49 protein-coding genes and 4 pseudogenes (2 of these 53 running past the window's edge) are annotated in these 57,671 nt (G+C 36.0%); 15 read left to right on the forward strand and 38 right to left on the reverse strand.

Annotated features, from left to right (window positions below):
• The 6 genes and pseudogenes from MHB74_RS17520 to MHB74_RS17540 all read right to left on the reverse strand — a co-directional run.
• Positions 1–1,441: the 5' portion of an acyl-CoA synthetase gene (locus tag MHB74_RS17520; RefSeq protein WP_061678570.1), read on the reverse strand. Its footprint begins 23 nt before the window's first position; only the first 1,441 of its 1,464 coding nucleotides appear in the window; the start codon lies at positions 1,439–1,441; the stop codon falls past the left edge of the window.
• Between the two features lie 65 nt (positions 1,442–1,506).
• Positions 1,507–2,082 carry a biotin transporter BioY gene (locus tag MHB74_RS17525; protein ID WP_061678569.1) on the reverse strand — a complete coding sequence of 192 codons (576 nt, stop codon included), beginning with the start codon at positions 2,080–2,082 and terminating at the stop codon, positions 1,507–1,509.
• Positions 2,083–2,204: 122 nt separating this feature from the next.
• The gene (locus MHB74_RS17530; RefSeq protein WP_061678568.1) at positions 2,205–3,818 is read right to left on the reverse strand and encodes a long-chain fatty acid--CoA ligase; all 1,614 of its coding nucleotides are present in this window, start codon (positions 3,816–3,818) and stop codon (positions 2,205–2,207) included.
• A gap of 168 nt (positions 3,819–3,986) precedes the next feature.
• Positions 3,987–4,775 carry a helix-turn-helix domain-containing protein gene (locus tag MHB74_RS17535; protein ID WP_061678567.1) on the reverse strand — a complete coding sequence of 263 codons (789 nt, stop codon included), beginning with the start codon at positions 4,773–4,775 and terminating at the stop codon, positions 3,987–3,989.
• Positions 4,776–5,118: 343 nt separating this feature from the next.
• A pseudogene (locus tag MHB74_RS29220) lies at positions 5,119–5,223 on the reverse strand (GNAT family N-acetyltransferase); the annotation flags it as partial.
• 3 nt (positions 5,224–5,226) lie between these two features.
• Positions 5,227–5,430 carry a hypothetical protein gene (locus tag MHB74_RS17540; RefSeq protein WP_000810209.1) on the reverse strand — a complete coding sequence of 68 codons (204 nt, stop codon included), beginning with the start codon at positions 5,428–5,430 and terminating at the stop codon, positions 5,227–5,229.
• A gap of 152 nt (positions 5,431–5,582) precedes the next feature.
• On the opposite strand from MHB74_RS17540, the gene MHB74_RS17545 reads away from it, so the two are divergent.
• The gene (locus MHB74_RS17545) at positions 5,583–6,395 is read left to right on the forward strand and encodes a GNAT family N-acetyltransferase (RefSeq protein WP_061678566.1); all 813 of its coding nucleotides are present in this window, start codon (positions 5,583–5,585) and stop codon (positions 6,393–6,395) included.
• Between the two features lie 171 nt (positions 6,396–6,566).
• Positions 6,567–6,779, forward strand: a complete 213-nt coding sequence (locus tag MHB74_RS17550; protein ID WP_061678565.1) for a CsbD family protein — start codon at positions 6,567–6,569, stop codon at positions 6,777–6,779.
• 213 nt (positions 6,780–6,992) lie between these two features.
• On the opposite strand, the gene MHB74_RS17555 is transcribed toward MHB74_RS17550, so the two are convergent.
• From MHB74_RS17555 to MHB74_RS17570, 4 genes are all read right to left on the reverse strand, one after another.
• The gene (locus tag MHB74_RS17555) at positions 6,993–8,471 is read right to left on the reverse strand and encodes a DUF4822 domain-containing protein (protein WP_061678586.1); all 1,479 of its coding nucleotides are present in this window, start codon (positions 8,469–8,471) and stop codon (positions 6,993–6,995) included.
• 437 nt (positions 8,472–8,908) lie between these two features.
• Positions 8,909–9,160, reverse strand: a complete 252-nt coding sequence (locus MHB74_RS17560) for a DUF2164 domain-containing protein (RefSeq protein WP_001983516.1) — start codon at positions 9,158–9,160, stop codon at positions 8,909–8,911.
• 17 nt (positions 9,161–9,177) lie between these two features.
• A complete protein-coding gene (locus MHB74_RS17565) occupies positions 9,178–9,630 on the reverse strand; it encodes a peptidoglycan recognition protein family protein (RefSeq protein WP_061678564.1) in 453 nt (150 codons plus the stop codon).
• A gap of 14 nt (positions 9,631–9,644) precedes the next feature.
• On the reverse strand, positions 9,645–10,466 hold the full coding sequence (locus MHB74_RS17570) for a protein phosphatase 2C domain-containing protein (protein ID WP_141658064.1): 822 nt from the start codon (positions 10,464–10,466) through the stop codon (positions 9,645–9,647).
• Positions 10,467–10,592: 126 nt separating this feature from the next.
• Here MHB74_RS17570 and MHB74_RS17575 point away from each other — a divergent pair, with 126 nt between their 5' ends.
• Positions 10,593–11,402, forward strand: a complete 810-nt coding sequence (locus MHB74_RS17575; RefSeq protein WP_000251342.1) for a YitT family protein — start codon at positions 10,593–10,595, stop codon at positions 11,400–11,402.
• 20 nt (positions 11,403–11,422) lie between these two features.
• On the opposite strand, the gene MHB74_RS17580 is transcribed toward MHB74_RS17575, so the two are convergent.
• Positions 11,423–11,794: a VOC family protein gene (locus tag MHB74_RS17580; RefSeq protein ID WP_061678562.1), complete on the reverse strand. Its 372-nt coding sequence runs from the start codon at positions 11,792–11,794 to the stop codon at positions 11,423–11,425.
• Between the two features lie 235 nt (positions 11,795–12,029).
• Between MHB74_RS17580 and MHB74_RS17585 the strand changes: the two genes are divergently transcribed.
• Positions 12,030–13,562 (forward strand): BA3702 family sensor histidine kinase, encoded by a 1,533-nt coding sequence (locus MHB74_RS17585; protein WP_061678561.1) that lies wholly within the window; start codon positions 12,030–12,032, stop codon positions 13,560–13,562.
• A gap of 44 nt (positions 13,563–13,606) precedes the next feature.
• Here MHB74_RS17585 and MHB74_RS17590 read toward each other — a convergent pair whose 3' ends face one another.
• From MHB74_RS17590 to hutP, 11 genes are all read right to left on the reverse strand, one after another.
• Positions 13,607–14,215, reverse strand: coding sequence for an alpha/beta hydrolase (locus MHB74_RS17590; RefSeq protein ID WP_061678560.1), 609 nt, complete (start codon positions 14,213–14,215; stop codon positions 13,607–13,609).
• Between the two features lie 19 nt (positions 14,216–14,234).
• Positions 14,235–15,179 (reverse strand): ring-cleaving dioxygenase, encoded by a 945-nt coding sequence (locus tag MHB74_RS17595; RefSeq protein ID WP_061678559.1) that lies wholly within the window; start codon positions 15,177–15,179, stop codon positions 14,235–14,237.
• Between the two features lie 282 nt (positions 15,180–15,461).
• On the reverse strand, positions 15,462–16,940 hold the full coding sequence (gene putP, locus MHB74_RS17600) for a sodium/proline symporter PutP (protein ID WP_061678558.1): 1,479 nt from the start codon (positions 16,938–16,940) through the stop codon (positions 15,462–15,464).
• Between the two features lie 303 nt (positions 16,941–17,243).
• The gene (locus MHB74_RS17605) at positions 17,244–18,812 is read right to left on the reverse strand and encodes an FMN-binding glutamate synthase family protein (RefSeq protein ID WP_061678557.1); all 1,569 of its coding nucleotides are present in this window, start codon (positions 18,810–18,812) and stop codon (positions 17,244–17,246) included.
• 67 nt (positions 18,813–18,879) lie between these two features.
• Positions 18,880–20,007, reverse strand: a complete 1,128-nt coding sequence (locus tag MHB74_RS17610) for an alkene reductase (RefSeq protein WP_061678556.1) — start codon at positions 20,005–20,007, stop codon at positions 18,880–18,882.
• A gap of 594 nt (positions 20,008–20,601) precedes the next feature.
• Positions 20,602–21,063, reverse strand: coding sequence for a CarD family transcriptional regulator (locus MHB74_RS17615; RefSeq protein WP_270401660.1), 462 nt, complete (start codon positions 21,061–21,063; stop codon positions 20,602–20,604).
• A gap of 282 nt (positions 21,064–21,345) precedes the next feature.
• A complete protein-coding gene (hutG, locus tag MHB74_RS17620) occupies positions 21,346–22,317 on the reverse strand; it encodes a formimidoylglutamase (RefSeq protein ID WP_061678554.1) in 972 nt (323 codons plus the stop codon).
• Entirely contained in the window at positions 22,296–23,567 is a 1,272-nt protein-coding gene (gene hutI / locus MHB74_RS17625; RefSeq protein ID WP_061678553.1) for an imidazolonepropionase, read from the reverse strand. Before hutI ends, hutG begins: the two co-directional genes overlap by 22 nt.
• Positions 23,568–23,579: 12 nt before the next feature.
• Entirely contained in the window at positions 23,580–25,238 is a 1,659-nt protein-coding gene (hutU, locus tag MHB74_RS17630) for a urocanate hydratase (RefSeq protein ID WP_061678552.1), read from the reverse strand.
• A gap of 23 nt (positions 25,239–25,261) precedes the next feature.
• Positions 25,262–26,779 (reverse strand): histidine ammonia-lyase, encoded by a 1,518-nt coding sequence (gene hutH / locus MHB74_RS17635; RefSeq protein ID WP_061678551.1) that lies wholly within the window; start codon positions 26,777–26,779, stop codon positions 25,262–25,264.
• A 104-nt stretch (positions 26,780–26,883) separates the two neighbouring features.
• Entirely contained in the window at positions 26,884–27,324 is a 441-nt protein-coding gene (hutP, locus tag MHB74_RS17640; protein WP_000926516.1) for a hut operon transcriptional regulator HutP, read from the reverse strand.
• 194 nt (positions 27,325–27,518) lie between these two features.
• Here hutP and MHB74_RS17645 point away from each other — a divergent pair, with 194 nt between their 5' ends.
• Positions 27,519–28,466 carry a class I SAM-dependent methyltransferase gene (locus tag MHB74_RS17645; RefSeq protein WP_061678550.1) on the forward strand — a complete coding sequence of 316 codons (948 nt, stop codon included), beginning with the start codon at positions 27,519–27,521 and terminating at the stop codon, positions 28,464–28,466.
• A gap of 23 nt (positions 28,467–28,489) precedes the next feature.
• Here MHB74_RS17645 and MHB74_RS17650 read toward each other — a convergent pair whose 3' ends face one another.
• Positions 28,490–29,092: an AAA family ATPase gene (locus MHB74_RS17650; RefSeq protein ID WP_061678549.1), complete on the reverse strand. Its 603-nt coding sequence runs from the start codon at positions 29,090–29,092 to the stop codon at positions 28,490–28,492.
• Between the two features lie 254 nt (positions 29,093–29,346).
• Between MHB74_RS17650 and MHB74_RS17655 the strand changes: the two genes are divergently transcribed.
• On the forward strand, positions 29,347–29,643 hold the full coding sequence (locus MHB74_RS17655; RefSeq protein WP_061678548.1) for a hypothetical protein: 297 nt from the start codon (positions 29,347–29,349) through the stop codon (positions 29,641–29,643).
• A 103-nt stretch (positions 29,644–29,746) separates the two neighbouring features.
• Positions 29,747–30,187: a DUF2621 domain-containing protein gene (locus tag MHB74_RS17660; protein WP_000889381.1), complete on the forward strand. Its 441-nt coding sequence runs from the start codon at positions 29,747–29,749 to the stop codon at positions 30,185–30,187.
• Between the two features lie 29 nt (positions 30,188–30,216).
• On the opposite strand, the gene MHB74_RS17665 is transcribed toward MHB74_RS17660, so the two are convergent.
• Positions 30,217–31,272, reverse strand: coding sequence for a hypothetical protein (locus MHB74_RS17665; protein ID WP_061678547.1), 1,056 nt, complete (start codon positions 31,270–31,272; stop codon positions 30,217–30,219).
• A 274-nt stretch (positions 31,273–31,546) separates the two neighbouring features.
• On the opposite strand from MHB74_RS17665, the pseudogene MHB74_RS17670 reads away from it, so the two are divergent.
• Positions 31,547–37,900, forward strand: a pseudogene (locus MHB74_RS17670) (hypothetical protein); the annotation flags it as partial.
• 180 nt (positions 37,901–38,080) lie between these two features.
• Here the strand turns inward: MHB74_RS17670 and ltrA are convergent.
• Positions 38,081–40,009 (reverse strand): group II intron reverse transcriptase/maturase, encoded by a 1,929-nt coding sequence (gene ltrA / locus MHB74_RS17675; protein WP_000999901.1) that lies wholly within the window; start codon positions 40,007–40,009, stop codon positions 38,081–38,083.
• Between the two features lie 773 nt (positions 40,010–40,782).
• Between ltrA and MHB74_RS17680 the strand changes: the two are divergent.
• Positions 40,783–41,991, forward strand: a pseudogene (locus tag MHB74_RS17680) (DUF7927 domain-containing protein); the annotation flags it as partial.
• 62 nt (positions 41,992–42,053) lie between these two features.
• Here the strand turns inward: MHB74_RS17680 and MHB74_RS17685 are convergent.
• The 4 genes and pseudogenes from MHB74_RS17685 to MHB74_RS17705 form a co-directional block, all read right to left on the reverse strand.
• Positions 42,054–42,560, reverse strand: coding sequence for a CcdC family protein (locus MHB74_RS17685; RefSeq protein WP_001028635.1), 507 nt, complete (start codon positions 42,558–42,560; stop codon positions 42,054–42,056).
• 90 nt (positions 42,561–42,650) lie between these two features.
• Positions 42,651–43,358 (reverse strand): cytochrome c-type biogenesis protein CcdA, encoded by a 708-nt coding sequence (ccdA, locus tag MHB74_RS17690; RefSeq protein ID WP_061676400.1) that lies wholly within the window; start codon positions 43,356–43,358, stop codon positions 42,651–42,653.
• Between the two features lie 156 nt (positions 43,359–43,514).
• Positions 43,515–44,672: an RNA-guided endonuclease InsQ/TnpB family protein gene (locus MHB74_RS17695; RefSeq protein WP_061676401.1), complete on the reverse strand. Its 1,158-nt coding sequence runs from the start codon at positions 44,670–44,672 to the stop codon at positions 43,515–43,517.
• 316 nt (positions 44,673–44,988) lie between these two features.
• A pseudogene (locus tag MHB74_RS17705) lies at positions 44,989–45,132 on the reverse strand (peptidase T).
• 326 nt (positions 45,133–45,458) lie between these two features.
• On the opposite strand from MHB74_RS17705, the gene MHB74_RS17710 reads away from it, so the two are divergent.
• Positions 45,459–46,367 (forward strand): EamA family transporter, encoded by a 909-nt coding sequence (locus tag MHB74_RS17710; RefSeq protein WP_061676402.1) that lies wholly within the window; start codon positions 45,459–45,461, stop codon positions 46,365–46,367.
• 74 nt (positions 46,368–46,441) lie between these two features.
• Here the strand turns inward: MHB74_RS17710 and tnpB are convergent, their stop codons facing one another.
• Positions 46,442–47,569, reverse strand: coding sequence for an IS200/IS605 family element RNA-guided endonuclease TnpB (gene tnpB, locus MHB74_RS17715; RefSeq protein ID WP_340844330.1), 1,128 nt, complete (start codon positions 47,567–47,569; stop codon positions 46,442–46,444).
• Positions 47,570–48,018: 449 nt separating this feature from the next.
• Between tnpB and MHB74_RS17720 the strand changes: the two genes are divergently transcribed.
• Positions 48,019–49,164: a M20 peptidase aminoacylase family protein gene (locus MHB74_RS17720; protein WP_061677991.1), complete on the forward strand. Its 1,146-nt coding sequence runs from the start codon at positions 48,019–48,021 to the stop codon at positions 49,162–49,164.
• Positions 49,165–49,205: 41 nt separating this feature from the next.
• Here the strand turns inward: MHB74_RS17720 and MHB74_RS17725 are convergent, their stop codons facing one another.
• From MHB74_RS17725 to MHB74_RS17735, 3 genes are all read right to left on the reverse strand, one after another.
• Positions 49,206–50,150, reverse strand: a complete 945-nt coding sequence (locus tag MHB74_RS17725; protein ID WP_061677990.1) for an ABC transporter permease — start codon at positions 50,148–50,150, stop codon at positions 49,206–49,208.
• Positions 50,143–51,054 carry an ABC transporter ATP-binding protein gene (locus MHB74_RS17730; protein ID WP_061677989.1) on the reverse strand — a complete coding sequence of 304 codons (912 nt, stop codon included), beginning with the start codon at positions 51,052–51,054 and terminating at the stop codon, positions 50,143–50,145. Before MHB74_RS17730 ends, MHB74_RS17725 begins: the two co-directional genes overlap by 8 nt.
• 90 nt (positions 51,055–51,144) lie before the next feature.
• Positions 51,145–51,711 carry a hypothetical protein gene (locus MHB74_RS17735; RefSeq protein WP_061677988.1) on the reverse strand — a complete coding sequence of 189 codons (567 nt, stop codon included), beginning with the start codon at positions 51,709–51,711 and terminating at the stop codon, positions 51,145–51,147.
• A gap of 173 nt (positions 51,712–51,884) precedes the next feature.
• Between MHB74_RS17735 and MHB74_RS17740 the strand changes: the two genes are divergently transcribed.
• Positions 51,885–52,484 carry a hypothetical protein gene (locus tag MHB74_RS17740; RefSeq protein ID WP_061677987.1) on the forward strand — a complete coding sequence of 200 codons (600 nt, stop codon included), beginning with the start codon at positions 51,885–51,887 and terminating at the stop codon, positions 52,482–52,484.
• Between the two features lie 63 nt (positions 52,485–52,547).
• On the opposite strand, the gene alsR is transcribed toward MHB74_RS17740, so the two are convergent.
• The gene (gene alsR / locus MHB74_RS17745) at positions 52,548–53,453 is read right to left on the reverse strand and encodes an acetoin biosynthesis transcriptional regulator AlsR (protein WP_061677986.1); all 906 of its coding nucleotides are present in this window, start codon (positions 53,451–53,453) and stop codon (positions 52,548–52,550) included.
• A 152-nt stretch (positions 53,454–53,605) separates the two neighbouring features.
• Between alsR and MHB74_RS17750 the strand changes: the two genes are divergently transcribed.
• On the forward strand, positions 53,606–53,971 hold the full coding sequence (locus MHB74_RS17750) for a CidA/LrgA family holin-like protein (protein ID WP_000872363.1): 366 nt from the start codon (positions 53,606–53,608) through the stop codon (positions 53,969–53,971).
• Positions 53,968–54,645 (forward strand): LrgB family protein, encoded by a 678-nt coding sequence (locus tag MHB74_RS17755; protein WP_000578956.1) that lies wholly within the window; start codon positions 53,968–53,970, stop codon positions 54,643–54,645. Before MHB74_RS17750 ends, MHB74_RS17755 begins: the two co-directional genes overlap by 4 nt.
• Before the next feature lie 12 nt (positions 54,646–54,657).
• Here MHB74_RS17755 and MHB74_RS17760 read toward each other — a convergent pair whose 3' ends face one another.
• A complete protein-coding gene (locus MHB74_RS17760; protein ID WP_061677985.1) occupies positions 54,658–55,071 on the reverse strand; it encodes an NUDIX hydrolase in 414 nt (137 codons plus the stop codon).
• Between the two features lie 141 nt (positions 55,072–55,212).
• Between MHB74_RS17760 and MHB74_RS17765 the strand changes: the two genes are divergently transcribed.
• The gene (locus MHB74_RS17765) at positions 55,213–55,413 is read left to right on the forward strand and encodes a DUF3903 domain-containing protein (protein ID WP_061677984.1); all 201 of its coding nucleotides are present in this window, start codon (positions 55,213–55,215) and stop codon (positions 55,411–55,413) included.
• 425 nt (positions 55,414–55,838) lie between these two features.
• Here the strand turns inward: MHB74_RS17765 and MHB74_RS17770 are convergent, their stop codons facing one another.
• The 3 genes from MHB74_RS17770 to MHB74_RS17780 form a co-directional block, all read right to left on the reverse strand.
• Entirely contained in the window at positions 55,839–55,985 is a 147-nt protein-coding gene (locus MHB74_RS17770) for a BC1881 family protein (RefSeq protein WP_000644411.1), read from the reverse strand.
• 243 nt (positions 55,986–56,228) lie between these two features.
• Positions 56,229–56,723, reverse strand: a complete 495-nt coding sequence (locus MHB74_RS17775; RefSeq protein ID WP_412783806.1) for a hypothetical protein — start codon at positions 56,721–56,723, stop codon at positions 56,229–56,231.
• A gap of 43 nt (positions 56,724–56,766) precedes the next feature.
• Positions 56,767–57,671: the 3' portion of a nuclease-related domain-containing protein gene (locus MHB74_RS17780; RefSeq protein ID WP_061677983.1), read on the reverse strand. It continues 115 nt past the right edge of the window; 905 of the gene's 1,020 nt are visible here — the last part of the coding sequence; its start codon lies beyond the right edge, outside the window; its stop codon occupies positions 56,767–56,769.

Below are 57,671 nucleotides of genomic sequence, written 5' to 3' on the forward strand. Positions count from 1 at the left end.
TTTCAATCATATTTTTTGCTGCAATACGAGCGATTTTCCCGCTGTCTGTATACGGTATTTCATCTACAAAATACCATTCTTTCGGTATTTTAAACGAGGATAATCGTTGTAAGCAAAAACTTTTTAATTGTTGCTTCGTAGCACTTCCTTTTACGATGGCGACAGGTTTTTCAACCCAATAACTATCTTTCACACCAACTACAACTATTTCATCAACGGCTGGATGCTCATGTAATACACTTTCTATTTCTTCTGGAAAAATATTAATTCCTCCAAATAAAATCATATTCTTCTCTCTGCCGACAATATAAATAAAGCCTTCCTCATCTTCATAACCTACATCTCGTACTGTCATCCAGCCATCTTCAGTCAACTCTGGAACTAAAACCTTATCCAATATGTATCCCATAAAAAACTGATCACTATTCACATAAACAGTTCCAATCTCGCCTTTTTGTACTTCTTCTCCTGCTTCATTACATATTCGAACTTGCACATTGTGACAAGGTTTTCCTACTGAATTTGGCCTTCTATCGCTCTCTTCATCAACTAGTGCTGTTACAAAACTTAGTTCCGATGCACCGTAAAATTCATATTTTCGTGCATAAGGAAATATACTCTTTATTTTTTCTTTCGCTTCAGCTTCCCATTTCGCTCCTGACGAAATAATTTTCATTTCATTTTCTATTACTCTGTTTTCTTTATATAAAGATTCTAGCATTGTCGGAACTGTATACATGACCGAGATATGTTCCATTTCTAACTTATCCAACACTTGATCTGGAATAAACTTTCTCATAACGTGCACCGTTTGCCCTACATATAATGCACTTATTGCGCCATATAAGAAAAGAGAATGAACGAGCGTCCCAGCTATTAAAATAGAATCTTCTTTTTTCATATGAAAGTCCTGTATATTGCAATCAAAACTATGAACCCATGATTGTTGCGCCCGTAAAAATGCTTTCGCCTTCCCAGTCGATCCTGATGTAAATCCCATATAGAACGGAGCATTTTGTACATTTTTTACAGGATAATATGTAGGCAGGTAGTTCTCTATCATACGTTTCCACTCATCAATTTCTATTACTCTTTCTTCTTCACCAGGTAGATCATTTACCTTATATCGCTCTGTCACAATCACATCCGGATTACTGATTGCAATTCTTTCTTTGAGCTCATCCTGTTTCCACTTTATATCTAATGGCACACAAACCCATCCAGCCATAGCAGCACCAGCAAATAGTTGTAAAAATTCTATACTATTCTCTAATACAATTGCTATCGTTTTATTCTTCGATTCTTTTTCATTCAACCAGTTTGCTACTTTACACACTGACTCAAACCATTCTTTATATGTTAAAATTCGATCATTTTCCTTTATCGCTATTTTATTTGATTGTATAGAGAGATGTTTTTTATATTCTTTTGTAATTCCCATATAAGTTGTCCTTTCTCTACAAAATAATAAAAAGAAACACGCAATGAACGTGTTTCTTCTCTTTCTTATCCTGCATTTGTATATTTTCCGCTCTTTAGAGCAGGCGTAATAATATGTTTCAATGAACGATGTAATTTCGTTACAAGAATCGCTGCTATAATCGCTTTTATGCAATCACCTGGTAAAAATACGGCACTTACTTTCATCGTCTGCCATATAGAAACATCCATAAAGAAAGCTTGTACAATAATACCAAATACATAAACTACGAAAATACCACCAATTATATTAATACATAATACCTTTATTATAGAAACTTCACGTAAACGCTCAATTAAATAACCAATAACAAACGCTCCAACGATATAACCAAGTAAATACCCTGCACTTGGTCCAACAAATACACCTGGACCACCGCGTCCACCAGCAAGTAATGGCGCTCCTACTCCTACAATAAGTAAGAAAATAAGCTGACTTAATGCACCAAGACGTGAGCCTAACAACCCACCAGCAAGCATAACACCAAGTGATTGTAACGTAATTGGAACTGGTGTAATAGAAAGAGCAATTGGAGGTATTAACCCTAACACTCCCATAATAGAACTAAATAAAGCGACGAAAACTAAGTTTTTTGTATTCATATTTGCTTCTCCTATTTGTAAACTTAAAATGATTTTTAGATAACATATTATAGGAGTTATATTATCTTTCTATTTTGCCTTTGTCAACTTATTTTAAATATAGGTTTACAAATGTTTTTCAATTATTTCTCTTTATGCAAATGCTCAAGTTCTTTTCGAAGCGCCTGTTTTAAAAACTTCCCAACAGATGTTTTCGGTATTTCTTTCATAAATATAATATCGTCTGGTAGCCACCACTTCGCAAACTGTGGTTTTAAAAACTCATATATTTCTTCTTTTTTTACTGTACTATTTTTCTTTTGAACAACGCAGGCAACTGGTCGCTCTTGCCACTGCGGATGAGGAACCGCAACGACAGCTGCTTCAAATATAGCATCATGTGCCATTAATGCATTTTCAAGATCCACTGAAGAAATCCATTCTCCCCCGCTTTTAATAACATCTTTCGTACGGTCAACAATTTTCACGCAGCCTTCTTCATCAACTGTAACAACATCACCAGTATATAACCAACCGTCTCGGAATCCTTCGACAGTACGATCATCGTTATAATAGCTTTCAGCGATCCAAGGTGCTCGTAAACATAACTCTCCCATCTCAGTACCATCCCACTTCACTTCACCGTTTGTACCGACTACTTTCATCTCTACACCAGGGACAAGATATCCTTGTTTTGAGCGGATTTCTAATTGCTCTTCATATGATAATTCTGTTTCATAACTTTTTAAACGTGCAAGTGTTACGAGTGGGCTTGTTTCAGTCATACCATATGCATGTACGAAAGGAACATTATATTTTTGTTCAAATGCTTTAATAACGCTTTTCGGTGCAGCAGCACCACCGCATAATATTCTCGTTATACTAGATAAATCGTAACTATTATTTTCTAATTCTTGTAATACACCGAGCCAAATTGTCGGCACACCTGCTGCTATCGTTACTTTTTCAGCTTGAATCATCTCTAATAAAATTTTTGGCGTAAACATTGGTCCTGGCAGAACTTGTTTAGTTCCAAACCAAGTAGCTGCAAAAGGAAGCCCCCAAGCGTTCACATGGAACATCGGTACAATCGCCATTGCCGCATCACTTTCCGATAAAGCAGCTGTATCCGCTAAACCGAGTGCCATACAATGCAAAACAGTACTACGATGCGTATATACAACACCTTTTGGGTTTCCTGTAGTCGCTGACGTATAACACATACCAGCAGGTGTATTTTCATCAATACCTTTAACAAATTGGAAAGTTGGATCGCCTTCTTCTAATAGCTTTTCATAATGATATACAGGCTCCAGTGTAGTGTCTGGGAGTTCATCTTTATCAGTCATAATAATATAGGCTTGTACAGTTGATAATTCAGATTGAATTTTTTCAACGAGCGGTACGAGATCCTCATCAATAAGTAGAATTCGATCTTCTGCATGCTGAATAATGTATGAAATATGTTGAGGAGATAAACGAATATTAATTGTGTGTAAAACGGAAGCAATACCAGGAATAGCAAAATACGCTTCCACATGTCGATGATGATTCCACGCTAACGTTCCTATACGCTCGCCTTCTTTAATTCCTAATTTTTTTAACGAACTGGAAAGCCTTCTCGTCCTTTCACCTAACTGCTTATACGTTAACGTCGTAACTGTATCATGTGTCCGTGAAACAATTTCTTTCTTTGAAAACAGTTTTTCTGCTCTTTCCATCATGGAACTAATTGTTAGCGGTACATTCATCATCATATTGGTTACATCCCCCTTTAAAGCGTTTTCATTTTTCATTTATTATAACAGACTTCTACAAATGATTACGACATTTTTCTGTATTTTCTGAATTATTTCTTTGGAAATAATTCAGAACGATAAAAAACATGTTTTGAATACGTTGATTCGAAACATGTTTTTTATTCTTTATAAACTATCTACCTTTTTCCTTACTTTCTTTTTCATTTTAAAAATAAAACGATTACTGTATTCCTTATTTTCTACTAAAATTCGATATATCTCCCACACTCCTACAACACGGACAAAAAGATAGACTCCAATTGCAATCAGTACAACACAATACGGATAATACTGCACTAATTCTCCTGAAGTGATATGTTTTTCCTCAAACAAAAACGGTATTGCGCCTGCGGCTATAAAACAAAATCCAACAATCATCACTGCAGCATACTTCTTCTTAATAATCGCATATCTTTTTGTCAATTCTTTTAGAAAGTTTTGATCAAATAGTAGTTCTTCTTTTTTCAGTACATTGTATCGACTCTCTTCTATTGTTGCAGGTACCATCATTGATCCAATTCCAAGGACAGCAATGATAATGACAAGGAATGTTGACATTGTTGCATTTTCTTTAAATAATAAATACGGTATTGTAGATAAAATGAGCAAACTAAATCCTAACGCAATATATTTAGAATTTTTTTGCCCATACACTATATACCCTTCTGCCATTTCCTGACTTACATAATAGCCCTCCACATTTTCATTACTTTGCTCTGCAGTTTCTTTTAATAAATAGTCGAGTGATACTTCAAAAACATTTCCAATCATTATTAACTTTTCAGTTTCTGGAAAACCTTGACCGTTTTCCCATTTACTAACCGCTTGCCTTGTTGTGTTTAATTTTTCAGCTAATGCTTCTTGAGAAAGGCCCTTTTCCTTTCTTAATTTAAAAAGCTTTTCACCAAATCCCATATGTGTGTCCCCCTTTGTTTTCTTACCTAAATTGTATGTAAACATTGCCCTTATCTCTATCTTCCTGCGGTTGCACTTTGTCAACTTACGGTTGCGATTGTGTTAAATAGCGGTTTTGTATACGATTTAGCTAGTTTTCTTTTATGATTATGGTATGAATAAAAACACCTTATCTCAATAACCGATTATAACAATTAAAGGAAGTTTTTGCTATAAAAATACAAAAACCCCCTTATTCATTTAAAGGAGTTTTCGATATGAAATATTCCAAGAAGAACTAATTTTCTTTCTCATATTAATTCACAATTTCTTCTATACATTTTTGTATGTTGTGCAACTATTAATAAGCATCCCACACAGTATATGTTGTCATCTCTTTATATAAGGCATATTCATATATATGTAAAATATTACTCCTATTAACTTCCTTAATAAAAACACTTTTCAATAATCATAATGGCTTCTGCTTAAACTTTTCATAATGTCGTACTTTTAATAAAAGGATATTCCCGCAATCTGTACAAATATAAGCATCTACTGGTGAAGATGTGAACATCGTCTCCTTTTTCCGTATTTGTGCATATCCGACAAACTCACCTTCCCCTATGTTTTGAGAACCACAATTAGAGCATGTCTGCACGTCTTTCTGTTTCATGAGAGCACCACCTTTAATCTGTTTTCACTCCCTTCGACAATTCACTTCCATTTCCCTTCCAAAAAACCTCTTATTCTCTTACATTTCAACAGGAATCTCAAAACAAACATCGTATATGTACTATGAAATATATTAATTAACGGAGGAATTTTATGAGTACAATTATGACGCTCAATACAGCACAAGAAATAGAAAACGCAGAAATACATATGCTTTCTTCTAGATTAGTGATACTGCAAGCAACAAGTGGAAACCCAATGCAAATACAAATGAAAAAATTCGGGAACGCCACTGCCTTTTCATCAAAAATAATTGCTGGTCCTGCTTTTAATACCGTAAAAGGTACTACATTTACAAATACAGATGAGATAGATGAAATCATCTCTTATTATCAATCGCTACAAATCCCTTGTCGTTTTGAAATTACACCCGCTCAAGGTACAGCCGAATTATTTCAATACTTATCTCAAAAAGGTTTTTACCAATCGGGCTTCCATACCGCTTTATATAGTATACCGAGAAAGGATCCATCCCTGCTTCCTTCTAACATTTCAGTACGCCAACTGAAAGAAAGTGAATTTCACATTTTTGCAGACATATATGTACGTGGATTTAATATGCCATCCTTTACAAAAGATGGTGTCCGTCAAAATAACGAAATTCTCTACAATAAACCCGGCTGGCATTTTTTCATAGCCGAAGTTCAAAACACTCCTGCTAGTATAGGCGTTCTCTATATAAATAACGGTGTTGCTTCATTAGCTGCATCTGCTACTTTACCAGAATTTCAACGTAAAGGCTGTCATACTGCATTAATTCAAAAACGAATTGAAACAGCTATTGAATCCAATTGTAATTTAATAATTGGGCAAGCAAAGTTCGGTAGCGGCAGTCAAAATAATATGGAACGTGCCCATATGAAAATTGCTTATACAAAATCAATATGGACTACAAAAGAAATATAATTAACATTCTTTCTCCTTTCATTACAATCTTATACATTCTATGACAATTCCTTTTCTATCCTATTAATCATTTGAATATTCACACTAGATTTGTTACGCTATTACTAGATACATCATTCAACTTGCAATATGAAAAGAGAATTCTAATCAAACTACAAGGAGGAGAAATGTATGACTAAACATGATCATGGTTTAAAAGAAAAAGTAGAAGGTGCTATTGATAAAGTAAAAGGCGAAGTAAAAGAAGTTGTTGGGAAAGTAACTGATAATAAGAAATTACAAGCTGAAGGAAAATGGGATAAAGTGAAAGGCACTGCTAAAGATACTGTAGGTAATGTAAAAGAGAAAGTTCATGAATATAAAGAGCATAGAGAGAATAAATAAAAAAGAACCAGGATGTATGGTTGGGCAAGTAGTGAGTTACTAAAGTTTGTATTTTATATTTGCCGATAAAATTATGTTAAAACGACAAATAGATGCCTAAGGGCATCTATTTGTCTATAAACTGCTATTTTGCTTCTACTATATAACTTCCTAACCACTGAGGCTTCCCCTTACCAACATTCCCCAACATAATACCTTTGCTAGAGTAAAAGGTTACTTTGTGAAATTTGGTTTTAAGTCACCTGTATACGGTTCATGCTCAACAAAGATTTTTATATCTTTTCCATTCGCATCTTTCCCCATTCTTGTATACGTAAATTTCTCTTTATTTAACTCTGTAAGTTCAAGGACCGCACCATATTTATTATTTCCTAACGAAGCGTGGGCCCTTATTTTATTACCATGTACAACATCAAAGAAACCATAGTCTCCACGGCTTTCTCCTGTATTTACATTGAAAAACTCGTATTTATTTGTATTTTTATCGTATTTTGCTAGACTGATTAAGTTTGAGTTGTATTTTGTTACATTATTACCTTGTTCGTCTAATACCACCGTTCCGTTCCAAAGTGTACTAGATAAAATTTCATCTCCATCAACTTCTGTAACTATTTTCCCCGTCGAACTTTCTAAATTTTTATCAGGTCGCGTGAAAGAAAGTTCTTTTTCATGGTAAGGAACATGTTCAACAAACACTTCTACATCGTTCCCTTTTGCATCTTTCCCCATTCTTTTATATGTAAATTTCTCCTTATCTAATTGCGTTAATTCAACAACTGCCTGATAATTTTGCGTTTCAGAAATTAACACTCTTTTCTTTCCATCATTCGTTATAAAAAAGGTACCGCTATCATTACGACTCTCTCCTGTATTTGCATTAAAAAATTCATACCTTGCAGTTTTAACATCATATTTTGCAAGCCCAATGAAATTTTGATTTTCTTTCGTTACATCATTATGATCTTTATCATAGACTTTTGTCCCTTGCCAATTTGTTTCACCAAGTATACTAGCTAGTAGCTGCCCTTTCGTTTGTTCAGTTTTTTTCGTTTCTTGTATTGCATTGTATAAAAATTGTGCGTACTGTTCACGTGTCACATCCATACTTGGAGCAAACTTCCCTTCTCCTACTCCTTTTGCAATATTATTTGTTTGAACAGCACTAATTGCATTTCTTGCCCATGAGTTCGTTGAAACATCATTAAAAGTGTGATCACTCTTTGCCTTTAAATGAAAAGCATTTGTAAGAACTTGTGCCATTTCTGCACGTGTTAAGGATGCCTTCGGTCTAAAGTTCCCATGCTCGTCACCCGTAAACACACCCATTTCTGTTAAAGATAAAATTTCCTTTATATAGCTTGTTGAATCTTCACTTACGTCACCGTATGGGTTTTGATAATTTTTGTTTTCTTCCATATTAAAATAACGATACATTAAAGCTGCAACCTGTTCGCGTGTTACGTTATCTCCAAAACCAAATCTTCCATCATCATAGCCAAAAATGATTTTCTCACCTGTTAATTGCTGAATCGCCTCATATGCCCAGTGCCCCTTTGGAACATCTTTGAATACACCAGTATGATTCGTTTTTGGTGTAACCTCTTCTGCTTTCACCTCTCCATTCGTTTCACTTAATAGACTTCCACCTAAAACTGCTGATATGATACATGTTTTTAAAATTGTTTTATTCATAGCTTCCCAATCCCTTCCTTCATTTAACAAAGAATTACACCACTTATCTTCCAAAAGAAAATTCTATGTGAGCAATTCATGTTTTAAATTTTGATTACAGCGAATTGGACACAAAGTGTTACACATCCAAATTTCTTCTTTGTAGTATCCATAGCTGCTATATATAGGAATTATAAATAGCAGCTATAAATTGCCCATAAATAAATTATTAAAAAAAGATAAAATTAAGATAATATATTTTTAATCTCAATCAAAAAAAACCTTATTCTTTCTCATCTAGCTTGTTAAGAAAGAATAACGTTTTTTAAATTCTGGGGTCCCTTTTGGTAAAAAAGAAAAGGTTTATTTTATATGGTCAAAAACAATTTCACGGCCCTTTCCAAACAAAACATTGGAAAGAAGCCGTGGCAAATACTTATTTTATAATTGGCGAAAGTTTACTTCCCTTCACTCTTCTCTAACACATACAAATCTTCTTCAATATTAGATAGTTTCTCTGTTACAAGCTTTCTAGCGTCTCCTATTGCTTGATTGTATGCAAACGGTCCTACTAATTTAATCATTTCTTCAATTAAACGCTCTGCTTGGAAACGCCCAATTTCATCTAAATCTTCTTCAACGAAAAATTGCTGAATTTGTGCTACAAGCTCTTCTTTTTTATCATTTGGTATTTTTATATTCATCATCATTTCTTACTCCTCTATATTTAAGATAGTTCGTTTCTTAACTCTACCATAGAAAATCGACTGCCAGGACAACTTTTTGTAACTCCTTCTAACTCCCTATGACCTAGTATATTTTCTTTCTTTATAGCAAACTGCCTCATAAACATTTTACATAAAAAATATAATGCATTCATTTGTGCAATAGTTGGATCATATTTATCAAAATTACCCGTCATGCATATTCCAATTGTATCTCTATTATTATCTTTCGCATGTGCTCCAATATGTAAACCTCGTCCTTCAACTACAGTTCCATCTTCTTCAATAAAATAGTTATAACCGATCCCACTCCATCCTCTTACTTTTTGATGAAATTCATGTGTTTTATACACATCCCATCCATCTTCGGATGTGTGATGGATAATCAATTTATTTATTTTCTCTAAAGGAACTAATTCATCTTGAAATGTTAAATTAACACATTTAATTTCCATGTGAACGGTCTCCCTTACAAATCAATAATCATCATTGTTTTATCATCTGGTCTTATTCTCTTTTCCCCTTCTAGCTCTTCAATAATTGCTACATATTCATTTATACTATTCTTTCTTATATATGCAACAGTTTGTTCGAGTGGCCAATCTGGGTGGAATAAACCGTCTGAACAAATAAAAATCCCGCTCACTTCATCTATATGTAATTCCCCATGTTGTAAATAATGTATCGCTTCTTTCATTCCATTTGCAACGGAATACCCACCCTGCATATTTGCAAGATAACGATTGTATTTTAACTGTTCTTTCACATCTTGAAAAATATGTTCTTCTGGTACAGATAACCCTTTTTGACGATCTTCTTCTCTCTTCTTTTTTGCTCGTTTACTAATTCCTTCGACTGTGTCTTTCGTTAATACTTGCATCGTTCCATTTTGAAGTATTGCGACAATCATACAGTCCCCTAATTGTGCATATTCAATTTTCTCACCATCTATTTGAACTGCCGCAATACATGTGCACCACAAATGCTCTTTCTTTCTCATGTTTACTTCATATTCTAACATTTTGCTTTGCAATGCTTCATTTGCTTTTGCAACTGCAACTGGCAAACTATGATTTTCGCAGAATGAATTAAAATAACTTGCAAATAAATGTGAAGCGATGTATGCTCCATTATGTCCCTTTTCATCATGAAACGGGACGAGTGGTGTTGCCCCATCACATACACCATAAATCTTTTTTTCTTCATTACAAAAATAAGAATCCTCACATTCTTGCTTCAACGGGCTTTTCTGTTGATATGTTTTTATCTTCACAACTGTATCCCCTTTCAAATGATAAAATACTCGAATTCTTTTGATTAATCTAATTTTCCGAAATAAACTGTTTTTACCCAAAACTTTCAATATCATATATAATCTTGAAATAATATGAATTTTTTAGTGAAGGACGGGAAAGAGATGGTCAGATTTCTTGGTGTTATTATTGGTTCTATTATTATTGCGATTGCCTTTAATCTTTTCCTTATCCCCCACAAAATTTTAAGTAGTGGAATTGGCGGAATTGCTATTATTTTAGGGATTGTAACTCCTGTAAACACAGGTATTATTAACTTCGTATTAAACTTACCTATCCTTATTTTAGGCTACATAGGTCTTGGAAAAAAAGTTATTTTTAACACTGTTATCTCTGTTATTGTATTATCTGTTGCATTATACTATGTTCCAGTGAAAGTCGTAGCAACAGATCCACTTTTATCATCTATCTTTGGTGGTGTCATTGCCGGAGCTGGTATCGGTCTTGTTTTTAACTGTAATGGATCAACTGGTGGATTTGATATTATCGGTATGTTGTTGTCTCGCAAACGTGACATTAAACTTGGCGGATTCCTTATTATTTTAAATGCAGTCGTTGTAATCATTGCAGGATTCTTCTTCACTTGGGATGTTGCTCTTACAAGCTTACTTTCCATTTATGTAACTGGTAAAGTTATCGATGCTATTCATACGAAACATCGGAAGGTTACACTTATGATTGTAACAAATGAAGCAGAAAAAATGAAAAAACAACTTCTTTCAACTGTTGTACGTGGAATTACATTACTTGATGGCGAAGGTGCTTATTCCAGCGAAAAGAAACGTGTACTTATGACAGTCGTTTCTCGTGAAGAATTAGCAAGTATGAAATTAACAATTTCTGAAATTGATCCTCATGCATTCGTTAACATTACAGAAACGGTTGAAGTATTAGGATTGTTTAGAAAAGGTTAAAAAACTAGGTGGATTTCCACCTAGTTTTTATTTTCCATAAATTCAATTCGATTTCCGAACGGATCTGACACATAAAATCTAATTACATCTGGTCGTGCATGATCATCCATTACTTCAATACCTTGCTTTATTAACTCTTCTTTAAATTCATCAATTTTTAAAACATAAAAAGCCGGATGCGCTTTTTTAGCTGGATTGAAGTTTTGCTCAACTCCAATATGAATCTCTTGATTTCCACACTTAAACCAACAGCCACCGCGCTTCTGTAATTCCTCTGGCTTCGGGATTTCCTCCATACCAATTTTATTACTATAAAAATCTCGTGCTTCTTCTTCACACCCTACAGGCGCAGCAACTTGTACATGATCAATACCTTGAATATAATTTCTCATTTTCTCTCCCCCTCTTCTATCCTAATATTATAAGGAAAACCTACTCCTGTAACTTACAAATGCTTTATAAAACAATATAAGCTCCCCTTATTACCACCCTATACGCACTTTTCCAAAATAAAGAAAACAAAATTTATTATATAACTTCCATTTTTTATAGAAATATACATTGCATCTATATTATAGTTATGAATAGACAAATCTTTTTAGATGCTATTTGTACGGAGGAACTATTATGAGTCGTAAAAAATATTCATCATTTCAAAGAAAACGTCATCTGAACATTTCTGGACGTTTGCGAAACCATATACAAGATCGTTCTTCAGCAGAAATGTACGCATCTCTGTTTGAGCACAATCCTGATAGTATTATTTCATTGAACTTAGAGGGAGTTATTCTACATACGAACCCTTCTGTCGAAAGAATATTAGGTTACACTTCTTTAGAATTAGAACAGAAAAATATTACCTCTATTTTAGAAGCTCATATTTCTGAACAAGTATTACAAAATATAAAGAATACTAAAGCGGATAATCAACAAGAGTATATGTTATCTATTTATCATAAAAATGGATTCTTATTAGACGTCGTGACTAAACTAGTTCCTATATTTGTCCAAAATCGTCTAACTGGCGTATATGCCATTATGAAGCCTCTTGAAAAATCAGAAAGAATTGAGAACATGCTAAAAGAAAGCGAGAAGAGATTACGTACATTAGTGAACTCCATGCCTGCGTTCGTTATATTTAAGGATCATGAAGGGCGCTGGCTTGAAGCAAATGATTACGCACTTTCTTGCTTCAATTTCCACCATGTACCTTACCACGGGAAAAAAGATAGTGAACTCATTCAATATAATGAAGCGTACCGAGAAGCTTTTTTACATTGTGAAGAAGTTGATGAACTAGCGTGGCAACAAAGACAAATTCTTCATGGTGAGGAATTTATTATTCATAGAGATGATTTCGACTTAATCTTAAGTATATCGAAAGTTCCTCTCTATCATCCTGACGGCTCGCGTAAAGGTCTTATCGTAATGGGTAGAGACGTTACCGAACTTAAAGAAACAGAAAAGTTATTACGAAAATCAGAAAAGCTCGCAGTAGTCGGACAACTGACAGCTGGAATTGCCCATGAAATTCGAAATCCACTCACTTCTCTAAAAGGTTTTCTAACATTGCTACTCCCTGAAATCAATGAGGAGCAGAAATGGTATATCGATGTTATGTTAAGTGAGATTTCACAGATGGAATCTATTACAAGTCAATTTATGGCGATGTCTAAACCACAAGTATTATCTATCCAAACTTGTAACATACAAACTTTAATTGAAGAAGTAGTTACATTTATTTTACCAACTGCTATTATGCATAGTGTCCATATCATTATGGATCATTTTGATTACAAACATGATATTCAGTGTGATGGTAACCAATTAAAACAAGTTTTTATAAACATATTAAAAAATGCGATAGAAGCGATGCCAAATGGCGGAAATATTTACATCCAAACAAAACCATTTGATGATACTTTCATTTTAATACGGATTATTGATGAAGGTTGCGGTATCCCAGAAGATCGTATCTCTCGTCTAGGCGAACCGTTTTATAGTTTAAAAGAAAAAGGAACTGGACTAGGATTAATGATGTGTTACAAAATAATTGAGGAACATCATGGTAAATTACACATTTCAAGCGAATTAAATCAAGGTACAATCGTTGATATTCAATTGCCACTTTCTTCATCTCATCTTGCGATTCAGTCGTAAATAATAAAAGAAGCATCTGCTAATTGTTAGCAGATGCTTCTTTTTTAAAATGCTTTGTCATACCATTCTTTTCCTTTTTCTACTTCACCCATTGTTAATTGATGCCCTCTATTTTCCCAGTGCATTGTTACGTTTGCAGTTGCACTTTCTAATAATGCCTTCAATTCCTCTGACTCTGCTGATGAACAAATCGGATCATTTGTCCCAGCAGCAATAAACACGGATTTCCCTGCTAAATTAGGTAATTGTGTTCCTCTTCTAGGCACCATTGGGTGATGGAGCACAGCGCCTTTTAATGCATTTTCGTAATGGAATAATAAGCTTGCAGCAATGTTTGCTCCATTTGAATAACCGATAGCTACAATGTTATTTCTATCAAATTCATATGTTTTTGCAGCTTCATCTAAAAACTCATTTAATTCCTTCGTACGGAAAATCAAATCTTCTTCATCAAAAATGCCTTCTGCCAATCTACGGAAGAAACGTGGCATGCCATTTTCTAATACATTTCCCCTAACACTTAATACAGATGCTTCCGGATCAACTATTTCTGCAAGTGGTAATAAATCTAATTCATTACCACCTGTACCATGAAGTAATAACAACACTGGTTTTGACGTATCTTTTCCTTTTTGAAAAACATGTTTCATCATAATCTTTTTCCCCTTTCAATCACTTTTCGTCTAAATTTCTCACTTCAAATGGTAAAAGTGTTTGTTCAATTTGTTTTCTATGTGTTTCATATTGCTCCGGTAACTTTAATTCCTCACCCATCGTCTCTAACGATTCGTCATGAGCGAAACCAGGAGGGTCTGTTGCAATTTCAAATAAGATTTCGCCGTGTTCTCTAAAATAAATTGCGTTAAAATAATTGCGATCTTGTACAGGCGTTACGTGATATCCAAAACGAGACACACGCTCTTTCCAATCTAATTGATCAGCATCATCACTCGCTCTCCAAGCAATATGATGAACTGTACCAACACCCATTTGACCACGCCCGATTTTTGATAATCTCAAGTCGATAATATTTCCAATATCAGCAGAAGAACGGAATCGAACAAATTCACCTTCTTCTCCAATTTTCTCAAGACCCATAACATGCTCTAACAATTCAGCAGTTTTTTGAGGTTGTGCAGATAAAAGAACAGCACCGCCAAATCCTTTAATTGCCACTTCTGGTGTAACTTCTCCAAAACTCCAATTATTTAATTCGCCTTCTTCTCTTTCAACTAATTCTATATGCAAACCATGTGGATCATCAAATTCTAAATACTGTTCTCCAAATCGAGTCATTTTTGTATACGAAACATCAAATTTTTCTAATCTATTTTCCCAAAAATCCATTGCGCCCTTTGGTACGACATAAGAAGTGATTCCTACTTGACCATCACCAATAATGCCTTGACGAGCACCTGCCCATGGGAAAAACGTAATAATCGTTCCGGGCTTCCCTCCTTCATCACCAAAATAAAGATGATAAGTACCTGGATCATCAAAATTCACTGTTTGTTTCACTAAACGTAAACCTAACACACCAGCATAAAAATCTACATTTTCTTGTGGGTGTCCTACGATTGCTGTAATATGATGTATTCCCATCGTTTTCTTTTCCATTTTCTCCGCCCCTTTTTATTTCATTTTAAAAACTTTTATACATTCAAATTCATTATTCATTTTGTCCATACTGCAAAGTAAAATCCTCTATTATAATTTTATCTCGAATTCGAGATAACCCCCAAAAAAATATTTACTCCATCTGAAATCTTTATTCGTAACACAAATTATCTTGAACCTGAATTTATTATAAGTTACTTACTTTTAGTTGTCAACAAGTTCCTTATTTTCATTTTAAATAAAAAGAGAGTAAACACCAATTTAGTTTACTCTCTTTGCAATTTATTTCGTTTCCTCTTCCAGCACTGCTTCCATCTCATTAAATTCACGATGAATTGCTTTCACTGGTTCTTTCGTTAATAAACTTACAACAATAACAGCTAATAAGCTACAGAAGAATCCAGGTACCATTTCATACATAGTCGCTTTTAAACTTGGAATTTGTACCCAAGTAATAACAACTACTGCACCTACAATCATACCAGCAAGAACGCCCCATTTGTTCGTTCTCTTCCAATATAAGCTTAATAAAATAGCGGGTCCGAATGCTGAACCAAATCCCGCCCAAGCATAACCGACAAGTGTTAGAATTGTGTCACTTGGATGATACGCTAAAGCAACTGCAATCATAGCTACTACTAATACTGACAGCCTACCGATAAATACAAGTTCTTTGTCACTTGCGTCACGACGGAAAAATGTTTTATAGAAATCTTCCGTTACTGCACTTGAAATAACAAGTAATTGCGAGGAAATACTACTCATAATCGAAGCCAAAATAGCTGATAATAAAAATCCAGTAATGTACGGGTGGAATAAAATGTTTGAGAATGTTACAAAGACCATTTCTGGGTCTTGTAACGTTGCATTATTTTTAGCGTAATAAGCAATACCAATTAAACCAGTAAGCATTGCACCTATAATTGAAATCGTCATCCAACCGATACCGATTCTACGAGAAGTTTTTAAATCTTTAATAGAAGTAATCGCCATAAAGCGGACAATAATATGTGGTTGACCAAAATACCCAAGACCCCATGCTAAAAATGAAATAATCCCAAGAATTGTAGTCCCTTTAAAAATATCTAAATGCGATGCATCAACTTGTTTAATTGTATTGAATGTTTCTGTTACACCGCCCACATCTGTAAAAGCAACAATTGGCACTAATACAAGAGCAATAAACATAATACATCCTTGCACAAAGTCGGTCCAACTTACTGCTAAAAAACCACCGAATAGTGTATAAGCAACTACTACACCGACAGTTACAAATAAACCAATCTTATAATCTAGGTTGAAAGAATTTTCAAACAAACGTCCACCTGATACTAAACCAGCCGACGCATAAAATGTGAAAAATACTAAAATGACGATAGCGGAGACAAAACGAAGTATTTTCGTACGATCTTTAAATCGATTCTCTAGAAAGTCTGGAATCGTAATTGAATCATTTGCCACTTCTGTATACGTTCGCAAACGCGGGGCAATAATTAAATAGTTTGCATAAGCACCTATTAATAAACCTATCGCAATCCATACACTTGATAATCCTGTTGCATACATCGCACCAGGTAATCCCATTAGCATCCAACCACTCATGTCCGAAGCACCAGCTGATAAAGCTGTAACTGCTGGACCGAGTCCCCTTCCGCCTAACATATAATCTGATAAATCGGATGTCTTCTTATAAGACCAATAACCGATATACAACATACCTGCCATATAAATAGCAAGCGAAACCATAATCTCAATCTTCACCAAATCTCTCCCTTAGTTACATAAGCCATTCAAAATTTCGAAAGATGACTTTTTCTATTTTCTTGTTTTCGCTTATGGTTCCCTACCTTAACAAACATTTTTTGTTCTTTCAAGTGAACAAGCCAATTTCACTACATGTAAAAACCTTTATAAACGCCTTTATCCCAGTGGATTACCCGGCTTTCAAAATAAATTAAAGTAAAAATATTCAGAAAATATATCATACACTTTTTCACTCCTCATTCCCAAATTAAAAAGCCATACAAATGTATGACTTTTAATCTATTAAACATAGCTTATTTTCTATTTACTAGTAGGAAACAGTTCCGAAAGAGGCACCACCCTCCCCACCTCATCTTTAAACACAATATGTTCTCTCGTTAAATGGCGCGGACTCTTTACTCCCGCTGCTGCCGCAAGTGAGAACAAACTATATCTCATACTAACAACATAATTCATTACGCGCCATTTCTTCTCATACGGATCTAACGCTTTTTGATAATGAGGATTCGTCGTCGCCACACCAGATGGACATTGCCCCGAATTACATTGAAGCGCCATAATACATCCACTTGCCATCATAAACCCGCGTGCTGAATTTATAGCATCAGCACCAATAGCTAAAGCAATTGCCACTTTATCTGGTGTAATTAATTTCCCCGAGGCAAACACTTTGAATTTGTCCCGAACACCATAATGATTCGCTGTATCAATACATGTCAGTAACGCTGGAATAAGCGGCATCCCCATACTATCTGCCATCGATTTATACGTTGCACCTGATCCACCTTCTGAACCATCTATTGTAATAAAATCTGGATAGATGTTTAACTCGTTCATCGATTTGAATAAATCTTCCAACGGCCCCTGCTGTCCAATTACAATTTTCATACCGACAGGTTTACCTCCGTTTTCTTGCAACTGCTGAATAAAATAAAGTGTATCTGCTGCATTATTTAAAAATGAAAATCGATTCGGTGAATTAATCGTTTCTCCTTCTCGTACATTTCGAACAGAAGCAATTTTCTCATTTACTTTTTGTCCCTCTAGATGACCGCCACGTATTTTAGCCCCTTGCCCAAATTTCAATTCGAATGCTTTAATATTTCTTTCTTTCGCTTTCTCCATGAATTGCTCCATTGAAAAATTACCATCCTCATCACGGTAACCAAATAATCCTGGACCAATTTGCGCAACGATATTTGCACCTGTATGTAAATGTTCTGGTATTACACCACCTTCTCCCGTATTAATCCACGAACCGCCAGCCATCTTCGCACCAAATCCACTCGCTAATATATAATTTTCGCCAATCGCACCGTAAGAAGTTGCTGATGCTCCAAACATGCCATACAGTTTCCATGGATATTTACGATTTTCACCGACGATAACCGCATCATCTTCTTTATATAACCAAAGATTCGTTGTATCCGCTGTCAATTTTTCTCTTCGTGAAAATAACCCTTCTTTATGAATCACATACTTTTTCCCTTCACGTTCTTGCGCTACATTCACACTTAATTCTTCTGTTAATATCGGAAATAATGTATTAGCAATATAATAACCAGATGTATCAAAATCTCGTTTTGATCCAAAGCCAAGTATTTCAGAACGATACTTTGCTAAAAACATTACACTTTGAAAATCATACCGTGAAAAAGGCTTTCCATCCGTATCATGATCAAACCAATATTGCCTAAATTCAGGCCCTATCTTTTCAAGTAAATAACGCATCCTTCCTAAGTATGGATGTAGCTTTAATATAGAATGATGTGTCCGTTTTTTAATAAAAAATGTAATAATAAAAAAAATAATTAATAGTAGCATGAATAAGAGCAATATACTAATAATAACGAGTAGCGTTTCACTCATCCCGCTTCCTCCTATGAAAATCCATAATAAAAGGAGAACACCTGATGTGTTCTCCTTTTATCTTTATTCAAATTAATGTAACAAGATGCTCTTTCGCATCATATTCAACTAAACTTTCAGCATTTTTAATTCGATGAACAAAATCTGGATTAGCAATTAAAGGTCTTCCGAATGCCGCTACATCAATCGTTCCTTCTTGCAACGCTTCTTCAGCCTCTTTCGGATTTAAATTCCCTACTCCTACAATCGTACCATCCCAATATTTTCTTACTAATTGATGAAAATTCTTTCCGTCAGCAATGACTGCCGTATAATTCATCGTTGAAGGGTGAATCATCGTTAATCCAACTTCTTTGAACATATTTACAAACGTTTCAATTGCAAGCTCAGGGCTTTCCCACATATAAGTAGGATTATCACCTTTGAAAGCAGAGAAACGAAGAAGTGTTTTATTAGCTCCAACAGCTTCTATTACAGCCGCCGTTACTTCTTTCATAAACGTTAACCTTTCCTTTAAGTCTCCGCCGTATTTATCAGTACGCTTATTTGCAAACTCATAAGTAAATTGATCGATTAAATATCCGTGTGCACCGTGTATTTCTACTCCATCAAATCCAGCTTCAATTGCATTCTTCGCAGCTTGTGCGTATTGACCGATCACTTCTTGTATTTCTTCTAACGTCATTGCTTCTGGCGTATCAAACGGTTTACGAAAACGTGGAACATTTCCCTCTGCAGCGATAGCAGACGGTGCTTGTGGCATTTGCCCACCAATTATTTCGTGATGACTCATACGTCCAACATGCCATATTTGAGCAATAATCGTTCCGCCTTCTTTATGTACTGCCTCTGTAACAGGCTTCCACGAATCGATTTGTTCTTGTGTATAAATTCCTGGTACTCCTGGATTTCCTTTTGCTCTTGGGCTAATGACGATTCCCTCTGTAATAATTAATCCAACTCCATCAGCTGCACGCTTTCTATAGTACTCGACTACATCAGTACCAACTACTCCCGTTTCATGATTTGCGAAACATCTCGTCATCGGTGCCATTGCTATGCGATTACGAAGAGACCAAGATCCAATTTGAATCTGATTAAACAACTTTGTTTCTTCAATATTTTCAAAAAATCCCCAAGCACTTATATTTGTTCCTTCATAAATACTTGCTGCTTTATTATTTGAACTTGTCATTTTTCTTCCCCCTAAAAAAATTATTACTACAATCGCATCATACTTACTTTTAGATAGTAACGTCAATTTATACGCCTTTACCATCAAACATTCGAATATCAAAAAAACAGAATGATACAAATAAAAAAAGGTTTCCTAGGAAGGAAACCTTTTTTAGTTTACCGTATATGGATGACAACTCATTAATCTCTTTTATATAAAGAAAATAAACAATTATTGTCTCTTCACATATAAAAAACTTTAAAAATAGAAGTGAAAGTGGTTCAGTATTCTTCTAAAAATAATAACTTATAAACCTAAAACAATGAAAGCCCTACCTCTCTTTCATCCTTACGGCTCCTCGTCCGTGCCAGTGTGAATCAGGATTGCAAAAATCAAGTAACTATTCTATCGAAGTGTTTAATTAAACTTCGAACATTCGTAAAGAATTTTAAAAATAAAAATGGGTTTGATTGTAGTAATAACAAAAGGGGTTAATGCTCTAAAAGTGGTTTGAAAGAGTTGAATGTCTTTGAAATGATTAATTTTCTATAATTATGTTCCCAAAAAATTCAAAATCTTTTTTGGGATGTAATACATTATTTTTAATGAATCTTAACAAAAGCTTTTTATTTGACTTTCTGTGATACCTTCAATTAATCCCAGTTCACTAATCAAAAATTCGTGTGCGTTATCTAACATTTTCTTTTCGCTTGCATTAAGTGCTTTTTCTTTCTGCATACGTAATAAATCCCGTACAACTTCAGCACCTTCTTGTATTTTACCCGTCTTTATTTTATCAGTGTTCAATTTATACCTTTGTTTCCACGTAAGTAATCTATCAGATTCTCCATGTTGAAAAATATCCAATATGTGTGCTATTGCCGTTATATCCGTGACTGGTCGTATATTTGAGCTCAATATTCTCCCTGCCGGAATCATTACTTCCATGTTACTATCCGACATTTTTATAACATAATACTGTTGTTTTTCTCCTGCGATTTCCTTCTCTTCTATGGCTTTAATTATACCTGCTCCGTGCATTGGATAAACAATGTTATCGCCAATTTGAAACAAATAATCCACCTCCATATATGGTAACCTTCTCAATCTTAACATACAATTTCTTTTTTAGCAAAATTTTTATTTTATCATAAAATTATTTTTCATGTCAATCCTTTCGAACTAAGAAAATAAATTCGTAAAATATCACTAAAAACCCGCAATCTTATTAACTTTTCCACAACATATATACATTCTAATTTCACCTTCTCTTTTTACATAAAAACACATTACTACATATAAGTAGTAATGTGTTTTTTATACGGAATCGTTAAACATTCCCTATTAATTTCACGCCTATATACTAACCTGCTTGCGGACTGTCTCTCTCGCTAAAAGAAAACTCATAATCACTTGCGCGGCTACTCGACTCGTCATATCCCTAAAATCAAGTGTTGGATCAATCTCTACAATATCCATCCCTTGAACGAGCGGTTCTTTACCAATAAATTCAATCGCATCAAGTAAAGTCGTACTATCCATTCCGCCAGGACCAATTGCTGGACAACCTGGTGCAAATGCTTGATCTAGTACATCCATATCAAGAGAAATGTAAATAGAAGTCACACCTTGCTTTCTTAATACTTCAATACTTTCTGTCATAAGATCTTTGATTTCTCGCTCTCGTACATCTTTCATTGTATACACTGTCACGCCATGTTTTTTTGCATATTCATGGTACGCTCGCGCATTTGAAAAATTGCGAATTCCGATTTGAACGAGTTGTTTTCCTGTAATGACACCATTTTCTAGTAAACTACGGAACGGTGTACCATTTGATGGGCCACCATCATCTAAATTACGTAAATCATGATGGGCATCAAATTGAATAATCCCGACCTTTCCTTTACTGTTTGCAAATCCTGTTATACTCGGAAAACTAATCGAATGATCCCCGCCAAGAACGATTGGTATCATGTTCGGATTTACTTTCGTTACATGACCAACTGTTTTCGCAATTCGGTTATGACTTTCTTTTATATCCGTCACATGCATCGTAATATCGCCGCAATCATATAAGACACTTTCCTTCATATCATGTTCTTCTGTAATTGCGTACGTGCTATATGCATCTAACATCGCACGAATTGTTTTTGGAGCAAAGCTCGCTCCTGAATGACTAATAGATGGTTTAGAAAGGGGTGCTCCAATTAAGGCAGCACCGAATATTTCCACGCCTTCCTCCCAATCTTTAATCATTTCACTCCATTTCGTCACTTCACGATCGATAAACTTTGCATTCTTCTTTAAATAGTGGCCGTGCTCCACGATTGTTCACCTCTTGTATATGCGATATTACCATTCTTCCATACTGTATTTACATGACTTACGCCGTAATGATACGGTACGTAAGCATAATTGTAAGCATCCCATAAAACTAAATCTGCCTTGCGACCAACTCTAATTTTCCCAGCTACGTCCCCACGATTAATTGCGTAAGAAGAGTTAACTGTTACCGCGTTCCAAACTTCTTCTGGTGTCATTTTCAGCTTGAGCATTGCGATGCTCATAATAAGCTGAATGTTTTCAGTTGGACAACTACCTGGGTTAAAGTCTGTAGCTAGCGCAACCGCAACACCTTCATCAATCATTTTTCGGCCACGAGCAAAGCTTTCTTTATTTAAATAGAAAGTTGTTCCTGGTAATAAAGTCGCTACTGTATTAGAGTTTGCAAGCATTTCAATTCCTTTATCAGAAGCGCCAACTAAATGGTCCGCTGATGCTGCACCAATTTCAGCCGCTGCTTCCGCACCACCAAGAGGGTCAATTTCATCAGCATGAATTTTCACATCAAAGCCAAGCTCTTTCGCTTTTAATAAAAACTCTTTCGACTCTTCGACAGAGAACACGCCTGTTTCGCAGAAAATATCAACGAATTCAGCTAATTGCTTCTCTTTCATTTCTGGCAGTAAGTCTAACATCCATTGTAAAAATTCTTTTGATTTCCCTTTATACTCTTTCGGAACTGCATGAGCACCTAAAAATGTGGAAACTAAATCAATTGGGTGCTCTTTTTGCAATTGCGCAGTTGCCTCTAATTGTTTCCATTCTGTCTCATCATCTAATCCGTAACCACTCTTCGCTTCTACAGTTGTAACTCCAAAAGATAGCATACGGTCTAAATGAAATTTCGCTTTTTGAACAAGTTCTTCTTTCGACGCCTGTTTCGTTGCATTTACAGTTGAAAGAATACCTCCGCCTTGTTCTAAAATTTCTAAGTACGGAACTCCTTGCAATTTTAGTGCGATTTCATTTTCACGAGATCCACCAAATACAAGATGAGTATGGGGATCAACAAGACCAGGAGAAACCATTTTCCCGCCGCAATCAATAACTTCTTTCGCTTGTAATCCTTTCGCTTCTTCCGCTGTTCCAACGAAAGTAATTACGCCGTTTTCAATTCCAATCACACCGTTTTCGATAACAGGAAGCGTGTTCATCGCTTCCCGTCTTAACAAGCCATCTTCTTGATCCATTGTTAGTAATTGACCGATATTTATTAGTAAAGTGTCCAGCATGTTTTCTCCTCCTTATTTCATCATTGGAATGTTAACGCCTTTTTCTTTCGCAGTTTCCACAGCTAAGTCATATCCTGCATCAACGTGACGAACAACACCCATACCAGGGTCAGAAGTTAATACGCGCTCAATACGTTTTGCTGCCGCTTCTGTTCCATCTGCAACGATAACCATTCCAGCGTGAAGTGAATAGCCCATACCAACGCCACCCCCGTGGTGAACAGATACCCAGCTCGCACCGTTTACACTGTTAATTAATGCATTTAAAATTGGCCAGTCTGCTACTGCATCACTACCGTCTTTCATCGCTTCTGTTTCACGGTTTGGAGATGCTACTGATCCGCAATCTAAATGGTCACGGCCGATAACGATCGGTGCTGATAATTCACCCTTTGCAACCATTTCATTAATGATGCGACCAAATTTCGCGCGCTCACCGTAACCTAACCAACAAATACGTGATGGAAGACCTTGGAACTCAACTTGCTGACGTGCCATACGAATCCAGTTACATAAATGCTCATTGTCAGCGAATTCACGTAAAATAACTTCGTCTGTTTTATAAATATCTTCTGGATCACCAGAAAGTGCTACCCAGCGGAATGGTCCTTTTCCTTCGCAGAATAATGGACGGATAAATGCTGGAACGAATCCTGGGAAATCGAATGCATTTTTCAAGCCTTCATCGAAAGCAACTTGGCGAATGTTATTTCCGTAATCAAATGTAATTGCACCTTTTGCTTGCATAGCAAGCATTGCTTCTACATGTTTTGTCATGCTTTCTTTTGATAATTGTACGTAACGTTCTGGATCTTCTTCACGAAGTTTTGCTGCTTCTTCTAACGTGTAACCAACTGGAATATAACCGTTTAATGGATCATGAGCAGATGTTTGGTCCGTAACTAAATCTGGCGTAATATTACGTTTCACTAGTTCTGGTAAAATCTCTGCTGCATTGCCTAATAATCCAATTGAAATTGGTTCTTTCTTCTCTTTATACTCGTTCGCAACAGTTAATGCTTCTTCTAACGATTCTGTATACATATCACAGTATCTCTTTTCAATACGACGATCGATGCTGCGCTTATCAACATCAATAGCAATAACAACACCGCCATTCATCGTTACAGCAAGAGGTTGTGCACCACCCATACCACCTAAACCAGCAGTAAGTGTTAATGTACCTTTTAATGAACCATCGAAATGTTGACGTGCAGCTTCTCCAAACGTTTCATATGTTCCTTGTAAAATACCTTGTGTTCCAATATAAATCCAGCTACCTGCTGTCATTTGTCCGTACATCATAAGACCTTTTTTCTCTAGTTCACGGAAGTGATCCCAGTTCGCCCACTTCGGCACTAAGTTTGAGTTCGCTAAAAGAACGCGAGGTGCATCTTCATGTGATTTAAAGATTGCAACTGGTTTTCCTGATTGAACAAGTAATGTTTCATCGCTTTCTAACGTTTTTAATGAATCTACAATCGCCTGATAGCTTTCCCAGTTACGAGCTGCACGGCCAATTCCGCCATATACAACTAATTCTTCTGGTTTTTCAGCAACTTCTGGATCTAAATTGTTCATTAACATACGAAGTGCAGCTTCTTGAACCCACCCTTTCGTTTGTAACTCAGTACCTCTTGGCGCGCGAATTGTTTGTTTAACTTTTTCCATTTCAATCTCTCCCTTTTCTCATTTTATAGTGCTGCGTTTACATCTAATCTTTCTTTTATCGAATAATTCGTTTTTAACCAGTACGCAATATTTTCAATATCCGTTGAGAATATGCGGTCATTTGTAATAGAAGGTACTTGCTGACGCCCTTGATGGTAGAAGCTCTTCGTCACTGTACTCATGTTTTCAATACCGCGATATTCTGCTGCTTGCATCGCACAAATCATTTCAATTGAAAGAACACGTCTTACGTTTTGAATAATTTGATGCGCATGGCGTGAAGCGATTGTTCCCATACTTACGTGATCTTCTTGGTTAGCTGATGACGGGATTGAATCAACACTCGCCGGATGTGCTAACGTTTTATTTTCAGAAACTAATGACGCTGCTGCGTATTGCATAATCATTGCACCAGACTGAAGTCCTGGTTCTGGACTTAAAAATGGAGGTAAATCATTTAATTGCGGATTTACTAAACGCTCAATACGACGCTCTGAAATATTTGCAAGTTCCGCCATTCCTACTTTTAAGAAGTCCATTGCAAACGCAATCGGTTGACCATGGAAATTACCACCCGAAATTACTTTTTCTCCGCCATCAAAGATTAGTGGATTATCTGTTGCGGCATTCATTTCAATTTCTAATTTTTCTTTCACATAATTTAAAACTTGCCAAGAAGCACCGTGTACTTGCGGGATACAGCGAAGTGAATATGCATCCTGTACTCGTAGTTCTCCTTGTTTTGTTGTTAACTTACTATCGTGAAGGATGTCACGAATTCTGCTCGCTACTTCCACTTGCTCTTTATAACCACGTGCTTTATGAACATTTTCATCAAATGCATCAATAATGCCTTGTAATCCCTCAATTGTCATTGAAGCAATGAATTCAGCTTGATAAGCCATTGCTTCTGCTTCTATATAAGAAAGAACTCCTTGCGCTGTCATCGCTTGTGTACCATTGATTAATGCAAGCCCTTCTTTCGCTTCAAGTTCAATCGGCTCAAGACCTTCTTCTGTAAGAGCAACCATCGCATGAACGCGTTTCCCCTTATAGAACACTTCACCCTCTCCTAATAATACAAGTGCAAGATGAGATAAAGGCGCTAAATCGCCACTCGCTCCAAGTGAACCTTGTTGCGGAACGACTGGGTGAATTTTACGATTTACAAACTCAAGAAGCATATTTACAACAAGCGGTCTAACACCAGATACGCCTTTAAGCATCGTGTTCGCTCGTAAAATTAACATACCGCGTGATACTTCTTCAGGGAATGGATCGCCTATCCCGCATGCATGTGACTGAATTAAATTGTGTTGAAGTGCCTTTACATCATCTTTTTGAATAAGCACGTCACTGAACTTTCCAAATCCAGTTGTAATACCGTAAACGACTTTTCCTTCCTCTACAATTTTCTCAACTACTTCGCGGCACTCTGCCACCTTTTGCATACTATTTGGACAAGCTGTTACACCTTCCCCTTCAAGTAACAACCTCTTCATTTCTTCAATTGTCAATGTGTGTCCTGTTAACGTAATCATTCTTTTTCCTCCTTAAAAAGGCAAAAGAGGACCTTATCTTTTTAAGACAGACTTCTGTCCTAAAAAAAGTAAGGCCCCCTTCTAACTAATAGACTATGGGCAAATCATATGTGATTAATTCCTAAACCAATCGCCTCATGCTCAGATCCTTTTACAGGTGCACCAATCGTTCCATATAATGCAACAGCAACCCATTCGCCTTCTTTTTTTCCGTCGTATGGTGTACCGCGCACAATCGCAAATCGAAGTCCTACTGTACGAAGAACGTCTGCTAACTGAATTTGACCTCTCGTCACTCCGTACAAAGCTTCCATAATCGCATGATAAAGTGCATGTGTTTCTCTGTAAACGTCTGTTTCAATAACTTGGTTGCTCTTAGCCGCTGTTTCCATTGCTGCTACAACTTTTTGCGAATTCATCGAACCCACTTTCCCCGTACAATACTTCCAACCTTTCGGGATAGATAATACAGGGCTTTCATTCTCATCCGCAAGTGCCAACAGCATGGCCATACGACCAATTCGATGTGTTCCTTGAAGAAGCATGTGACTCTCTCATTTCTTTTAATTATTTGAATATTTCTTAATTTAAGAATATATGAAAACGGTTAAATCGTCAATAGTTTAAACTCACATTCAAACATTTTTTTCATCTCCTCCATTTGTGTACACAAATTATTCACACAAAGTTTTCAGGCGTGCTATAGTCTCACTAACAGATGCAAAGGAGCGATATTTCAATGACGAAGCGAAAAGATATTCATTTTCGAATTGAAGAAAAATTACTTGAAAGGTTTGAAGCTGCACTTCATTACGAAGGTTTAAAGAAAACCGATGTATTAACACATGCGATTCAGCAATTTTGTACGAAAGTGGAATGCGAAAAAATGAATGATGTAAAACGCCAATACAACGTAAGCAACCATTTACAGACACGTATCGATACACATAAACATTATGAAGAAAAACATGTAAATTTAGATGACGTCGTCATATATCATTTACAACTTCAAGGAGACGAAAAAATATTAGAGGTTGGGTGCGCTAACGGGAATTTTCTTTCCCTTTTACAAACTAACGGTCATACAGGACATTTAACAGGTTTGGATCAATCGAAAACGATGCTTTCTGAAGCTACCAAAAAGAATAACATAATTGAATGGAGGCTAGGTGACGCTGGTAAACTTCCTTTCGAAGCTAATTGCTTCGACTGGATCGTCGCAAGACATATGTTATACCACATGAAAGACGTCGAAAAAACAATTCAAGGATTCCACAAAGTAATTCGCCCTGGTGGCTCACTTTTAGCTACAACAAATTCTAACGTTACATTACCTCGTATAGTTGAAATGTGTAACCGCATGTTAGAAGCATTTGATTTGCCGAAAACAACATCATCAGTTACTCCATTTTGTTTAGAAAATGGTAAAGAGATATTACAGTCTGTTTTTCCAACTGTTGAAGAAGAAGTGATTCATAATGCTCTCGTTTTTCATCATGCTACTCCGATTGTAAACTATATCTCTAGCATGTTCCCGTCGCTAAATATACCTGATAATACACATCTTTACGCCGGAATGAAGGAATGGCTAAAAGAAGAAGTAGAAAATGAATTGGCACTTCATAACGGTATATGGCGTGATCCGAAAACGTTAGCCATTTATCGATGTCAAAAAGAAAAAAGCTAGCAAATGCTAGCTTTTATACATTCTCAGGTAAAAGTTTCTCCATCGTCATATTGCCCTCTCTCCTTCAACCATCTCATAAAATATGCCTCTAATTCGTCCACTGTTAATCTATTTGTGTCCACATAAGTTACAGGAAATTGTTTATACCAATCTTTTTCAATTTCTACTAATTTAAATTGCTCCTCAAATGTACTTCTGTTTCTTGTTCTATCATTATTTTTTCTATCATATACATTCTTTTCCGTCACATCTAAATAAAAAATCGCATCTGAACGACATTCTCTTAATCGATATAATTCATCTTTCAATTCAGTTTCTATATCCCATTCTTCCCCTATAATCGTTGGATAAAAAAGTGTGTAAAACTCAATATCTTCTGGTCCACGATCAAAAATCACAACTGAATCTTTTACATTTTGAAACTCCTTTATTTTTGCTTCCATAAACATTTTTTGATTTATAATAAATCCTTCTTTTGAATTCATATCCAAGTTTAATTGCTTTCGCTTTTCTACAATTGGATAAGGATTTTCATATATAACTGAAAGTCCACATTGCTCTAACCTTTTAGCCAATGTTGTTTTTCCACTTGCCATCGGTCCTTGGAGTGAAATTACATATGCCATTCCTCTCATTCCCTTGCGCTTTCGTACATCTATAATATACAGAATTTTTAAAACAATCAACAATATATATATCATCTTGTTTCTTATTCTTATCTAACTTATAATAAAAAATAGAGATTATGACGGACGCATCGATAATGTAAGCTTGGAAATCCAAGCTTACATTATTTTTTGCTTTCCCTTTTCTAATAAAAAGAGTATACTAGTTTAGAACGTATGTTCTTAATGATTACATACAGTAAGGAGATAGAACAATGGTATACGATACAAAAGCAATTTCTTGGAATGAGTCTTTAAAACAACTTCAACGCCGCTATACAAACAAACAAGTTGACCGAAAAGAATTTGAAGATATTGAACTGATGGAATTCTTCCGCGATAACGACTACATTTCTTTACCTACACATATAAGCGGCCTATCAACAGCACGTTTTACTTCTTACTCTATTTTCACAACTGAAGATAAAGATCGTAAAGTTGGCACATTAATCATTGAATACGTAGAAGATGATAATAGTAATTTATGTGTGGAACAACTATACTTCGTTTAAATGATAACGCTTGGTCAAAATGACCAAGCGTTCTTGCTTTCTATGAATCTCACTGTTTATAATATGAATAAAAGAAAACCGCAATCACTAAGGGGGGATACGCTTGCTCGAAGGATGGTTCAGTTGGTTTATTGTGCTATGGACTGTTATTTTATTAGGACTTATGTCTATCGGTGGATACTTCATGTTCAGAAAATTTTTAAAACGACTACCAAAAGAAGATGGTATGTCTATTTTAGATTGGGAAGAGCACTATATTAATAAAACTAGGCATCTATGGGATGACGAACAAAAACAATTGTTAGAAGAGCTCGTAAGTCCTGTTCCAGAACTATTTCGTGATGTTGCTAAATCAAAAATTGCTGGAAAAATTGGAGAACTAGCATTACAAGAAAAAGCCTCTCAAATTACACAAGATTTAATTATTAAAGGGTATATTATTGCTACACCAAAGCGCGATCATAAATTTTTAGTAAAAAAACTACAAGAAAAAGAGATTGATTATTCTCATTATGAATCTTTACTAACAAAATCCTCCTCATAAAAAAAGATTGCTAGTATATAGCAATCTTTTTAACTTACAGTTACTGATTTTACGGCTGTTAATCTAGCTTCTGCCAAGTCTATTTGTAATCCGACCGCACTCGTATAAATCGTATCGCCTGTGCCTGTAATGTTGACTTGTGTGGATGTCGTATTTGGTGCAATAGAACCCGTTGCATTTACATTTGTAATATCAAACTCAGCTCTCGCATTTGCATTGGTAGTTGTTCCAGAAAAATTACGATCTGCAAAACTACCAATTGTATTTAAATTTCCATTAATATCATTTACTTGCCCTCTAAAAAAGTTTCCTATTGGATTATTTGGTCCTGTTAATGTCACAGAGTTCAGTTGAAAATTATCACCTGTAAAGTTCGGATCACCATTCACCGCCATTACAAAAGCTCTTGCTGTCACCGTCCCTGTAGCTGGTGTAAAAAAACCTGAAAGGGTTTGCGGTGTACCTGACAATAAAAAACCTGGAAATAAACTCACATTTCTCATCGGATAAGAGGAATCACGATATACAACGATCAACGACCATCCAGCACCGTATCCAACTGGCTGACGCGTTGGTAATCTTGTTACGCTATACCTTCCTGCTGCTCGATTTGGTAATCCTTGTAGTAAAGATGTTACGTCTGCTGCTCGATTATAAACATTGGCTATGAAAGGTAAATTCATCCCTCCTGATGACCATGCTGAATTTATTGTCACTTGTGTACTCGTTCCATCTGGCGTAACTAAATTTGGTGGATTCGCATCAACAACAGCGGTTGTAACAGCCGTATCCAACCCACCTGACCAAACAAGTAATGCAAAATCTACAACCGCTGTTGTTGGAACAATCGTAGTTGATGGATTTAATTCAGCCCATGAACCATCTAGCGTCCAATCATTTGTCGTACCGCCAAATGTATTTGGATCTGTTGAAGAAGGAACCCCTCCAAAAGTTAAGTCAGTATTCAATGTAATAAGTGCATTGTAAGCAAAGTTTGTATTGGCAGTACCACGCATTCCCATCGTATTGCCCGTATGCATCATAAATAAATTATCATTTTTACCGTAAGCTTGAACGAAGGCCAAGACCTCACTACCTTTCTATGAAAATAAATATTTATTCGCTATTTCATTTAATGCGAGTAAAAAGAAAAAGTTCCATTTATATACGTACGAGCTAATTTAGGCAAAAAAAAAGCCTTTGCCTATTCCTATTCATTTATATTCGAATAGGATGCAATGACGAGCACATTTTTCATATTTTTTTACAAATAGAACGAGTTTTTAATTTTGAATTGATGCTATTTGTAAATATCTAACTATCGATTGGATTTAAATTTATTGAGAAAGGACGAATCTAATGGCAATAGCAACAATAGGAAGTCGTTTAACCTATACAATCGTTGTCCAAAATACTGGAACACTGCCTGCCCAAAACGTTACATTTACAGACCCCATACCAGCTGGCACCACTTTCGTTCCAAACAGTGTAACTGTTAATGGTACTCCAACAGCCGGCGATCCCTCGACTGGTATTCCTATCAATAATATTCCTGCTGGTGGTTCTGTTACAATTACCTTTCAAGTAGATGTAACTAGTATTCCTACACCACCTGTCGCTAGTAACGTAGCATCATTTGGATATGAATTTCAACCTGCACCTAACGCACCCACTATCACACGTACAACAACCAGCAATATAGTTGATACAGATATTTTCACAGCTAATGTCGCATTAACAAAAGCAGTAGATAAAACAATTGCTACCGTCGGTGATACGATTACGTATACAATTACCGCTACAAATCAAGCTCCATTAGCTGCTAATAATGTTATCATTACAGATACACCTCCTGCCGGCACATCTTTCGTACCAGGTAGCGTTACAGTTAATGGTACTTCCACTACAGATAATCCTGCTACCGGTATAAATGTAGGAACGATTGCTGCAAACGGGAATGCTACAATTACGTTTCAAGTTCGAGTTAATACCCTACCTACACCAAACCCTATTCCAAATAGTGCCACTTCAAGTTTTCAATATAATCCACCAAACCAACCACCAATTAACAGAAACTCTACAAGTAATATAGTTGAAACACAAATCAATGCTACTATCATTAATCCGACTAAAAATGCAAACCAACAAATTGTGAATATTGGTGACATCATTACGTATACGATTACTGTTCCAAATAACGGTAATATTTCAGCAACGAATGTTTCTATCACTGATCCTATCCCTACTGGCACTACTTTCATTCCAAACAGTGTTACAGTTAATGGAACGACACAATCCGGCGTAACACCAACAAATATTCCTTTAGGTACGATTCCTGCTGGTCAAACTACAACTGTCACATTTCAAGTTCAAGTCACTTCTCTTCCAGCTAATGGAACGATTACTAACGAAGCAAATATAACATTTACGTCGCAACCGAACCCTACTGAACCTCCAACGACAACTACGACAACACCACCTCCAACAACTACTTCTGTACGAACTGCAATTGTAAATCCAACAAAAACTGCTAGTCCACAAATTGCTGATATTGGTGATATTATTACGTATACAATTACTGTACCAAATACAGGAAATATCGCTGCGACGAACGTTATTGTAACTGATCCTATTCCAAATGGCACTACATTTATTCCGAATAGCGTTACAATTAACGGCGCTTCACAACCTGGTGTAAATCCTGCTGGTGGTATACAAATCGGTACGATCGCTGCTGGTACAACCGCTACAGTTACATTCCAAGTTCAAGTTACTTCTCTCCCAGAGAATGGCTTAATCCGAAATATCGGAACTACAACATTTACGTATGAACCAGATCCAACAAAACCACCTATTACAACAACAAATCCTACACCACCTACCACTACTCCTGTTAACACCGCTATTACAAATCCTGTTAAAACGGCAGATAAAACTGCTGTTGATATTGGTGATATTATTACGTATACGATTACTTTTACCAATGATGGTACGATACCTGCTACGAATGTAGTTTTTAATGATACAATTCCTGCTGGTACAACATTCATCCCGAACAGTGTAGTCTTAAATAATGCTCCCGTCCCAAATTCAAATCCAGCACTAGGAATTCCAGTTGGAACAATTAATCCCGGTGAAACGAAAACACTCTCATTTCAAGTTCTTGTTACACAAATTCCTGCTGGCGGTGTTATTACAAACGAAGCTTCAACGACATATACGTATCAGCCAGACCCAACAAAACCGCCTGTTACAACAACCGAACCGACAGCACCTACTACAGTCGCTGTTAATACCGCTACGGTTAACCCTACAAAATCTGCTAATCGTAATTTCGTTGATATTGGTGATGTTATTACGTATACAATTAGTTTACAAAATAACGGCACTGTTCCCTCTACGAATATTGTACTAACAGATCCAATCCCAAACGGTACAACTTTTATTCCAAATAGTGTCACGATTGATGGTGTCTCACAACCTAACAGTAATCCTGAAAACGGTATACCAATTGGCACTTTAAATCCAAATCAAGCAAAAACAATTACATTCCAGGTTCAAGTTACAAGCGTGCCACCAAACGGCCTTATAGAAAACCAGGGCAGTGTATCATTTAATCATATTGTAAACCCAAATGAACCCCCTGTTACAAAAACGACCCCTACTCCTAAAACGGAAACACAAGTTGGAACCGTTGTTACAGCACCTACAAAATCTGCAGATAAACAAGTTGCTGATATAGGTGATACGATTACCTATACGGTCACATTCACAAATAATGGGACCGTTCCAGCTACAAATGTTGTCGTTACAGACCCTACACCTAACGGGACTATTTTCGTTCCCAATAGTGTTACGATTGATGGCGTTTCGAATCCTGGTTCCGATCCAGCACTCGGACTACAACTCGGCACTATTTCTGTCGGAGAAACAAAAACAATCACCTACCAAGTTGTCGTTACAAATTTACCACCTGATGGAATAATTAGAAACCAAGCGTCCTTCACTTATCAATATCAACCTAATCCAAGTGAGCCCCCCGTTACAACAACTACTACCACTCCAAGTGTGAACATCCCAATTAACAATCCAAATCCGACGACTACAAAATCTGTTGATCGACAAATTGCTGATTTAGGAGATACGATTACTTTTACCGTAACATTTCAAAATAGGGGGACCGTGCCCGCTACAAATGTTATTGTGAAAGATACACTTCCATCTGGTGTTTCATTCGTTCCTGGTAGCGTTGTCGTGAATGGAACATCCCAGCTTGGAGAAAATCCCGAAATTGGTATTCCAGTCGGCACTGTAAATCCTGGTCAAAGTATTACAGTTACATTCCAAGGTGTAGTAAATAGCATCCCGCCCGGGGGAGTCATTAGAAACCAAGCAAATATAACATTCACATATGAGCCAAATCCGAATGAACCTCCTGTTACAACAACTATTACAACTCCTGAAACAGAAACGGCAGTTAATACAGCAACACTACATCCACAAAAAACAGCTGATCGTTCCTTCGTTGCATTAAATGATATCATTACCTATACACTCTCATTTCAAAACACCGGTACTGTCCCTGCTACGAATATAACCGTGATTGATTCTATCCCTGCTGGTACTGTATTTGTTTCAGATAGTGTTACGATTAATGGTATTCCTCAACCAGGAACCAATCCAGCATCAGGAATTTCACTTGGAAATTTAGCGCCGTCCGAACGAGCGACGATTACTTTCCAAGTTCGAGTAGTAAAAATCCCTGCTAGCGGCGAAATACGCAATCAAGGAAGTGTCACATTTAATTATCAACCGGATCCAAATTTACCTCCCGTCACAAAAACAGAAACGACTCCTGAAACTACGACTCCTATTCAAACTGTAGTCATAAGTCCAACAAAAACTGCAAACCTTACGTTTGCAGAAATTGGTGATATCGTAACTTATACTGTCACATTTACAAACCAAGGAACCATCCCTGCTACAGGTGTAACAATTACAGATTCTTTGCCACCTGGTACAACTTTTGTTACGAATAGCGTTACAGTAAATAATATTCCTCAACCTGGCGTAAGCCCAATCACAGGTATTTCCGTCGGTACTGTTAACCCTGGCGAAACTGTCACGGTTACGTTCCAAGTACAAATAAATGCTATTCCACCTAACGGAAAAATAGAAAATACGGCAGTTGTAACCTATATTTCTCAACCTAACCCTAGTGAACCACCTATTACAACGACAGAAACGACTCCTACTGTTACTTTACCGGTTCGTACCGCTAACCCGAATCCGCAAAAAACAGTAGACCGTGAGTTTGCAAGTATTGGCGATACACTCACTTATACAATCATCCTTCAAAATTCTGGTAATATACCTGCAACTGATGTCATTATTACAGATTCTATCCCTACTGGAACTACATTTATTCCTGGAAGCATTACGATTAATGGTATTTCACAACCTGACTTGACCCCTGAAACAGGAATCCCAGTTGGCACATTAAATCCTAGACAAATAGTGACTGTTACTTTAGAAGTACAAGTAACTGCTCTACCACCAAATGGTATTATCTCAAATGAAGCAAATGTCACTTACACATCTCAACCAGACCCTACCCTTCCACCTATTACAACAACCACACCTACTCCAATCGCAGAAACAATTGTACAAAACGCAGAGTTAGAGTCAACTAAAACAGTAGATTTATCAGTTGCTAACATTGGAGGTGTACTCACGTATACAATCACTCTTAAAAACATCGGAAATATTCCTATGACAAATGTATCTGTCATTGATCCACCACCAGTAGGTACACAATTTATTATAGATTCCGTTACAGTAAATGGTATTTCACAACCAGGTATTGATCCAAGTGTCGGAATACCTATCGGTACTATACAACCGAATCAAATAGTAAACATCACATTCCAAGTAACGATTACAAATATACCGCCTAACGGGGTTGTTACAAATGTTGGTTCAGTCAACTTTACATCTCAGCCTAATCCAAATGAACCTCCTATTACAGAAACAGAGACAACACCACCAGTTAATACTGAAATCATTAATAGTATTATTAATCCATCGAAAACAGCTGATCGAAACAACGTTGATATAGGTGATATTATTACGTACACCGTTACCTTCCAAAACTTACAAACTGTACAACTGACAGACATCGTTTTTACAGACCCCATCCCAACAGGAACTACTTTCATTCCAAATAGCGTTACAATTAATGGTGTACCAACTAGTAATGTTGACCCAGCCCTTGGCATCCCTCTGGGCACATTAAACCCTAGTCAATCAGTTGTTTTAACATTCCAAGTTCGCGTTGTTTCCATACCACCTAACGGAATTATTGTAAATGAAGCTACTATCACCTACACATTCCAACCTAATCCTGGAGAACCACCAGTAACAGTAACTACTCCAACGCCCCCTACTACTACAAATGTCAACACAGCAACAACGAACCCTACAAAATCTGCTGATAAAATATTTGCTTTATTAGGTGACACAATCACTTATACAATCTCCTTGCAAAATACAGGAACTGTCCCTGCAACAAATGTACTTGTAACCGATCCTATTCCAGCTGGTACTACTTTCATTCCGAATAGCGTTACGATAAATGGCGTTTCACAACCAGGTATCATTCCTAGTTCTGGAATTCTTATCGGTACATTAGCACCTAACACTTCAGTCATCGTAACGTTCCAAGTTCAAGTAACATCAATACCACCGACAGGTTTTATCGAAAATCAAGGGACCGTTTCATTCCAATATGAGCCAGATCCTACTAGACCACCTGTGTCTGTTACTACCCCTACTCCTACTACAAAGACGCAAGTAAGTGAAGTTACTACTAACCCTAACAAACAAGCAAACCCGCAAATTATTAACCTTGGTGATACTGTCACTTATACAATTACGTTCCAAAATGTCGGGAATATTAATGCGACAGATGTTATTATTACAGATCCTACTCCAACTGGTACTACTTTCATTCCGAATAGCGTTACGGTAAATGGTGTTTCTTCACCTGGGGCAAATCCAAATAGTGGTGTAAATGTTGGAACTGTAACTCCAGGGCAAATTATTACATTAACTTATCAAGTTACTGTAACTGCACTCCCGCCAGACGGTATTATTAAAAACACTGCAACTGTCACTTACACATTCCAGCCAAACCCTGGTGAACCTCCTATTACCATTACAGACCCTACTCCAACTGTTGAAGTATCCGTTATTACGCCTACTCCTAACCCAAATAAACTAGCAGACAAACAAATTGTAGATATAAATGAGATCATAACGTATACCGTAACTTTCCAAAATCGCGGATCAGTCCCGGCAACTTCTGTTATCATTACTGATCCATTAACGAATGGGTTAACATTTGTTCCAGGTAGCGTTGTAATAAATGGCGTTTCAGACCTTGGAGCAAATCCTGTAGCGGGTATACCTGTAGGCACATTCAATCCGAACGATACAATTACTGTTCAATTCCAAGCGAGAGTAACAAGCGTACCACCTGGCGGTATCATTCGAAATCAAGCGACTGTTACTTTCACATATGAACCAGTTCCTGGCGAACCTCCTATTACCATTACAGACCCTACTCCAATTAACACAACGAATGTAAATACAGCTATATTAAATCCGCAAAAAACAGCCACGCCGGAAACAGTTACACTAGGTGATATCATTAATTGTCGATAGGTAAGTCTTTGAGGTTATCTCCAACTTTTCCCCCGATCCGCACGGTACGTGCCACTTTCACGGCATACCGCGGTCCACCTATATTGTAGTTTTCTTTTCATCTAATAATGATAAGCTCTAAGCAAACAACGCTAGTTGTTCATGTTCCATATCCACTTCATTTTGTGATTACATACAGATTTCCTCATTTTTGACTAATTTCCGCAATTTATTAAGTTTGCCTAACTGTTCCTCGTTGAGTTTTAATTTATTGAGGAATTGGTTTATGGTTTCTATATTGGTCGCGTGTATTAGTGTATGGACACTTGGCTTGATGATGGTAAGATTTTTGTAGCTGTCATCCCTTGTTTCACTCCATAATCGCTTATGGTGACAGTGGATGTCCCAAGGCGAGAGTTTCTCACCTGTTACACTGCATCTTCCTTTTTGTGCAATATAAAGAGAAATTCGATTATCATTGTATTCTATGGTTGCCCGTTCATTTATAACTGGGTTTTCTCTTAACCATTTCAGTTCCGCTTCGGTTATTTCTGCCAAGTTTTTGTGTATAAGGGCTCGTCCTTCTGCGGTGTATCTGTTAATAGATTGCTTTTTCATCATCGGTTTTTTGTGTTGAATATAGGAGATTGGTAAAATAGGACATTTCATGAGAAATCTCATCGCTTTTGACTTTAGGTATGGTTTAATACCTCTGTCTTTCCCTTTATATTTCCCTATATTCGTGTATCCGTTTGTGTTGCTTTTTCCTCTAATTTTTGACTTTGGGAATCTGTTATACATCATGTGACCAAGACTATGGTTCATTTTACTGAAATCCAGGGAAGCATGCGTTGCTATTTTATAATAGTTGTGCTTACCAATGACCATGCTGTTGTATATACTGATTCTCTTAATTGTTTCATTAGAGTTTGGGGTTCTCTGTATCCTTTTCACTTGTTTTGCTAAATCTTGTTTTGTTTTTTCCAGTGCTTTTGGAGAGATGTGTGTTACTGCAATGTATCGTGTGTTACCGTTCTTCTTACCTTTCTTTACAGCCTTAAGAGTGAAACCTAAGAATTCACTCTGTTGCTTTTTCAGATTGGTTACTTTAGACTTTTCGGTTGAGATAGGCAGTTTTAGACGTTCTTCTAACCACATTTGAGTTGCTTCGAAAATTTTCTCCGCATTCCTACGTGTATTTGTAAAGATTTTAAAATCATCTGCGTATCTTACGATATACATTGGTTTCATCTTGGATGTTTTGGATAGACAATATGTTACAGTGTCATTACTCCAAATCCCATCTTTCAATCTCGGCTTTACCTTCTTGGCTTTGAAAGTTTCCCATTGATTACTAATCCACCAGTCAAATTCGTTAAGGTTAACATTGGCGAGTAGTGGACTAAGGATACCACCTTGCGGGGTACCTTTGGTCGGAAATATCGTTTTGCCGTTAGGCAGTTGCACTGGCGCTTTCAATATTTTCCGGATAATGACTAGTAGTTGTTTGTCACGAATACCCAGTGTCCATAGTTGGCGCATGAGTTTGACGTGACTTACTTCGTCAAAGAATCCCTGAATGTCTATATCCACCACATATGTAAGGTTTTGCTGATTTACCCGTTTTGTTGCGTCTGCTATAGCATTTTCAGCACTTCTGTTTGGGCGAAATCCATGACTTCGGTTACAGAAGTGTGCTTCACAGATAGGCTCCATTACTTGTAAGATGCATTGTTGGATAATCCTATCCCACATACTTGGTATTCCCAGAGGTCTGGTTTTCCCATTGGGTTTCGGTATTTCCTTGCGCCTTACTTTCTGCGGTTGGTAGTTTTGAAAGCGTCTTTTTACTTCGTTCAAGAAATAGCTTTGTTCCATTCTCTCAATATCCTTAATGTTTACATTGTCACAAGCTGCTGTTTTACTCCCTTTGTTTCCTTTAATATTACGAAACGCGAGGAGTATATTTTCATCTGATATAATGATAGGCATTAAATTTTTAAAAGAATTTTTCTTTGTTGCCTTCTGGTATAAGTTATCTAAGAAAGTTTGGATACCGTAGTATTCGTTGTGTCTTAGTTTCTTATTCTTTGGCGTGGACTTAGTTCTATCATTCATGGTCTATCACCTACTCTCATATTGATTTGGTGACCTTTTGAGTCTTACCAGAATCCATGCAAGATTAGATGAAATTTCAGTTCCTACAAATAGGCTTATGGCTGTTCCTCCAATTCCATTACAGAATCTTCAACGGTCGTGCCACTACTCTCACCACTATTAAGAATACTTCCCTCGGTTACCCGTTTCGTATTCAACTATATCCGCCGATAGAGTCATAGACCCAACGTTAGTGGCTTTCGACGTTCCGTTCAGACTATCGTTGTTTTAAAGATCTTTCAATCTCCGATTTAGGTGCTTGCTTTACCCCGTGTCTAGCTCCGTTGCCTGTAACAACGTTAGGATTGGTCACTATGCGATGTTTCCAATCCATTAGACAAGTCTTATTTTCAGACTCCGAATCATTTCTGACCCGTAAACCTATCGAGGTGTACATTCGCAAGTTCGTCAGTGTTTACACATTCTCACCTTGTCGGTTGACAGCATACGGTACTTAGTTAGTTCCAGCCGGTTTATTATTCCTGCTGGCTTTCGGTTATCCATATAGACACTACGAACCGTAACCGCATGTTTTACCCTGCTTCCAACATCTCACTCTGCCGAGTGTATGCAGTTGGGAATCTCACTGGGAGAGTTTCGGGGCGTTACTCCTTCATTCCTCTCACTCGCCTGAACAGTTATCCTACTCTTTATTGTTTTCGATGTTTCTACAATTAAGAATAGTCCTCGTTGTCGCCTATGCTCCCGCATTACTTACTCGAGAACGTCTCGCACCGTATACGATTTCACTCCAAAATACAGGTACCATTCCTGCTAATAATATAGTTGTAACTGATACAATTCCCGCCGGGACTTCGTTCATTCAAAATAGTGTTACCATAAACAATGTGCCGCAACCAACCGCAAATCCATCCACAGGCATCCCGATTTCAACACTTGTTCCTTCTGAATCAGCAACGATTTCTTTCCGCGTTCTAGTTACTTCGATTCCACCAAACGGAAAAATTCAAAACCAAGGTAGCGTTTTATTCCAATACCAACCAGATCCTACTAAGCCACCTGTATCCGTTACTACGCCTACACCTACTACAACTACCCCTGTAAACGTCGGGACTATTAATCCGATAAAAACCGCTGATAAATCCATCGTTTCAGTAGGTGATACGATTACATTTACTATCACATTCCAAAATGAAGGTACGATTCCTGTCACTAATATCTCTGTTACAGACTCACTTCCTGCCGGCACGTCATTCATTCCAAATAGTGTTACAATTAATAACATTCCCGTTCCAAACGCAAATCCATCCACAGGAATTCCAGTCGGAACTCTTAATCCAGCAGAATCAGTAACTATTTCATTCCAAGTACAGGTTATTACACTTCCAGCTAATAGAATGATTACAAATATCGCATCCATTACGTATACTTCTCAACCTGATCCTACTAGACCACCTGTCACAACAACGAAAACAACACCACCAATTACGATAGAAGTAAACCCTAATGAACCAAACACATTTATTAAGACCGCAGATGTAAATAGCGCCTCACTCGGTGACTTCATCACATATACACTTACCTTTACTAACAATGGCGCTATTCCTGCAAATAATGTACTCATTACCGATCCACTGCCTCCCGAAGTCACTTTCTATCCAAATTCAGTAACAGTAAACGGCGTTTCACGTCCTGGAAGTAATCCAACTATCGGTATTCTTATTGGAACTGTTAATCCAGGTCAATCTGTTGTTGTCCGTTTTATCGTTCAAGTAACAGCAGAGCCAAGAAATGGTCTCATTCGAAATACCGCTCGCATTCGCTATACACTAAGACCTGAACCTACTAAACCACCTATCCCTGTCGATGAGACTACAGAACCAAATATTATTCCGTTTATCGGTCCTTTCGTATCACCAAATTTAAATTGTTTCTTTAATGGGGAACGTTTTATACGACGCGGCTGGGACAGAAGATGTTAACAATATAAATAAAAAGACAGCGTCAAAAAACGCTGTCTTTTTATGTTATACATATACAGTTTTTAAGTTAATTTCATATCTTTTTCATTATAAAAACCATCTTCTTTTTCCATTTCCTTTTGTAATTTCGTAAAGGAACGGTACATAGCAATTCTCCATGACACAATCATAGCGAACGCCAGTAAGAAGAACATGCCACTAAGTTGTCCTAAATCAAGGGATTGACTTAAGTATGTTTTAAATACAATCCGTACGACAAGTAATCCAATTAATATAAAAACAAATGCTTTTGAACGCTTCAAATAAATCTCTTGTCCTCTAATTTCAAATTTAGATGTTTTAATAAGAAAAATAGAGAAAAACAAACCGACGCCAATTGCTTCTAATATTTCTGCTGGAGTTAGTCGAAATTCTGGAAAAACAAACATCAATGCTCCCGTACTCATAAAAAATGGTGGAAGTATAATTTTTTTCAATGTTGCAGGTTTCTTAGCTGCTTTTAAACGAATAAACATCGCACCGACAGCCATACAAACAGCAACGATACTGGATAAAACAACTATGTTCATATTTTCTCATCCTTTTTTGTGGCTATATGCAAAATATACTTTCATTATATGCTTTTCCGTTAGTATTTCCAACATTTTCACAGAATAATACTAAAAACCAGTAAAACCACCAAATAAACTTGAGAAATACACGATAATTTTCGTCATCCAGTTAAAGTATAGGAAGATACCCATGACAATCATAACGTATCCCCCGATTTTCATGAATTTCATACTATTTCTTTTAATCCAAGTCATTTTCGTAATAAAGAATGATAGCACGAAAAATGGGATAGCAAATCCAAGTATGTATGCAATCATATAAATCATTGCTGATTCTGGGTTCGTTGCTGCTAATCCAATGACAGATACTAAAATAGGTCCTGTACAAGGTGTCCATCCTGCAGCAAATGCCAATCCAATTAAAACGGATCCAAAATAGCCGCTCGGGCGATTTTTAAACGTAAATTTACGGTCTTGCATTAAGAATTTCGGTTTAAACACACCGACAATAATAAGACCGAACGCGATGATAAATATACCACCTAACTGTCTAATTAAATCTTTATAATCTGTAAAGATACCTCCGATAAAGCTTGTACCAAATCCAATTGCAATAAATATAATTGAAAATCCAAGTAAGAAAAACGCTGTATGTATCATACTTCTCTTGCGAAGCATTGCATTTTCTTCTTTCAACTCAGAAACCGACATACCTGTTATGTACGATAAAAATGCCGGATAAAGCGGTAAGCAACATGGGGAAATAAATGATAAAAAACCGGCGCCAAACGCTAAAAAAATACTAATATCTTGCATTGTTCCACTGCTACTAAAAATATAGACAAATGTACATTCTTAGAGTATTCCTGCTTCTCTGTGTCCTGTCTCGCCACTAACTCGCTACTACAGTTTGTTGTAACACTCCACAGGCGTAAATCCCGATGTAGCCCACCGTACATATATACAACCTATTTACGTTAGTATTGTATATTTTTTTGCTTGTAAAAGGTTGATTGACGCGTTCAAATCTCTATCCATTACATTTCCACAGTCACATTCATATACTCGGTCGGATAGCTTTAAGTCTACTTTCTTTCGACCACAACATGAACATAACTTTGACGAGGGATAGAATTTATCTACTTGACGTAGTTCAATTCCATATTCCTCACATTTCGTCAATAACAATGTTTTAAATGTATAAAAGCATTGTTTAGCAACTGCTTTAGATAGATGTTTGTTCTTCATCATACCTTTCACATTCAAATCTTCTACTGTAATAAATGTTGGCTTGGTTCTCACCACATTATTTACAATAAACTTTACATACTCTAGTCGAATATTCGCTAATCGAGCACATAACTTTTGCACCCTAAGAATATTTTTATCTATATTTGCTCTTTTGTTAGTAACAGATTGTTCACCTCTCTTTTTTAGATTTTCAAATTTACGTGATAAAGAGCGTTGTTCACGTTTTAACCGTTTTTCTATCTTTTTTACTTGTATTGTTTTATTTATATTTTTGTGCGTTTTTCCATCGCTACGTACAGCGAAATTCTTCACTCCTAAATCAATCCCTAAACCTGTTGAATGGAGTATTGGTTTCGTTTTTGTTTCTTCCAATTCGCAAAGCACAGATACAAAATATCTTCCTGCTCTTTGATATATTGTGCCACTTTTTACAGTTACATTTTTAGGGATGTATCCATATTCTTTTAACCTTATCCAACCAATCGTTGGGACTTTTACTCTATGTCTTTCTACTGTCCAATCTGTTTTGTTATTTTTCGGAAAATAGCACTTCACATCTTGCTTCTTCTTTTTCTTATATCGTGGAAACTTAGATAAACCCTTAAAAAACCGCTTAAAAGCTTTATCTCCATTCATAATGGCTTGTTTTACAGCTTTACTCGACACTTCTTTTATCCACTGGTCATATGCTTTTGTATAGACATTGTTCAACCATTTTGAAAAGTCATACCCACCTAGAAACTTTCCTTCGGCTTCATACAACTCTTTGTTTTTAGAGATATACAGGTTGTAAACATATCTACACACACCAATAGTCTGATTTATTCGGGTTATTTGTTCTTTTGTTGGATGGATTTCTATCAGATATGCTTTTTTCATAGCTCTTCATCCTCCGACATTTTCTTTTGTACTTCCTCAACCCATATACCCTACAACTACATACATAAATGATAGATATCAAATACTGAGCAAGTTCTTCTTGTGGAGACAACTTTTCATTAGTAACAATGATAACTTCGACTCCCATCTTATGAAGAAATCTCTCAAACCAATCGTAATCAAAACGAACAAACCTATCTTTGTGTGTGATGACGATGGTTGAAACATTTCTCTCCATGCATTCATCAAGCTTATGCTTTACTACGTATGTCCACGTTTACCTATGTTTTCACTTACCGTTGTTCCACTCCTCTCCTTACATATTGTAGCAAAAACATATAAAAATACTGTGAACAATTCGTGAAATCACTTTTCCAACGTAATAATAAGAGAAACTACTCTTTCACACAGTTTCTAATAAAACGTTTTCATTTCCTTCTATTATATAGAAAAATCTCAATTGAACTACGAAACTTCTCTAATTGTTATTAACATAACAAAGGTAACATAGTTTCTCAAATGATTAGCACGTTTCGAGTACGTCTACATACATATTGATTAAAAAATATTTTTTTCAAATGCTATCTTTATACAATACAAAGCTGATTTTATAATACTTCTATTATTATTAATTTCAAGATTATGCATAAATATCATACTTTTATTATTATTCTATAAAATGTCACACTTTTCTTTTATTTGACCCTTTATTTTTAATTTTGTATACTTCCCTCTAGTTATATATGTCCGTTAGGAACAATTTCATATAGATGGGAGGAATTTTTCATGCTTCGTTATTCTCTTTTAGTTTTATTAGGAGCGTGTAGTTATGGGATTTTAGCCATTTTCGTTAAACTTGCATATGCAGAAGGATTTTCACTTGGAGAGGTAATTGGCAGCCAATATTTGTTCGGTTGGATTATTTTGCTTGCTATTACACTTCTATTTTCTAGACATCGTGTTCCATTAAAACAAGCGTTAATTTTATTCGTTGCAGGTACATCTGCAAGTTTCACTGGAATTTTTTATTATGCTTCATTAAAAACTGTACCAGCATCTATTGCAATTATACTTTTATTCCAATTCGTTTGGGTCGGAATTATTATTGAAGCAGTCGCAACAAAAACATTACCTTCAAGAGAAAAGGTAATTTCCGTTATTTTCTTACTTGTAGGTACATTTTTATCAAGTGGTTTACTAGAAAAATCAGCAGGTGATTTCGATATGACCGGAATCATACTAGGTTTATTATCTGCTGTTACATTCGCAACATACATTTTCGTAAGCGGAAAAGTTGCTGTTGAAGTACCTTCATTACCGCGCGGTGTTCTCTTAATGACTGGCGCTTTAACTTTAGTAATGATTGTATTCCCGCCAACATTTATTTTTAACGGTGCAATTTCTGAAGGACTTTGGAAATATGGTTTAGGTTTAGGAACATTTAGTATCGTTATTCCTTCTATTGCCTTTACAATTGGTATTCCAAAGATCGGTTCTGGCTTAGCAACTATTCTTGGTGCAGCAGAACTACCGGTTACAACAATTATGTCTGTATTCGTCTTAAAAGAAGCTGTGCTATCTTCACAATGGTTCGGTGTATCACTTATTTTAATCGGTATTGCAATCCCGCAAATTGCCTATGCAATGCGTGGACGTTATCGTAAACATCATACACAAAAAAATTTGGCAGCTTGAACTACCCCCACTTAACACTCTAACGAGCTGTTTGAAGTGGGGGATTCCTACGAACACTAAGGTATCCCTCAGTTTTATGAGTAGGCAATCCCCGTAATCCCTACGGTTAGGAGCCTTATGGCCTCTTTTCTCAGATTTTCCGCTGCATTCACATCTCTATCATGATACATACCACAAGAAGGACACTTCCATTCACGCAGGTTCAGGCTTTTCACATCTTTATTTTTGTAGTCGCAATGCGAACATGTTTGGGAACTAGCGAATGTTTTCGACACCACAATCACTTGTTTCCCATACCAGCATGCCTTATACAACAACATCGCTTTGAATTGTGACCATGATACTTCTTGAATCGCTTTCGCTAGTTTGTGATTCTGTAACATATTCGATACTTGCAAATCTTCTATCCCAATCACATCGTGGTTTTTGATGATCCTTGTAGAGAGTTTTTGCAAGTAATCCGTTCTTGCATTTTTGATTCGTTCATGAATACGAGCGACTTTCATTCGCTGTTTATGCCAATTCGCTCCGCCTTTTGTACGTCTAGATAGAATACGCTGGGCATGAGCGAGTTTCTTTTCTAATACCCGAGACCATTTTGGATTACCGAATACCTCACCCGTTGAAAGAATAGCAAAGTTTTTCACACCAACATCTATACCAACAGTGGAATCGGTCTTCGGCAATTCTTGTACTTCTGCTTCAGCAAGAATCGAGACAAAATATTTTCCACTTGGATTCCTTCTGACAGTAGCACTCAAAATTCGTCCTTCTATCTCACGACTTTTGACAAATTTGACAAGACCCAGTTTCGGTAACTTCAATTTATTATCTATAATCGCAATGTTTCCATTTGTATGTTTCGTTGTATAGGATTGGACTTTATTGTTTTTCGATTTAAACCGGGGTGCTTTGTTTTGTTTTTTGAAGAATCTTGCATACGAGTCAGCTAGGTTGTGAAGAGAAGATTGAAGAGCGATACTGTCCACTTCTTTTAGCCATACAAATTCTTTTTTGAGAGTAGGTAATTGCGAAGAACAAGTGCCATAGGATAACCCTTTTCCTGTTTCTTTATACCTATCATTCCACTTTTCCAAAAAGTAGTTAAATACAAATCGTGAACAACCAATTGTTTTCGTAATAGCTATTTTTTGTTCTAAACTAGGATAGATCCGAAACTGATACGCTTTATGGATAAGCACCGCTTTTCACCTCACTTCCTTTTTTTTATTTGTTTACAATCTTTTTCATGATATGCATGGGAACGATATCATGATATAACCAAATAATACTGATCACGTATTATTTCTTCTTTTTTGTCGAAAGTCCTCTGTCCCTTTCAAAAAAATACAAATGAAACAATTTCGTAGATGTAAAAATCCCTCTGAGCTATAACATTTTCTTTCTATAGGAACGAACTGATTACGATACCGGTACCTTAACTGATTCTTCACCAAGAAGAACCTTTAGGCTGTTGCCTAATCGTCATTCAGCTCCCACCTACTCATTGGAACATGTCCTACCCATTCCTTGAGGTGGGAGTTTTCTGTCGGGAAATGATAAAATGGGAGAGGATTTTCATTTAAGAAACCTCTCTTTTCTTGTTGTATACTTAATGTAAAGACTTTATTTAAGAAAGAGGGCATGATAAGTGGTAGCAAATCTAGAGCAATTAACGGAGGCACTAATTTCTATTCGTCGAAATTTGCATGAGCATCCAGAATTATCATACGAAGAATTTGAAACGACGAAAGCTATAAAGAATTGGTTAGCAGCGAAAAACATTACGATTATTAATTCTAGTTTAGAAACAGGCGTTATTGCTGAAATTTCGGGGAATCATAGTGGACCGATAATAGCGATCCGTGCTGATATTGACGCCCTTCCTATTCAAGAAGAAACAAATTTGCCTTACGCTTCAAAAATTCACGGCAGGATGCACGCTTGTGGGCATGATTTTCATACAGCTGCAATTATTGGTGCCGCTTATTTATTAAAGGAAAAAGAATCTTCTCTTAGCGGAACGGTACGCTTTATATTCCAGCCAGCTGAAGAAAGTAGCGATGGTGCTTGCAAAGTAATTGAAGCCGGACATTTACGTGATGTGCAAGCTATTTTCGGTATGCATAATAAACCTGATTTACCAGTAGGTACAATCGGTATTAAAGATGGTCCACTCATGGCCGGGGTTGATCGATTTGAAATTGAAATTCACGGAGTTGGTACGCATGCAGCTGTACCAGATGCTGGGGTAGATCCTATTGTCGCCTCTTCTCAAATTGTTATGGCACTCCAAACAATTGTAAGCCGGAATATAAGTTCCTCTCATAATGCAGTCGTTAGTGTTACAAACATCCATTCAGGAAATACGTGGAACGTTATTCCTGAAAAAGCAACACTGGAAGGTACTGTACGTACATTCCAAACTGAAACACGTGAAAAAATCCCTGCACTAATGAGACGTATTATTCAAGGGGTTTCTGATGCATTAGGTGTAAAAACAGAATTTCGTTTTTATGCAGGTCCTCCTGCTGTTCAAAACGATACATCTCTAACAAACTTATCGACTCAAGTTGCAGAAAAAATGAATTTAAATATCATCTCCCCTACTCCTTCAATGGCCGGAGAAGATTTCTCTTTTTATCAACAAGAAATACCTGGTTCATTCGTATTTATGGGAACGAGTGGTACACATGAATGGCATCATCCCGCTTTTACAGTAGACGAACGAGCATTACCTATAAGTGCAGAATACTTCGCTTTGTTAGCTGAAAAAGCACTCAAACAATTTGCATAAAAAAAGGAGCTGTTAAGAGATACTTAACGGCTCCTTTTTTATTAAGTTAAATCACGTTTTAAAAATACGGTATAGGAAATGCTTAAAAATACAAATAAATATAGTAATAACATACAAGAAGCAAACGGGAACGTTACTCCATCAATAAAACTTCCATTCTTTGCAATACTATATAAATCTGTGTTTGCTGGCAATAAATATTTCGCCCAATCATATCTAGTTGCTGCTAGTAATGCAATGTTTCCTGATAAAGCAAGGAATAGCGAAATCCCAATCGCGCCTCCACTAGATCTTGTTAACACAGAAATCATAAATGCAAACGCTGCGTACACAATCGTCGGCAACCAAGATAAAATATAATACTTACTAGCTTCTACAAAAATATTTTGTTTTATAATATTTCCATCTTGGAAAATAAACTCGCTCCATGCAGGCTGCTGGAATTTATAAATAACAAGCCCACATAATGTGGAGAAAATCATATTAAATATAAACAATAATGCTGCAAATATCACGATTGCTAAAAATTTGGCTGTCAAAATTTTAAATCGACTTGCTGGTCGTATCGTTAAAAATTTATATGTTCCCCAGCTATATTCATTCGCAAAAATTGTACTTGCATACACGAGGATAAATGGGAGCAATATTGGAAATACGATAAAACCTGTATCTCTCATGAAAGAAAGCGGAGAACTGCTTGCCGGTGCTGTATCTGTATCCAAATACTTCATCTTCAGCTGATATTCCTTTACAAGCTCATCTCCAGATAGCTCTGCTAAAATAGCTTCTTTTTTCATGCCTAGCTTTTTCTCAATTTCTACAGTTCTTTCTGTATAATCGGCTTTCCATCCTTTTGTTTCTGGTTCTAGATACTTTACCGTAACCCATCCTAATCCAATTATTAATACTGCAATAACTGCAAAGGGAATAATCGTTCGCTTTCGCTTAAATATTTTATACAGTTCGTTATATACTAAATTAAACAATATCTTTTCCCCCTGTTAATTCTAAAAATTGCTCTTCTAACGTTTTCCTTTCTTCATATACACGATACACTTGAATATTTTTCTCAAGCAATGTACGAATAACATTTGGGATTTCTTCATCTTTTACAGTAATAAGTAGATCATTACCTTTTATTAAAACATCTTGGTCTAACAATTCCGCTGCTCTTTTCGCATCATCTACACGTATACGGATTGTCTCCATCTCTTCGCTTTGATTATGCTGAATATTTTGCGTCGCCACATATTCTCCGTGCTGAATAATGATAACTCTGTCACACATTAATTCAACTTCTGAAAGTAAGTGACTAGATACAAGTACCGCTTTTCCTTGTTCATGTGCAATTTTCTTTATGTACATTCTCATTTCATGTATTCCACTAGGATCTAATCCATTCGTTGGTTCATCTAATATCAATACATCTGGATCGTGAATAAGCGCTTGAGCAATTCCTAAACGTTGTCTCATACCAAGTGAATATGCTTTTACTTTGCGGTCAATTACTTGTCCCATCCCTAACAATTTCACTACTTCATCGATACGTTCTTCTGTCACGTTACCATTCATTCGTCCGAAATATGTTAAATTTTCATAGCCGCTCAAAAAAGGATAAAACTCCGGTGTCTCAATTACTGCTCCAATTTTCGAAGCAGTACTTTCAAATTGCTGTTTTACAGATTGGCCGTCAATCCAAACTTCTCCCTCTGTCATACGAATCATGCCGACCATCATTCTCATTAAAGTCGTTTTTCCAGCACCATTTGGTCCGAGCAAACCAACTACTTCACCCTTTTTAACTTCGAAACTAATATTTTCTACAAGTGTCTTTGAGCCGATTCGCTTCGTTAATCGCTCAACCTTTACAATCGATTGTTCATTTGTCATTCTATACAACCTTTCCTTCCCATTCTTTGTCAGGTCTTTACACTGTAACATGATTATTTTTATGTGTAAAATAGGAAAAGGCATGATTTCTCATGCCTTTTTCTTGAAATGAAATGAATTTTTATCTTGTAAACTTTGAACAAATCGAAAACATTGCATCATCGATAATAAGACGATAACGATCATAATTATACTAACAACTACTATTGCATATATTGTAATCGGTGCACTATTTATCCCTTGTATTCCTACTAGTTTCATAAAAATAATCGTAAATAATTTCAAAAATAACATCCCATTAACTAATCCAAAAACAAACGCCGCGCCATAAATGAATAATTGCTCCTGACATAATAAACATATTACGTTCCTATTCTCTGCTACATAAGATTTAATTTCCTCTTTTCTCACTTGCAGAAGAGAAAACGTTATTTTATATGTAGTAAAAATACATATAAAAATAGATATAAGAAACAGTGTATAGAAACACATTTGAAATAAAAGTATAGTCCCTAATTCCTCAACAACTACTTCATTAAATTGGAGCGATATCATAAAAAATAAAATCATAGTAATCATAGCAATCCACATGAATTGCTTCATCCTTTTGGCAGCAAATGTTCTTATATTTTTTCTCACTAACTGACATAAAGACATATGTTCTTCCCCTACCTTACTTCATAACAAGCTCATTCTATACTACTAGTGTATAAAAATATGACATTTTAAACATCGCACTACAATCTGAATTTGTTCTAAGTCTTTAGTCCTAGAAAATAAAATGGTAAAAAAATCATATTAAGAATATAATTGTAAAAAGGAGGGATTTCATGCGTATAAAAGTACTATCAATCTTGTTTTTATTATTTCTCACAAGTTGTAGCCCTCTTAAACACAATGAGATCGCGATTGTTGAGCCATACAAATTAACAGAAGAGCAATCTTCTATTTTACAAATGACCCCTTTTCAAGAAGGAAACAGCATGTTTTATAGCGTTACACTTAAAAATGAAAAAGATGAAATACATGCTACAATTGATTATTATCAAAATGGTAAAAAAACAAACGAAATTGTGAATACAGCTACCTCACATTTTCCAAAAAAGAAAGTAAAGCTTTCTTTTTTACCACCTCAATCCCAACTCGATAAAGATATACAAGAGCAAAAAAATTGGTATGTTAATATTGAAGGTAGTTCCATGCTCGTTCCTGAAGAAGCACCTCCAAGTATAAATAGCTCTGCATCTACTACTCTTCAATCTGCTATAAAATTAAAATATAATCAAAAAACGACTTTAACAGCTATAATAAAAACGAATAAAGAAACGGTAAGAGTTCCAATGCTTGAGGAAAAAACTGCTATTGACCAACTATTACAAGAAAATGAACATGTTTATCTCTTTAGTATAGAACTAAAAAAAGCAAACTAAAGCGGAAATGCAATACTATTGCATTTCCGCTTTAGTGTTTAATGAGGTGTACTTTTAAACAAATTAATTAATCTCATCCTCAACTTCTATTCTTTTCTTCTCTCTTGAAATTTTTAAAAACTCTAAAAGTTCTGGATTAGTATTCATTTTTTTGTACGCTACTGACATTTCTGCAACAAAATTCGAATCATATAACTCTTTATATACGACTTCTGTTTTATACAATTTATTTGCCGATACAGGTATTACCGTAATTCCAATTCCTGCCGCTACAAGTCCCATAACTGTTTGATATTCTGTCGCTTCTTGTACAATATGTGGACTAAACCCAACGTCACGGCAAAGTGATAATATTGTATCGTATAACGCTGGCCATACGGGCCTTGTAATAAATACAAACGGTTCGTCTCTTAAATCTTCAATATGTATTTCATCCTTTTCAGCAAGTGGATGTGCCTTCGGTAAACATAACGTACAAGAAAGCCTTTGAATTGGTTCTAACTCTAGCAATTGTGTTGGAATTGGCGGACGTAAAAACCCAATATCAATACGGTTATCGTGAAGTGCATGTACCTGATCTGGTGTTGACAGTTCATGTAGTGCAACAGACACTCTCGGAAATTTCTTTCTATACTCCCTTACGATAGATGGTAAAATATCATATATCGCCGCACCTACAAAACCAATTGAAAGTGAGCCCACTTCTCCCCTTTGGGCACTTTGTGCGATTTCTACTGCTTTTTCAATTTGTTCAAACGCTTTTTTTACTTCTTTTAAAAACATTTCTCCAGCTTCTGTTAATTCAACCTTTCTCTTCGTTCTTGAAAATAACATAACTCCCATTTCTTTTTCTAATTGCTGAATTTGTTGACTAAGCGGTGGTTGTGTCATTTGTAAACGAGCAGCTGCTCGTCCAAAGTGTAACTCCTCTGCCACTACAACGAAATATTGCAAATGCCGTAATTCCATTTTGGACACCCTTTTCACTTTCGATTAATACATCTAATATATTAATAACATATAATTTATATATTAGACAAATTTTTTGAATGAACGTATAGTAGAAATTGTTAATTCTTTTTTACAATTTTTATGTAAAAAAAGAAAGGGGTGGTTACTGTATGAAATGGTGGAAATTAAGCGGACAAATCTTATTATTATTTTGTTTCGCTTGGACAGGTGAATGGATTGCAAAACAGGCACACCTCCCAGTTCCAGGAAGTATAATCGGTATTTTTTTATTATTAATTTCATTAAAATTTAACCTAGTGAAAAAAGAGTGGATACAAGACGGAGCAGACTTTTTATTAAAAGAACTTATTTTATTTTTCATTCCTTCTGCAGTCGCTGTCATACGCTACAAAGATACACTATCACAATATGGAATCGATCTCATTTTAATTATTATGATTAGCACACTTTGCGTTACCTTAGTTACAGGACTCTTAACAGAATTGCTACTAAAGCGGAAAGGATCAACACAATGATCGGCTTTCTTTGTTTATTATTAACACTATTCACATATTGGATATCGAAGAAAATGTATCAACGCTGGAATTGGAGCTTACTTTCTCCTCTTCTCGTCTGTCCTATTATTTTAATTGCTTTATTACTCGGACTAGACACACCTTATGAAACATATGAAACAGGTGGTCAATGGTTAACTGAATTATTAAAGCCTGCAACAGTTGCTTTTGCATGGCCAATCTATAAATACTTTGACTTACTCAAGAAACATGGAATAGCTATCTTACTTAACGTCATTGTCGGTTCGTTTTTATCAGTTATCACTTCAGCACTACTAGCAAATTATTTTCAAATTGATTCATCGTTAGAACATAGTTTAGCACCTCATATTGTAACAACACCAATTGCAATGGCTATTTCAGAAATGATTGGTGGTATGTCACAATTAACAGCCGTATTTGTTGTTTTAACTGCGTTAACAGGAGCATTGCTCGGTCCTTCTCTCATACGCATATGTCGTATTAAAACAGCACTCGCAAAAGGCATTATGTTAGGTACGAGTGCAAATGGAACCGGCACATCAAAAGCATTCGAAATCGGTCCTGTAGAAGGAACGATTGCAAGTTTATCTATGCTTTTAACAGCGGGAGCTAGTTTAGTTATCGTTCCGCTTTTCTTATCGTGGATACATTAAAAAAGCAAGTGTTTAAACACTCGCTTTTTTATTTATATATGTATTCAAAATCTCAAAATCTTCCGGGAATGATAGCGTTAATTCCTTCATCTCATCTATCCTCTTCCAAGCAATTTCATATATTAATTCATCAGGATCTTGAATTTTCATACTACCGCCTATTTTTTTAACAACATAATAATGAACGTATACAGGAACCCCATATGTAATACCTTCTTTTTCGTATATTTTATTTACAATTTCCACATTGTAACCTGTTTCTTCCCAAACTTCTCGAATACAACATTCTTCTAGTGTTTCTCCCTTTTCAAGCCCGCCACTTGGAACAGTCCACCTTTTTTCTTCACCTTTTTGCCCTTGCAACACCATTAAAACTTCATTTCTTTCGTTTACACATACTGCCGCACAACCTACCCATCTTTCCATATACATCCCTCCCCTACTACTATTCGTCTTCCTTTTTATTTTCCCCTTGAAAAAAGAGGAAAATAGTAAAACAATGACGAAAGTTTACATCAACTTCATAGACAATCCCTTCTTAGAAATTAAAAACGGAAGGATGAAAATATGATTTCTAAATATGTTGTGGAATGTGTCTTTTGTGAAGAAAATCGAAAACCGCGCCAAGCTATCGTAACGGTTCCCGCCACTACTCAGCTACTAGCCATTGAAAAAGTACGTGCGGAATGCAAACGTCGTTTCGGAAAAGCTTTACTATTGCAAACAGAAATTAAAGAAGAAATAACTTTTGAACAAAAAGAAAGCTGACCATAAATTGGTCAGCTTTCTTATCCGATCATATTTTCACATGAAGATTAGGGGCATCCTCTTTAAGGATCGGGATTTTCCCATTATGTACGTTCCATAATGGTCATCGAACAATATATTTCTATGCAATTAATTATTGAATAGAATAGGGCAAAACTTGTTCGCATTTTTAGAAAAGGGATAGGGATATAATTCAAGTAGTACTTCGAATACTCGAACTTTACACTCATTATATTAAAGCAAATCCTTTTATATGGGAAATATGAATTACTTACATAATTCATTCGTAAAACATATTAGTTTGCTATATTATTTTTATTCCATCCATAACATACATCCAGCGAAAACTAGTGTCATAATCATTGAAAACTTCAAAAGCACCCTGAACGGATGCTTTCATACTTGTCTAGATTGATACTATGTACTTAATCTTGATTAATCAAAATAACCGCAGGACCAGCGACTACTACTCCAGCTACTTCTATCTTTTCAAATTCCTTTACTGTGATAGATATAACCCCTTCTCGTTCCATCAGTTCTTTACTCAGGACATCAGTCGGTATAGCTTTCACCGTCTTACCTCCTCTTCATTTTTACAATATGATAAAGTGAAAGTTTAATCAGTAAAGATTTAGTCCACTCCGCACTGATTATAATCGGGCTTCCCGTTTATGCACGATAAAAAACAACCCAATGCATCTATATATATGCCTCACCTCCGCTTTCATTCCTTATTCCCTTCAAAACCCTTCTCTCCCTTCCGTAACATATTGAAAAATAAAAAAGAAGCTATAACATATAGCTTCTAAATTTATTTAATCTCTATGCACCTTATATTCCATAACTTTACCATCTCTATCAAATTGTAAAACAAGCTGTTCACTATCGATAGAAATAAAACCACGTTCATTTCCAAGATAGTACGAAGTGATAATCCCTTCTTCTCCATTTCTTGTTTCAGTAGGCGTTCCTAATAATTTTGTAATTTCTTCATTTGATTTCCCTGCTAATTTATATTTTCGCATTAGATCATCTACCATATGTACCCGTTTTTCTTCAGCATGTAACCACCGATCTTGATTAAACTTTGAGGTGTATGTATTCATACTTAATTGTGCAGTGCACACCAACAATAGAATACATCCTACTATCATTACACCTAGCATTTGCTTCTTTTCTGTATTACGATTTACAGACGTACGTAAGACGAACTTTTGAATCACAACTAATATAGCAAATGGCATGACTACTACAAACATACTTTTTACACTTACTGACATATGAACCGAATCAATAACAAACATAAACATACAAAATACCCCTTAATATAGCACTCAGAAATCCCACCTCTTTTTAATTCATTTTATAATTCATCCGGTTAATGATTTCTCGGAGCTTTTCTAACTCTTGATCTGTATATATTACTTTCCCTGTTAAAATCTCATTTCTGAAGAACGTTACAATTTGCTCTCTATCTTTTAATCTCGGCGTTTTTTCTTCAGAAAGATCTAGCACTTCTTTCCCACTCTCATTATAAAAATATACAATCGGTTTTACGTTTTCCTTTACAATATCAACTTGGATTTCTTTCAAACAATTGTATAGAATATGAGATAGTTTCTTCGCCCTATATACTGGATTCCCTTCATTTTTCACTTGTATCGTTAATGACTCTTCACCTGTGATGCATTCAAATGTCTCTTCTTTCTCTTCCTCTTGTTGATACTTGCCAATTTCATCAATCATAAATGAATAAATACTAGCATTGTCTTTCGTTAAGCCATGAATTAATTTACCTGTCCATTCTTTCGTCTCAAGTAGATACATGCCCGTTTTACTTAAAACAAGATGATGAATTCGAAAATCATTTCCGCCGTGCTGATTTCTAATAAAAACATTCGGCATAATATGAAATTCATTATCTAGTATTATGCCTTGATCTACAAAGCCTCGCTTCATATAATGTAATGTTTCGTGTGTATTCACTTCAGCTCCATTTTTCGTATACTCTCGCAAATTTGTAATTAATTGTTGAAACATATGTATTTCGTTACTATGCTTTTCTTGCACTTCACTACGTTCTTTACTATGTTGCACAGCTAATTGATTTTTCATCATACGCATATTTTCAAGTTCTCTAGCTGCACTTATTTGTAAATCATTGTATTTCTTCTGTTCCATACTTTTCAATGTATTTTGTTGTTCTTTATGCTCTGTAACCGTAGCTGCAATTTCAGTTTCATACGTTTCAATTGCTT

It is taken from the genome of Bacillus sp. FSL K6-0069 (assembly GCF_038007785.1).
Lineage (GTDB): Bacteria > Bacillota > Bacilli > Bacillales > Bacillaceae_G > Bacillus_A > Bacillus_A mobilis.

Coding starts and splice junctions, on each gene's coding strand:
- MHB74_RS17525 (WP_061678569.1), bottom strand. CDS start 2,082: ATGAATACAAAAAACTTAGTTTTCGTCGCTTTATTTAGTTCTATTATG.
- MHB74_RS17530 (WP_061678568.1), bottom strand. CDS start 3,818: ATGATGATGAATGTACCGCTAACAATTAGTTCCATGATGGAAAGAGCA.
- MHB74_RS17535 (WP_061678567.1), bottom strand. CDS start 4,775: ATGGGATTTGGTGAAAAGCTTTTTAAATTAAGAAAGGAAAAGGGCCTT.
- MHB74_RS17540 (WP_000810209.1), bottom strand. CDS start 5,430: ATGAAACAGAAAGACGTGCAGACATGCTCTAATTGTGGTTCTCAAAAC.
- MHB74_RS17545 (WP_061678566.1), top strand. CDS start 5,583: ATGAGTACAATTATGACGCTCAATACAGCACAAGAAATAGAAAACGCA.
- MHB74_RS17550 (WP_061678565.1), top strand. CDS start 6,567: ATGACTAAACATGATCATGGTTTAAAAGAAAAAGTAGAAGGTGCTATT.
- MHB74_RS17555 (WP_061678586.1), bottom strand. CDS start 8,471: ATGAATAAAACAATTTTAAAAACATGTATCATATCAGCAGTTTTAGGT.
- MHB74_RS17560 (WP_001983516.1), bottom strand. CDS start 9,160: ATGATGATGAATATAAAAATACCAAATGATAAAAAAGAAGAGCTTGTA.
- MHB74_RS17565 (WP_061678564.1), bottom strand. CDS start 9,630: ATGGAAATTAAATGTGTTAATTTAACATTTCAAGATGAATTAGTTCCT.
- MHB74_RS17575 (WP_000251342.1), top strand. CDS start 10,593: ATGGTCAGATTTCTTGGTGTTATTATTGGTTCTATTATTATTGCGATT.
- MHB74_RS17580 (WP_061678562.1), bottom strand. CDS start 11,794: ATGAGAAATTATATTCAAGGTATTGATCATGTACAAGTTGCTGCGCCT.
- MHB74_RS17585 (WP_061678561.1), top strand. CDS start 12,030: ATGAGTCGTAAAAAATATTCATCATTTCAAAGAAAACGTCATCTGAAC.
- MHB74_RS17590 (WP_061678560.1), bottom strand. CDS start 14,215: ATGATGAAACATGTTTTTCAAAAAGGAAAAGATACGTCAAAACCAGTG.
- MHB74_RS17595 (WP_061678559.1), bottom strand. CDS start 15,179: ATGGAAAAGAAAACGATGGGAATACATCATATTACAGCAATCGTAGGA.
- MHB74_RS17605 (WP_061678557.1), bottom strand. CDS start 18,812: ATGAGTGAAACGCTACTCGTTATTATTAGTATATTGCTCTTATTCATG.
- MHB74_RS17610 (WP_061678556.1), bottom strand. CDS start 20,007: ATGACAAGTTCAAATAATAAAGCAGCAAGTATTTATGAAGGAACAAAT.
- hutI (WP_061678553.1), bottom strand. CDS start 23,567: ATGCTGGACACTTTACTAATAAATATCGGTCAATTACTAACAATGGAT.
- hutU (WP_061678552.1), bottom strand. CDS start 25,238: ATGGAAAAAGTTAAACAAACAATTCGCGCGCCAAGAGGTACTGAGTTA.
- hutH (WP_061678551.1), bottom strand. CDS start 26,779: ATGATTACGTTAACAGGACACACATTGACAATTGAAGAAATGAAGAGG.
- hutP (WP_000926516.1), bottom strand. CDS start 27,324: ATGCTTCTTCAAGGAACACATCGAATTGGTCGTATGGCCATGCTGTTG.
- MHB74_RS17645 (WP_061678550.1), top strand. CDS start 27,519: ATGACGAAGCGAAAAGATATTCATTTTCGAATTGAAGAAAAATTACTT.
- MHB74_RS17650 (WP_061678549.1), bottom strand. CDS start 29,092: ATGGCATATGTAATTTCACTCCAAGGACCGATGGCAAGTGGAAAAACA.
- MHB74_RS17655 (WP_061678548.1), top strand. CDS start 29,347: ATGGTATACGATACAAAAGCAATTTCTTGGAATGAGTCTTTAAAACAA.
- ltrA (WP_000999901.1), bottom strand. CDS start 40,009: ATGAATGATAGAACTAAGTCCACGCCAAAGAATAAGAAACTAAGACAC.
- MHB74_RS17685 (WP_001028635.1), bottom strand. CDS start 42,560: ATGAACATAGTTGTTTTATCCAGTATCGTTGCTGTTTGTATGGCTGTC.
- ccdA (WP_061676400.1), bottom strand. CDS start 43,358: ATGCAAGATATTAGTATTTTTTTAGCGTTTGGCGCCGGTTTTTTATCA.
- MHB74_RS17695 (WP_061676401.1), bottom strand. CDS start 44,672: ATGAAAAAAGCATATCTGATAGAAATCCATCCAACAAAAGAACAAATA.
- MHB74_RS17710 (WP_061676402.1), top strand. CDS start 45,459: ATGCTTCGTTATTCTCTTTTAGTTTTATTAGGAGCGTGTAGTTATGGG.
- MHB74_RS17730 (WP_061677989.1), bottom strand. CDS start 51,054: ATGACAAATGAACAATCGATTGTAAAGGTTGAGCGATTAACGAAGCGA.
- MHB74_RS17735 (WP_061677988.1), bottom strand. CDS start 51,711: ATGTCTTTATGTCAGTTAGTGAGAAAAAATATAAGAACATTTGCTGCC.
- MHB74_RS17740 (WP_061677987.1), top strand. CDS start 51,885: ATGCGTATAAAAGTACTATCAATCTTGTTTTTATTATTTCTCACAAGT.
- alsR (WP_061677986.1), bottom strand. CDS start 53,453: ATGGAATTACGGCATTTGCAATATTTCGTTGTAGTGGCAGAGGAGTTA.
- MHB74_RS17750 (WP_000872363.1), top strand. CDS start 53,606: ATGAAATGGTGGAAATTAAGCGGACAAATCTTATTATTATTTTGTTTC.
- MHB74_RS17755 (WP_000578956.1), top strand. CDS start 53,968: ATGATCGGCTTTCTTTGTTTATTATTAACACTATTCACATATTGGATA.
- MHB74_RS17760 (WP_061677985.1), bottom strand. CDS start 55,071: ATGGAAAGATGGGTAGGTTGTGCGGCAGTATGTGTAAACGAAAGAAAT.
- MHB74_RS17765 (WP_061677984.1), top strand. CDS start 55,213: ATGATTTCTAAATATGTTGTGGAATGTGTCTTTTGTGAAGAAAATCGA.
- MHB74_RS17775 (WP_412783806.1), bottom strand. CDS start 56,723: ATGTTTATGTTTGTTATTGATTCGGTTCATATGTCAGTAAGTGTAAAA.